This is a genomic window from uncultured Nitratireductor sp., assembly GCF_913053745.1.
GTDB lineage: Bacteria > Pseudomonadota > Alphaproteobacteria > Rhizobiales > Rhizobiaceae > Nitratireductor.
Genome location: NZ_CAJXGF010000002.1, coordinates 1 through 55,844 on the forward strand (window position 1 = coordinate 1; position 55,844 = coordinate 55,844).

The following is a 55,844-nucleotide window of genomic DNA, read 5'->3' on the forward strand; positions in this document are numbered from 1 at the left end:
CGGCCAGCCCATCCTCTCCCATCCCCACGATCTTAAGCCAGCGCGAGGCTGTTCCCATCTTGGCACCAAATGAATTAGAAGACGTCATGGCAAAGCAGACCCTTCTCATTCTTGGTGGAACAGGCGAAGCGCGGCGGCTCGCGGAGCGGCTTTGCACGCGCAGCACACTGCGTGTCGTCACCTCGCTTGCCGGGCGCACCCGCACACCGGAAGCCTTGCAGGGCGAGGTGCGTGTTGGCGGTTTCGGCGGCGCCGACGGGCTTGCGCGTTATCTCGAGGACGAAGGCATCGACCTGATGGTGGACGCCACGCATCCCTTCGCCGCGCGCATGGCGCGCAATGCGGCGGAAGCGGCCAGCCTGACCGGCGTGCCGCTCATCACGCTCATGCGCCCCGCTTGGCAGCCGGTCGCCGGCGACAACTGGCAGATCGCCTCCGGCATGGCCGAGGCGGCAGCGCTGCTCGGCCCTGAACCCCGGCGCGTTTTCCTCGCAATCGGCCGGCAGGAAGTGCAGGCGTTCCGCGCGGCAGCGCAGCATCATTATCTGGTGCGCAGCGTGGAGCCGGTGGAGCCCGCTCACCTGCCGCCGAACGCCCAATGCATTCTGGCGCGTGGTCCGTTCTGCGAAGACGACGAGATTGCCCTTCTCACCGAACATCGCATCGACATCGTGGTCGCCAAGAACAGCGGCGGCACCGCAACCTATGGCAAGATCGCGGCGGCGCGCAGGCTTGGTCTGCCCGTCGTCATGATCGACCGGCCAAAGCCGGCGGACGCGACCATTGTGGCCGATGTCGACGAAGCCATGGCTGCAATCGAGGCTCATCTGGCGGCTCCCCTCGCTGAGCGCGGTGCATAGACCAGCGGCGATTTGCCCGGGCGCTCGATCAGGCGTGTTTCGGGCGACCCGATGATGACACAGGTGGCCATGTCGGCCATCTCGCCACGCGCTTCCTCAAGCGGAACGATCGCCATGCGCTCGTCGGGCCGGCCCGCGGCGCGGCCGAACACGACCGGCGTGGAGGCCGGCAGAATGCCGCTCAACAGCTCGAAGGCGCGGCCAAGCTGCCAGGGCCGGGCGCGGCTGATCGGATTGTAGAGCGCGATCACGAAGCCCGCGCCGGCAGCAGCCGCAAGCCGGGTTTCGATCAGTTCCCAGGGTTTCAGATTGTCCGAAAGCGATATGGCGCAGAAATCATGGCCGAGCGGCGCACCCACGCGGGCGGCCACGGCCAGCATTGCCGTCAGCCCCGGCACGATCTCCAGATCGAGCGCGCGCCATTCCTGCGGCCCGTGTTCGATGGCCTCGCACACGGCCGCCGCCATGGCGAAAACACCCGCATCCCCACCCGAAACCACAGCCACATGCCTGCCTTGGGCCGCCATGGTGAGCGCCGCGTTCGCGCGGGCAAGCTCTTCGCGGTTGTCGGAGGCATGGCGCGTCTGGCCATCGTTCAGTTCGAGCCGGTCGAGATACGGGCCATAGCCGAAGAAATCGCTCGCCGCCGCAATCGCCGCCCGCGCCTCCGGTGTCGTCTGGGCCGGTTTTCCGGGGCCGGTGCCGATGATGACGAGACGCCCGCTCATGCCACCGCCTCGCCGGGCTTTGCCTGCCAGCCCGGTCCGAGCACAAGCGAGAAATAGGGAGCCTCATCGTCCGCCTTGTCGGCGAGCGGGGTCATGCTCGTATTGTCCATCGTGCCGCGTTCCACATAGACGGTGCCGCCAAGTCTGCCGGCGCGGGCGAGCGCCCGGCGGATTTTCGGCAGATTGCGCCCCACCTTCATGATGACGAAGGCTTCCGTGTCGCTCACGCGGCGCACAAGCTCATCTTCATCGAGCGTGCCGGGCAGGACCGTCATGATGTCGTCGCCCTGAACGATGGCGATGCCCGCCTGCGACCAGCAACCCGACATGGCGGTGATGCCCGGGATCACTTCGGTCGGATAGAGCGCGGCAAGCCGCACATGCAGATGCATGTAGGAGCCGTAGAACAGCGGGTCGCCCTCGCTCAGAACGGCGACCGTGCGCCCCGCATTCAAATGCGCTTCCACCGCCCGCGCCGACGCTTCGTAAAAGCCGGTGATGGCCGCGATGTAGCGCGGGTCGGTTTTGTCGATCTCGGTGGTGACGGGATATTCGAGCGGCAGTTCCTCGATGCCTTCCGGCAACAGCCCCTCGACCGTGCGGCGGGCATTGCCCTGACGACCGCGCTTGGCGAAATGGGCCACCACATCCGCCCGCTCCAGCGCCTTCAGCACCTTGACGGTGATGAGTTCGGGATCGCCTGGTCCTGTGCCGACGCCAATCAGGGTTCCGCTCACAGGCCCGCCCTCGCCAAAGCGTTGATGGCCGCTGCCGTCATGGCGCTGCCACCCATGCGGCCGCGCACGATGGCGAAGGGAATGCCAAGTCCGCCCTCGGCAAGGGCCTCCTTCGATTCCATCGCGCCGACGAAACCGACCGGCATGCCAATGATGGCAGCAGGCTTCGGCGCACCGGCGCGCAGCATGTCGAGCAGGTAGAAGAGTGCTGTCGGCGCATTGCCGATGGCCACCACCGCGCCCTCCATGTGCTCGCGCCACAGCTCCAGCGCGGCGGCGGAACGCGTGTTGCCGATCTCCCGCGCAAGCTCCGGCGTGCGCGCATCGCGCAAGGTGCAGATCACATCGTTTTCGGTGGGCAGCCGCGTGCGGGTGACGCCGCGCGCCACCATCTCCGCATCGCACAGGATCGGCGCTCCGGCTTTCAGCGCCGCGCGGCCAGCCGCCACAAACCCTTCGGAGAAGACGAAATGCTCCGCCGCCTCGACAAGCCCGCAGGCATGGATCATGCGGATGGCGACATCGGCCTCTTCCATGCTGAAGCGCGCGAGATCGGCCTCGGCGCGGATGATTGCGAACGACTTTTCATAGATGGCGTTGCCGTCGCGTATGTACTCGGTTTCTTGCATTCAGCCTGTCTTTCGAAGAAGGGCGGCGCGCAGCGTCTCGCCGCGCTCGATGAGGAAGGTGCGCAGGCGTTCGGAAGGTTTTGCGCCAACGGAGGAAAGGGTGCAGCCACCTTCAACCGCGATCAGGTTCACAACCGGCCCGGCGGGCTGGGCGCATCCTTTTTCGCAGGCCGAAAGGTGAAGGCGGAACGGGCCATCGGGCAGACCCGCCGCAGCCGCCTCGGCGGCAAGCGCCTTGGCATCGAACCGCGCCGAAGCGCAAGCGGGCGCCCCGGCGCAAGTCGCGATGGACAAACGCGGATCATGCCCGTCCGTGACAAAGCCAAGAGCCTCAGCCGCTCGCGACAGCGCTTCCTGCCGGGGCGCATCAAGCCCGATCAGCAGCAAGCCGCTGCGCGGCGCAAGGCGAATTTCCTCGGCATCGGATGCCGCATCGCAAAGCGTGACCAGCGCTTCCGCTGCGACCTGGCCGAAGGGCAGGGCGATCCCGAGCGCGTTTTCTCCGTCTTTCAGCGCGAACCGACCAACCGGCGCGCTGTCAGCCCGTGCGGGATGCTGCAGGGCCGGCTCAAGTCCCACCCGAAGCGCATTCTTCTGCGCCTGCGTGAAATCACGCGCCCGCCCGCCGGTCTGCGCCAGAAGGTCGAGAATGGCGAGTGCCCTGTCGCCCGCCACGCGTTCATCGCCCACGCCCAGCCAGTGTGCAGTCGCGCCATTGCCGCCGACGCCGATCAGCCATTGCCCGTCATCAGCCATGATGAGCTTTATGTCGGCTCCGATGGCGTCGAGATGCAGTGCGCTGCCAACATCGACTGTGACAGAAACCTTTGGTGCGAGCAGCGCAGCATAACCACGCTCGACCACATGCGCATTGATGCGCTCCGCAAGCGGCGGAGGAGGGGCGAGCGGTGCGGTCTCCACCGCAAAGCCATCGACGGGACCAAGATCGAGCGCATTGATTTCGCTGGCAAACAGGGGGGCGCTCTCAGCCGTCAATCCACGTATCTGCAATTTGCCGCGCGCGGTCACTTCGAGAATGCCGTTGCCGTAGCGGCCCGCCGCTTTTGCGATGCCCGCCAGCTTCTCGGGCGTCAGCGCGCCATGGGCCGGCGCAATCCGGGCGAGCAACCCGTCGCCGGTTTTCATGGGAGCGGAGAGTGTGGGGCATGCGCCGCGCCGCGTCGTCATGCCGTCGCCTCCGCAAGAAGTGCAGCCAGATCGTCATCGACGGAGTTGCGGCGCGGGTGCCAGAGGCCGCGTTTGCGGGCGGCGTGAAACCGTTCCGCCATCGCATGCGCGGCGGCAGGGTTTTCCACCAGAAGAAAATCGCGCACCCTTTCATCGCCGAGATAAGCATCGAACACGGCATCGATCAGGCTGCCTGAAACCGCATCCGTGGTCTCCGCAAAGCCGATCAGCCGGTCCACCGTTTCCGTCAGTTCCGCAGCACCGCGCGGGCCGTGGCGCAACTGGCCTTCGATGAAGCGCGGATTGACCGCACGGGCGCGCACGGTGCGGGCAATGGCCTGAGCCAGCGAACGGGCGCGCGGGCGCTGCGGGTCGGTCGTGTCGAGCACCACAAGATCGGCCTTGCCGCCCAGCGCTTCCACCGCCGCCGCGAACCCGCCGATGAAGGCCACATCCGCCGAACCTTCGAGAATGTCGCGCCCGGCATCGTCGCCGGTGTGGATGAGCATGTCGGCATCGGCCACCTGCCTTGCAAACGCGCCGTCTTCCAGCCGGCCTTCGCCCTCAGCACCGCCGAAGGCAAAGGCACCGGCGGCGAGATAGGCTTCGCCCAGCTCGGCGCGCTCCTGCCAGTCTCCGCGCGCAAGCTTTTCTTCCGGCCCCGCGCCATAGGTGCCGGGAGCGGAGCCGAAAATACGCGCCGGCGCTTTGCCGGCTTTTCGGGCGGCGCTCGCGAGCGGGTTTTCGCTGTCGTCTTCGTCACGCGCGGCCACGGCGGCAACCGCCGTATCGAGAAGCGCGATCTGCGTGGGGAACATGTCACGAAACAGGCCGGAAATGCGCCACGTCACGTCGATGCGCGGGCGGCCAAGGCTGGCTGGCGGCAAAACTTCGATGCCCGTCACACGGCCCGTCGCCTGATCCCATTGCGGGCGGCAGCCCATCAGCGCCAGCCCCTGTGCGATCTCCTCGCCGCCGGTGCGCAGGCTGGCGCTGCCCCAGAGATCGATCACCAGCGAGCGCGGCCAGTCGCCATGCTCCTGCAAATAGCCGCGCACGGCCTCGTCCGCCGCGATTCTGCCAAGCGCGGTTGCGGTCGGCGTCGGCAGCGTGCGGGGATCGGCGGTGAAGATGTTGCGGCCGGTCGGCAAAACATCGGTGCGCCCCCGCGCCGGTGCGCCGGAGGGGCCGGGCGCGATGTGCCGGCCATCGAGCGCCGCCAGAAGCGCGCGCTTTTCGCTTTCCGCGCAGGCGCGGCGTTCGGGCGCTTCATCCATGCCGCTGCCCCGGCCATAGATGTGCAGCCCGTCCTTGATGGCGAAATCTTTCAGATCGCAGAGCCAGGCGTCGATCTGCATCAGTGCTGCATCCGTGTCGCCTGTGTCCTCCACGCCCGCATCGCGGGTGAGTCCGGTGCGCTCGGCGGTTTCCACGATCAGTTGCGCCAGCCGGTCGCGGCGGCGGCGGTCCAGCCCGTCGGCCTGCGCATATTCATCCACCAGGCGCTCCAGCTCCTGCTGGTCTTGCGAAAGCCCGGCACCCGCAAGCGGCGGCGTCAGATGGCCAAGCGTGACCGCGCCAATGCGGCGCTTGGCCTGCGCGGCTTCGCCCGGATTGCTGACGATGAAGGGATAGACCACCGGCAGCGCGCCGGCCACGATTTCGGGAAAACAGGTTTCCGTCAGCGCCACGGTTTTGCCCGGCAGCCATTCCAGCGTGCCATGCGCGCCCACATGGATCAGCGCGTGGGCGCCAAGCGTCTCCCGCATCCAGTGGCCGAAAGCGACGAGCGCATGGCGCGGCGCAAGGGTCGGGTCGTGATAGTCCACGCGCCGGTCTGCCGAGCGGCCCCGGTCTGGCGCAAGCGCCACGGTGACATTGCCGAACCGCGCCGCGCGGAACGGAAAGACGCCATCTTCCGCATCGTCTTCCACCGCTCCCCAGGTGGCGAGCAGCGTTTCGCGCGCCTCTTCGGGCAGCGCATCGAAGGCGGCACGATATTCATCCAGCGAAAGCGCTTCCGAAGGCTCTTCGAGGCGCTGCATCAGCGCGCGGGGTGTCTCTGGAACGCCGGAAACCGCATACCCCGCCGCACCAAGATCGTGCAGCATGGCGAGCACGCTCGACGGCACGTCCAGCCCCACCGCATAGCCGGTGCGGCCGGGCGCGCTCGGATAATCTGGTATCAGGATGACGATGCGGCGCTCGGCCTTCGGCGTTCGGGCAAGCTTCAGATGTGCGGCGATCCGTGCCGCAACCTGCCTTATGCGCGCGGGTTCGGGTCGGTTGCGCTGAACGCCGAAGGAGAGCCCTTCATCCAGCGCCGCCTCATCCTTGAAGGAAATTGCCCCCGCCATCAGCCGGCCATCGAGTTCCGGCAGCACAACATGCATGGCTAGGTCGGCGGGTGCCAGACCGCGCTGCCCTTCCTGCCAGGCCTCGCGCCGCGTGGTGGCCGTGACCACCTGAAAAACCGGCACGCCAAACCGGTCGAACAGTGTTTTTTCGCCGGGCTCCGCGCCGCTGGAAAACGCCGTCGCGGTGATGAGCGCCTGCGACTTAAGCCGCTCGACCGCATCGCGCACGAAACCGGCGGCAACCGGGTCGCGCAGGCTGGAAACGAACACCGGTACGGCGCAAAGACCCTGTTCCTCAAGCGCCTCCATCAGCGCGTCGATGGGCGCGACATCGCTGGCAAGCAGCATGGAGCGATAAAAGAGGATCGGAACGATTGCCCTGCCGGGCTGCGCGGCGAAAAAATCTGCCTCTACAATGCCATGGTCCGGCGCATAGAAACCGGCTTTGGCGACCGGCTCGGCCTCTGGCGCTTCGATATCCTGTCCCGCAAGGCGCGCCATCTGCATGGTCAGCGCGCGCATATTGTCCGGCCCGCCCTCGCGGAAGCAGGCGAGCAGCCCCGCGCGCGCTTCCGCCGAAACGGTGGAGCGTTCGGCAAGGCGCGGGTCGTCCTGATGGCATTCGCCCGGCAGCAGCGCCAGCGCGATGCCCTTTTGCCGGGCAAGCTCCGCCAGCCGGTCGCAGCCATAGCGCCACCACTCATACCCCCCAAGCACCCGCACCAGAATCGTGCGGGCATGCGCTGCCGTGTTGTCGATCCACAGATCGACCGACATGGGGTGTCTCAAATCGCGCAGGGCGGCAAGGCGCAGCGAAGGCAGAGCCTCGCGCCCGGCCTGCCATGCAGAGGCGATCCCCGCCAGATCGCTGTCGGTAAACGACAGCGCCACCATGTCCGCCGGCAACTGCTGCAGATCGACGGGCTCGATCAGGTCGTCGAGGGAGGCGGTGGTGGTGGCGAGGATGTGCATCGGATCAGGCCGAGAGAAGGCTTTCGATGCGCGCGCGGTCGATGCCCTTGAGGCCGATCACGACGAGCCGCGTTTCGGCAGCTTCACCGGCCTTCCACGGGCGGTCGTAGTGATGCGACACGCGCGCACCGACCGCCTGCACCTGAAGACGCATGGGCTTGCCCTTCACATGGGCGAACCCCTTGAGCCGCAGAACCTCGCCGGTCCCCACCGCCGCATTGACCCGCGCTTCCAGATCTTCAGGCCGCAGAACCGGCGGCAGGTCGACAACGAATGTGTCGAAATCGTCGTGCTCATGATCGTGCGGGTCGTCGTGATGCGTCCTGCGGTTCTCAATGTCGTCTTCCACCGCGAGGCCGAGACCGAGCAGCAGCGCCGGGTCCACCTTGCCATGGGCGCTCGGCACGATCTGCACATTGCGCGACAGATGGTCTTCGATGCGGGCGCGGGCGCGCTCGTTGCCCGGCCCGTCGAGCAGATCGCTTTTCGACAGAACGATGAGATCGGCACAGGCCACCTGATCGTCGAACACCTCTTCAACCGGATCGTCATGGTCGAGCGAATCGTCGGCGGCGCGCTGCGCGGCGAGCGCATCCATATCGGTAGCCACCTGACCGTCAGCCAGCGCCGGCCCGTCCACCACGGCGATAACGCCATCGACGGTGACGCGGTTCTTGATCGCCGGCCACTGGAACGCCTGCACCAGCGGCTTCGGCAGGGCGAGACCCGAGGTCTCGATCAGAATGTGATCCACCTTCGGTTCGCGAGCCAGGATTTGGTCGAGCGCGGGCACAAAATCGTCGGCAACGGTGCAGCAAATGCAGCCATTGGCCAGTTCCAGCACGTTTTCTTCCGGGCAGGTGTCGAGCCCGCAACCCTTCAGCACTTCGCCATCGACGCCGGCATCGCCGAATTCGTTGACGATGATGGCAAGCCGCTTGCCCTTTGTGTTTTCCAGCACATTGCGGATGAGCGTTGTCTTGCCGGCACCGAGAAAGCCGGTCACGACGGTGCAGGGCACACGATTGAAGCTCGTGGTCATGGGATATCCTTCAGACGGAGTGTGGTGAGTTGGGGGATGCGGGTGAGTGACACGCAAGCCCTTTCAGGCCGCGTTCCGGCAGAGACACCATGAGTGGTGGGGAGAAGGCGCGCGATGGCGCTATCGGCAATCACAATGCACACTCCTTGCCCGGGACACCCGCCAGGCGGTCAGGATTTCAATTTCAGACGGCAGGTTTCCTGGCTCACGGGTCGCTGCGCTCTCCAGCCTTCCCAGGGGCGTGCCCCAGTGGCGTGTCAGGTGCGCTCTCCGCTTACAGTTGCGGGGACAGCTGCGGCATTGGGCAAGGCCCGCACCGCATTCCCTCTTAGCCTCCTCCCTTGAGGGAAGAGGACCGTCTACCGCGCATTTACGGCTCGCCTGCCACGTCTGTCAATGCGGGCAACAAAGCGTTTGCGGGGCGTTGCATTTCTTGTATGCTCCGCCCGCTGTCGGTTCCGCTGAAGCGGACTAGAGGGAACATGGTGCGGCGCAAAAGCGCCAAGGCCATGGCTGCCCCCGCAACTGTAAGCGGAGAGCGTTTTCCTGATCGCCACTGAGGCATGAGGCCTTGGGAAGGCTGGAGAGCGCAGCGACCCGTGAGCCAGGAAACCTGCCGACGGCCTGAAAGAAACACCATAACCCTCGGGTGGAGGGGAAAGGACCGGACATGACCTCGCGTATCGCACGCATTTTTTCCGCATTCGTTTTTTCCGCGCTCTTCGCAACCAGCGCGCAGGCGCATCACGCCATGGACGGAGAGACGCCCACGACCCTCTATGAGGGGCTCGTCTCAGGGCTCGCCCATCCGGTGATCGGGCTCGATCATCTGGCCTTCATTCTCGCCGCCGGCCTCATTGCCGCCGTTGCCGGCATGAGCCTTTTCGCACCGCTTCTTTTCGTTGCGGGTTCGCTGATCGGCGTCGGTCTGCACCTGATGCTGCTCGACCTGCCGGCCGCCGAAATCGTCATCGCGGCAAGCGTTCTTGCTGGCGGCTGGCTTCTGGCGCGCGGCAGGGCGGTGGAGAACCAAATCCTCGTCTTCGCCCTGTTTCTGGTGGTCGGCGTGTTCCATGGCTATGCCTTCGGCGAGGCCATTGTCGGCAGCGAAGAGACACCGCTCATCGCCTATCTCGCCGGTCTCGCCGTGATCCAGAGCGCCATCGCGCTCGGCGCCTACTTTCTGGTTAGGTCGTGCGGCTGGGCGGTCGAGGCCATGCAGCCCCGGCTTGCCGGCGCGGTCATTGCCGGTGTCGGCATAACGTTCCTTGCCGGACAGCTTGTCGGCTAGCCGGTCAGGCTTCGTGATGCGTTCTCTTCATCTCGTTCTGGGCGGGGCGCGCTCCGGCAAAAGCCGCCATGCCGAAACGCTGATCGAGGCTGCGTCCGCGCCCTGGCACTACATCGCCACCGCGCAGGCCTTCGATGACGAGATGCGCGAGCGCATCGCGATCCACCGCGCCCGGCGCGAAGGGGCGTGGCAGACGCACGATGTCCCGCTCGACCTGCCGGGCATGCTTGAAAAACTGCCGGCCCGCGAAACGGTTCTGATCGATTGCCTGACCCTGTGGCTCAGCAATCTGATGCTGAACAACCATGAGCCGAAACCCGCCGGCGAGGGGCTGCTGGTAGCGCTTGCCGCCAGAGAGGGAACCACGGTTCTCGTCTCCAACGAGGTTGGCTTCGGCATCGTGCCCGAAAACGCGCTGGCGCGCCGGTTCCGCGACGAGGCGGGTTTTTTGAATCAGAAGATCGCCGCTGCCGCCGACAGCGTCACGCTGGTGGTTGCCGGCCTACCCATGAAAGTGAAGTGATATGCGAGAGATCGACGCAAACGAAGCCGAACGCCACAAGGCCAAGATGATCAAACGCAAGGCCGTTCAGGATGCCGAAGTGGGCGACAAGACGGTCGAAAAGGGGCTTCTGATCGTCAATACGGGGCCGGGCAAGGGAAAATCCACCGCCGCCTTCGGGCTTGCCCTGCGCATGCTCGGCCATGGCCGCCGGGTGGGCGTCGTGCAGTTCATCAAGGGCGCGTGGCACTGCGGCGAGAAAGATGCTTTCGCGGCCTTCGGCGACCGCGTCTCGTGGCATACGATGGGCGAGGGCTTCACCTGGGAAACGCAGGACCTCGAGCGCGATATCGCCGCCGCCGAGCGGGCCTGGGGAAAGGCCGAGGAACTCATGGCCGATCCGACCATCGGTCTTGTGGTTCTCGATGAGCTGAACATCGCCCTGCGCTACGACTATCTCGATCTCGAACGCGTCGCGAAGGCACTGACCGACCGGCGTGAAGACCTTCATGTCGTCGTCACGGGACGCAACGCCAAGCCGGCGCTCACCGAGGCCGCCGATCTGGTCACGGAAATGGGGCAGATGAAGCACCATTTCGCCGCCGGAGTGAAAGCGCAGAAGGGCATCGAATTCTAGGCTCGGAACGCCATATGCCACAGGCCTGCGGCAATCACCACAAGCCCGATCAAAAGCCCGTCCGCGATCCGGTAGAGCGTGATCGCTCGGCGAATGTCGTGGGCGTTGGTTGCGCGGCGGCCACCATCTCCCATCACCGCATCCTCCACCATTTCACCGTCATAGCGGCGCGGCCCGGCAAGGGCCAGGCCGAGTGCGCCCGCCATGGCCGCTTCCGGCCAGCCGGCATTGGGCGAGCGATGGCGGTGCGCATCGCGGCGCACGGCGCTCCATGCCGCGCCTGCCGAAGCGTCGCGCATGAAGAATGCGGCGGCAATGAAGAGAAGCGCTGTCAGACGCGACGCAGGAAGGTTGATCAGATCGTCGAAACGCGCCGCCGCCCAGCCAAAATGACAATGCCGTGCGGTCTTGTGGCCGATCATGGAATCGGCCGTGTTCGCGGCTTTGTAGAGCGCGCCGCCCGCCAGTCCGCCGACCGCCAGCCAGAACACCGGCGCCACCACGCCGTCGGAACAGTTTTCGGCAAGGCTCTCGATGGCTGCGCGCGAAACGCCGGCTTCGTCGAGGCTTTCGGGATCGCGGCCAACGATTTGCGAAACCGCCCTGCGACCCTCCGCCAGCCCGCCGGTGTCGAGCCCGTCCGCCACCGCTGTCACGTGGCTTGCAAGGCTCCGTTGGGCGATCAGCGTGCTGCCGGCAAGGGCCGCGACCAGCAGCCCGGCCCAGCCGGAAAGGGTCGTCTGGATCAACCAGCCGGCCAAACCTGCGAGTGCCAGAATGGCGGCCAGCGCCAGCACACCGTTCAGCCGGCGCGCGCCGGGCGAAAGGGTTTCGACATTGCATCGAGCGTCCGCGAAGGCGATAAGACGGCCGATCCAGGTGACGGGATGGCCGATCAGGCGAAAGAGCCGCTCGGGATAACCGATGGCGAGCTCGACCAGCATGGAGGAAAGGGCGATCAGAATGGACATCGGGCCTCGATTGGCTGACCGGGCGACGGACAGGGTGACCGATCACGGCGGCAGTCTCGTCCGGGCGGCAACGCTGTTTCCAGGTGCCCCGACGCCCTGGCTCGATCTGTCCACCGGCATCAACCCGCACCCCTATCCTTTTTCGCCGCCGCCCGCCAGCGTCCTTGCGCGCCTGCCGGAAGAGGCCGACATGGCCGCGCTGGCGGATCGTGCCGCCCGATATTACGGCGCGCCGTCTGCGGCCAATGTCATCGTTGCGCCCGGAACGCAGCTTCTTCTGCCACTGGTCGCTTCACTTCCGGCGCCGGGATCGGCGCGCATTCTGGGGCCCACCTATGCCGAGCATTCGCGCGTCGCCGCGCTTGTCGGCCACAAGGTTGAGGAGGTCGACGATTTCGGCATGCTTCCAGCCGCCCGACTCGCCGTGGTGGTCAATCCCAACAATCCGGATGGACGACTGATCGGTCGCGACGAACTGCTTGAACTTGCCGAAAACATGCGCGGCAATGGTGGAATTCTGCTTGTGGACGAAGCCTTCATGGATGTTGGCCCGAGGGCAGAAAGCGTTGCCGGCGATGTGGAAATCGGCAACATCGTGGTGCTTCGCTCTTTCGGAAAATTTTTCGGCCTGGCGGGTTTGCGGCTCGGCTTCGCCCTTGCCTCCGAAGAAATCGCCCAAAGGCTTTCGGCCTGGCTGGGGCCCTGGGCTGTCGCGGGGCCGGCGCTTCATGCGGGGCTCGAAGCGCTTGACGATCGCGACTGGCAGAGTGCCATGCGGCAGGAGCTCATCAAGACGCGTACACGGCTGGATTCACTGTTCGCCCATGCTGGATTGAACATCGAGAGTGGCACGGACCTCTTTCGCTTCCTGCGCCGCCCGCATGCGGCCAAGCTTTTCGAACGTCTTGGTCGCAATGGCATTCTCGTACGGCGCTTCGCCGGACGGCCGGACTGCCTCCGTATAGGTCTTCCAGGCGAAGACCGGGATTTCGAACGTCTGCGTGCGGCGCTGGATGGTTGGAAGGGCGGAGAGGCGTAATGCTTTATGTCTGCCCCGGCGCGCATTTGCAGCGCATGCTCAAGGCAACCGGCGCACGCCACATGGTCTCGCTCATTTCGAGCGGCGAACCGCAGGCTCTGGACGATGCCAGCGCCGTGCCGAACCGCCTGCATCTCGCCATGCACGACATAGCGGATCTACGTCCTGGCCTCATCGCGCCGGCGCTCGATCATGTCGAGCGCCTGCTCGATTTCGCACAGGATTGGGATTGGCGTTCGCCGATGGTGGTGCATTGCCATGCCGGGATCAGCCGTTCCACGGCCGCAGCCTATGTCATCGCCAATGCCTTCGCGCGCGAGATGGACGAATTCGCCCTGGCGGAGATGCTGCGCGAACGCGCGCCCAGCGCTACGCCCAACCGGCGCATCGTGGCACTGGGCGACCGTCTGCTAGAGCGCGATGGCCGGATGATCAGCGCGATTCACGCGATCGGCCGGGGTGCGGAGGCGTTCGCGGGCGAGCCGTTTCATTTTCCCGCCCGCTGAATTGCCGAACGGGCCCCGGCTAGGAGGCCCGCTCGTATCGTCGGGTTCTATTCCGCCGGAGCGGTGCTCGGCGCAGGTGGTGTTTCCCAGCCGTGGTCGCTCAGATCCGCAATGGTTTCGCCACTGTCGTGCCAGCCCTGAATCTCTGCCTCGCTGGCACGCGGCGAGAAGAAGCCCGTATAGGCGTAGGCGAGACCGATCACCGGCGACAGCCAGCAGGCGAAGGCGAGCGGTATATAGAGCAGGTTCTCCAGATGACCGTCGGAAACGCCGAGCGCCAGTGCGCTGATCACGAACGCACCACCCGCATTCCACGGAACGAGCGGCGAGATCAAAGTGCTGCCTTCCTCGATCGCCCGCGATAGGTTGAGCGTGGAATAGCCCATGCCGCGATAAACCGGTGCATACATGCGCCCGGGCAATGCGATGGAAAGATAGGGGTCGCCCGCCACCAGATTGGTCGCCATGGAGGTGCCGACCGCTGCAGTCTGGATGCCGGCAAAGCTGCGCACCTGGGTCATGATCGCTTTGATAATGGTCTCGAGGCAGCCGGTTTTCTCCAGCGCGCCGCCAAAGCCGAGCGCGATCAGAACCAGTGAGATCGTCCACATCATCGACTGGATTCCGCCGCGATTGAGCAGCGAGTCGATTTCGCTGACGCCGGTGTCGATCTTGTAGCCGCTATTGGCATAGGTGAAGACATCGTGCAGCCCCACGCCCTGCGCGATCATCGCCGTCAGGCCGCCAGCCAGAACGCCGGCAAAAAGAGACGGGATCGGCGGCATGCGCTTCACCGCCAGCGCGATCACCAGAATGGCCGGCAGAAGGAGCCAGGGCGAAATCACGAAATTTTCCTGGAGCGACGAGGTGATCGCGGTGATCTTTTCGAAGGACGCACCGCCCGATTCGATCAACGCATAACCGGCGAACAAATAGATGCCGAGCGCGATGAGCATGGAAGGAATGGTCGTCGGCATCATGTTCTTGATGTGCGAGAACACGTCTACACCCGTCACCGCCGGCGCCAGGTTGGTGGTGTCGGAGAGCGGCGAGACCTTGTCGCCGAAGAACGCGCCGGAAACCACCGCGCCCGCCGTCCAGTAGACGGGAATGCCGAACCCGGCGCCAATACCCATCAGCGCCAGGCCGACCGTGCCGACCGTGCCCCATGAGGTGCCGAGCGACAGCGAAACGACCGCGCATAAGAGCATGGCCGCGGCGAGGAATATCTGCGGCGACAGAATTGTGAGGCCGTAATAGATCAGTGTCGGCACGGTGCCGCTCGCGATCCACACGCCGATGATCATACCGACCGTGATGAGCACCGAGACGGAAGGCAGCGACACATGAATGACGTGGAACACGCCTTTTTCGATATCTTCCCAGTCGAAACCCAGCTTGATGCCGACAAGGCCGGTGATGGCCAGGCCGATGGCCAAAGGCACATGCGGCGTGAAGTCGTCGAAGTAGAAGAGCTGTACGCCGAGCACGATGAGCGTAAGCAACACCGGCGTCAGCGCGAGCGGTAAGCTCGGCAGGGCCTTTTGCGAGGACGACATGTCTCTCTCCCATTAATGTTCGTCGAAGGCGCGTTTGGGCCGCGCTCTTGTTTTCATGACGATAACAGGAGGGGAAAATCGTTTGGTCTTAATTTGCTATTTTTAAGGTCTAAACGACTAAATTTTCCAAAATTTATGGATCGGTTCAGGCTTAAAACAGATTCAGCTTAGAGATTTCGTCGTTTCATAGCCGGTCCGGACCGTTCATAACGTTCCGGTTCCAGCAAGAATTTCCGCAGTGAGGCGGAAGGATTTCAACCTTGCATCGTGATCGTGAATCTGTCCGGTGACGATGACTTCGTCGGGCTCGTAGCGCGCAATAAATCCGTTCAGCGCATCGCGCACCGTGTCTGGGCTGCCGGCCGCCGTGCAGGCAAGCGCTTGGGCCACGCCTGCGGCGATGGTGGGCTCGAAGGTTTCCTCCACATTCTCCACCGGGCGGGGCAGGGGCCCCGGTCGCCCGGTGCGCAGATTGGCAAAGGCCTGTTGCATGGACGTTTTAAGAAACTGCCCCTCCGCGTCCGTGTCGGCGGCAAACACGTTGAGCGCCATCATGAAATGCGGCTTTTCCAAATGTTCGGAGGGCCGGAATGTCTGGCGGTAAACCTCAATTGCCTGTTCCAGCGCGGCAGGCGCGAAGTGCGAGGCAAACGCGTAGGGAAGGCCGAGATGGGCTGCAAGTTGTGCGCCATAGAGACTGGAACCGAGAATCCAGACCGGCACATGCGTGTCGCGTCCGGGGATGGCGCGCACTTTTTGGCCGGGTTGGTCCCTGCCCAGATAGGTCATCAGTTCCATGACGTCGCGCGGGAAACCGTCGCCATCCTCCAGCCCTCGCCGGAGCGCCCGCGCCGTCGCCATGTCGGTGCCGGGTGCACGACCGAGGCCAAGGTCGATGCGGTCGGGATAAAGCGTGGCGAGCGTGCCGAATTGCTCGGCGACGATCAGGGGTGCGTGGTTGGGCAGCATCACGCCGCCCGCGCCGACGCGGATGGTGCTTGTCGCCGCCGCCACCTGACCGATCAGCACCGCCGTGGCCGCGCTGGCAATGCCGGCCATGTTGTGATGCTCGGCGAGCCAAAAGCGGCGATACCCCCAGCTTTCGGCGTTGCGGGCGAGGTCGAGCGTGTTGCGCAGGGCGTCTTCAACGCTCGATCCGTCAGGGACGGGAGCCAGGTCTAGAACGGAAAAGGGGATCATCTGGGAAGCTCCGGAGAGGAAGTCACTTTCCGGCATATGGGGGCGTTCGGCGTCGATCCAAGGGGTGGGCTCTCAGCCGATGTCGATCGTATGGTCGCTGGCAAGGCGGTCGATTTCTTCGGGTGTAAAGCCGGCGGCCTCCAGCACCGCTTTCGTGTCCGCGCCCAGCGCCGGTGCCGGATGGTGCAGCCGGCAGGGTGTGCGACTCAGTTTCACCGGAAAGCCCAGCATGCGGATTGGCCCGTGATCCGGCTGGTCCACCTCGATCACCATTTCCTGCGCGCGCGTCTGTGGGTCGTCCAGCGCCTCGGCCAGATTCTGTACCTTTCCGCATGGCACACCGGCGGCATTGAGGCGGGCGATCCAGGCCTCCTGCGTGTCGGATCCGACAGCCCCGTCAATCATCTGATTGAGTTCGAGGCGTCGGGCGAAGCGCTTCTCATTGGTGTCGTAACGCGGATCTTCCAGCAGGTGACCGAGCCCCACCGCATCGAGGAACCGCTTCAGGATCACATCGTTCGACGGCGCTACGGCGATCTCTCCGTCATCGGCCCTGAAAAGTCCGTAGGGCGCGACCAGCGGATGGTCGTTGCCGGTGCGGGCGGGCAGATTCCCGGTGGTGAAGTATTCGGACGCAAGATAAGCCATCATGCTGATCGCGCCGTTCATCATCGCGGTTTCCACATGCTGTCCCGAGCCGTTCAGATCGCGGGCGCGCAGCGCGCTGACGATGCCGAACGCGCAATAGAGCCCGGCGACCAGATCGGTAATCGGTTGCGCAACGCGCATCGGCTCGGTGCCGTCCGCGCCGTTGACGCTCATCAGCCCGCTCATGGCCTGGGCGATGAAGTCGAACGCGGGACGTTTCACATAGGGACCTGTCGAGCCGTAGCCGTTCACATTGGCGGTTACCAGGCGGGGGTTGAGATCCTTCAGGCGGTCTTCGGCGAAGCCCATTTTTGCCATCACGCCGGGGCGGAAATTGTCGATGAGCACGTCCGCGCCAACGATCAGGCGTTCCAGAACTTTCCGTCCGCGTTCGCTGTAGAGATCGATAACGACCGACTTCTTGTTGCGGTTGAAACTTGCATAGTACGCCGAGAACCCTCCGCGAAGCGTCCCCTGCTCACGGATCGGATCGCCCTTGGCAGGCTCTACCTTGATGACCTCGGCGCCCATGTCGCCGAGCATCATCGTACAGAAGGGACCCGAAAGAACGCGCGTCAGGTCGATCACCTTGATGCCATCGAGCGGGGCTTTCATCTCGGTCATGTCGTCAGCCATTCGCGGTCGCAACGCTATCCATGCCATAGGTTTGCAGCCTGGGCCCCGCCTTCATGACCTGTCCGGGCAGGATGCGTCCGATGGCCGTTTCGGCCTGTCGCGAGACGTCGACAAGCTTTCGAAGGTCGATACCGCTTTCAACGCCGCATTCGTCCAGCATGTAAACCAGATCCTCGGTGCAGATATTGCCGGTGGCTTTGGGCGCGAAGGGGCAGCCGCCGAGGCCGCCTATGCTGGCCTCGTATCGGGTGATGCCTTCCAGAAGCCCGGCATAGACGCAGGCCAGCCCCACGCCGCGCGTGTTGTGGAAGTGCAGCGCGATGTCGGCCTCCGGCACGGTCTGGCCAAGCGCCTGGCAGCGTTCCTGCACCAGCGGCGGGGTCGCCATGCCGGTCGTATCGCCGAGCGAGAGCATGGTGATGCCCATGTCGCGATAGGCACGTGCGATGTCCACGACAGAATTGATCGGCACATCGCCCTCGAAGGGGCAACCGAACGCGGTGGCAATCGCGCCGAAAACGGGAATGTCCGCATCTCCGGCGATGCGTACGATTTCGGCGAAACCTTCCAGCGACTGCGTGCGCGTTCGGTTCACATTCTTCAAATTGTGGCTCTCCGATGCCGACATGAAAACCACCATGGCGTCGACACCCGCCTCGGCCGCGCGCTCCGCGCCCTTGGCGTTGGGCACCAGTGCGGTCAGCACCGCTCCCTTTGTCCGATCGATACCGGCCAGAACCTCCGCTGCATCGCGCATCTGCGGCACGGCGCGCGGAGAAACGAATGAGGTCACCTCCAGATGCCGTATGCCGGCTTCGATCTGACAGTTCACGAGCGCGATCTTTTTGTCCGTAGGCATGAATTCCGGTTCCGACTGCAATCCGTCGCGGGGGCCGACCTCGATGACGCTGACGGTCTGTGGAAAGCCTTTCACATGGTGGCCGGTTGGCGCCGTCACGATTTTTCCTCCCAGCTGATTGCATCGGTAGACCGAATTGGTATACCGTCTTGTGAAGTGCGGTCAATGGCCGTTCGAGAAAAGGCGGAGTGGCGTGCAGGGAGGCTCTCCCGTCCGCCGTGCATGCGGGGAGGAACGCAGGGTCGTCATGGGGGAAGCTGCGAGAGACAGTTCGGACCAACCGCTCGGCGAGCGTGTCCTGTCGCGCATTCGCGGCGATGTGCTGTCGTTGAAGCTGGCACCGGGCGAGGTCGTCTCGGAGCGCTCCCTGGAATCCGCCTATGGCGTTTCGCGAACGCCCATCCGACAGGCTTTGGCAGAACTGATCCGTGAAGGTCTGGTGGTGAAGGCGGAGCGGGGCTATGCCATCGCGCCCTTCGACCTGCACCAGCTCGAAGAAATTTTCGAGTATCGCGAGATCGTCGAGGATGCGGCGATCCGTCTGGCCTGTGAACGGGCGAAGCCGGAAGAGCTGGACGTCATCTTGCGCACCGTCGACCAGGGCTTGAGCGATTTCACGCCGGACGATTGGTTCGAGGCAGGGCTCGATGTGCATGTGCAACTCGCCGCCCTTTCTGGAAACCGCTTTCTGCGCGATGCGGTTCAGGATGCGGTCAACCGCACGATCCGTGCCCGGTGGTTGGTGGCCAGTTCGCCGGAAGCCCGTGCGGTCGCCCACCGCGAGCACAACGAAATCATCGGACTTGTGAGGCAGCGGAAGAGCGAGGAGGCTGCCGCCGCCATTCGAAGGCATGCGCGGGATGTACGCGGACAGATACTGCGGGCGCTGGAGGATTCGCGCCGCTTGTTCGGTGCCCGCGGTTTCGTTGAAGGAGGCTGAGGCCGGTCGGGCAAGACCGGTTTTCGGAACTTGGGATTTCGGTTTCAACCAGGGAGGACTTGATGAGAAAATTATCGAAACTCTTCGGAGCCGCCGTCGTGTGGACGTCGCTTTCCGTTGCCGGCGCGGCAGCGGCCGAATGCATTGCTCCCGCCGATCCGGGCGGCGGCTGGGACTTCACCTGCCGCACTATCGGCAAGATGCTCTTCGATCAGAAGCTGGTGGACGCACCGGTACAGGTCACCAACATGCCAGGCGGCGTGGGTGCCGTCGCTTATGCCGACGTCATGTCGTCGCGTGCCGATGATGCGGAACTGATGGTCGCCACGTCCACGGTCGGCGTCACGCAGATCGCACAGGGCAAATATCCGGCAGACACATCCGTTATGCGCTGGGTGGCGATGCTTGGCACCGATGTCGGCGTGATCGTCGTGCCGAAGGATTCGGACTTCGAGACGCTCGACGATCTGGTCGCAGCGCTTAAGGACGATCCGAGCGCGCTTGCGGTTGCAGGTTCTTCCGGCGCGGGTGGCTGGGACCATATCCGCCTTCTCATGCTGGCACAGGCGGCAGGCCTTTCAGGCGACGAGTACAAGCAGATTCGATGGGTCCAGTTCGACGGCGGCAGCCCGGCCGTCACGCAGATGATCGGCGGCCAGGTTCAGGCGGTCTCCACCGATCTCGGCGAGATTGCTGGATTTGTGGAGTCGGGCGACATCCGCATTCTTGCGGCCCTCTCCGACGACCGCATTCCCGCATTCCCGGATTCGCCCACCGCCAAGGAGCAAGGACTCGACGTGACCGGTTATAACTGGCGCGGTTTCTATACGGGTGGCGAGGTTTCAGACGACGGCTACAATGCCTGGGTCGAGCGCCTGCAGAAGCTTTATGACACCGACGACTGGAAAGAGACCGCCAAGGCCAACGGCCTGGTGCCGGTCTGGCGCGGCGGCGACGAATTTGAAGCCTATGTGAAGGACCAGTCCGATCAGATGCGCAAGATTTCCCAGGAGATCGGAGTCATCAAGTGACAGACAGGATCGTCGGCCTTTTTCTTCTGGCCATTTCGATCTGGTACGGCGTGACCGCGGGGGACTATGAGGCGAGCTTCGGTGACCCTCTCGGCCCCGCGGCCTTTCCCATCATGCTGTCCGTGCCTGCGGCCATCCTCAGCCTGGTCATGATCGTTCGGCCGGACGAGGAGCCGGGCTGGGTCACGGGCAAGCCGCTTTTTTTGCAGGTGGCGGCGGTCTCGCTCCTGCTTGCCTATGCCGGCTTTCTGGAGGTGCTCGGCTTTCCGCTCGCCACCTTCATTGCCGTCGCGCTTTTCGGGCGCATTCTGCGCAGCTCCTGGCCGAAATCCATCCTCTCGGCGGCGGTCATGAGCGCGGTCCTGTTCCTTACCTTCGACAGGCTGCTCGGATTGCCGCTGCCGCTTCTTCCAGAATTCGTGAGCTGACTCCATGGACATGCTATCCGCTCTTGCGCAAGGCTTTGCGGTTGCTATCACGCCCACCAACCTGGCTTTGGCGCTGTTCGGCTGCTTTGTGGGGACACTGATCGGCGCTCTGCCGGGGCTTGGGCCCGTGAACGGCGTCGCCATTCTCATACCGCTTGCCTTCTCGCTCGGGCTGGAGCCCACCTCGGCGCTCATCATGCTGTCATGCATCTATTACGGCTGCATGTATGGCGGGCGCATCTCGTCGATCATGCTCAACATCCCCGGTGATGAGCCGGCCATCATGACGACGCTGGACGGTTATCCCATGGCGCAGGCCGGCAAGGCGTCGGAGGCGCTTGCCATCTCGGCCGTCGCTTCCTTCGTCGGTGCCACCTTCGCCACCATCGGGCTGACGCTGTTTGCGCCGCTTCTGGCCAAAGCTGCCATCTATTTCGGTCCGGCAGACTATTTCGCGCTCTATGTCATGGCCTTCGCCACCATTGGCGGCATCACCTCGGTCAATCCGTTCAAGACATTGCTTGCCGCCTTCATCGGCTTGATGATCGCCACGGTCGGCCTCGACCCTGCCACCGGCACGGCGCGATACACGCTCGGTTCGTTCCATCTTTACGACGGATTCGACCCGATCGTTGCGATTGTCGGTCTGTTCGCGATTTCGGAAGTGCTCGTCTATCTGGAGCGGGTGCATGAAGGCGAGGCGAAGATGGTGCCGCTCGGCCGCGCCCTGCCGCGTTTCAAGGACATGATGGCGGGCGGCTGGGCCAATTTCCGCGGCTCGGTCATCGGTTTCGTCTGCGGCATCCTGCCGGGCGCCGGCGCATCGCTCGGCGCGTTCATGTCTTACATCGCCGAGCAGCGCTGGAGCGCCAAGGACGGCAAGTTCGGCCAGGGCGACCCGCGCGGCATCGCCGCTCCGGAAGCCGGCAACAACGCCGCGTCCGGCGGCGCGCTCATTCCCATGCTCACGCTCGGCGTGCCCGGCAGCGGCACCACGGCCGTCATGCTGGCGCTGCTCATCTCGCTCAACATTCAGCCCGGCCCGCTGCTCTTCGACCGGCAGCCGGAACTGGTCTGGGGCCTCATCGCCGCGCTTTATCTCGCCAATGTCGCGCTGCTCATCATGAACATTCCGATGATCGGCCTTTTCACGCGCATGCTCTCCATGCCCCAATGGGTGTTGATGCCTTTCGTGGTGATGGTGAGTTTTCTCGGCGTCTACTCGATCGGCCATTCGACCTTCGACCTGTTCGTCATGGTCGGGTTCGGCGTGATGGGCTATATCCTGCGCATGCTGGGCATTTCGCTGGTGCCGGTCATTCTGGGGTTGCTTCTGGGAGCCGACATGGAAAACAATCTGCGCCGCGCGCTTTCCATCTCGAACGGCGATTTCCAGATTCTGTTTTCAAGCCCGATCGCGCTCGCGCTCTACGCCATCACCGCCACCATGCTCGGCCTCGCCTTTCTGCTTGCCTTCCGCGCACGCAGAAGGAACCCCGCTGCGGCAGGCTGACCGCCCATGCCTTGACCGCGTGTCATCCGAAAACAACGGTCTTGTGGCCGTTCATCATGACCCGGTTCTCCAGGTGCAGCTTGACCGCGCGAGCCAGAACCCGACTTTCGATGTCGCGGCCGGTAGCGACGAAATCCTCCGCCGTCATGGCATGGGTCACACGCTCGGTTTCCTGCTCGATGATCGGTCCCTCGTCCAAATCCGGCGTCACATAATGCGCCGTAGCACCGATCAGCTTCACCCCGCGCTCATGCGCCTGGTGATAGGGCTTTGCACCCTTGAAGCTCGGCAGAAACGAATGATGAATGTTGATCACCTTGCCGTAGAGCCGGTTGGACAGGTCGTTGGAGAGCACCTGCATGTAGCGCGCGAGAATGACGAGATCGGCGCCGGTTTCCCTGAACAGTTCGAGAAGCTTCATCTCCTGCTCGGCCTTATTGTCCTTCGTCACCTTCCAGCAGTGATAGGGAATGCCCTCCATCTCCGCCGTGCCGCGTGAATCCTCGTGATTGGAAACGATGGCCACCACCTCGGCGTCGAGCCAGCCGACGCGGATCTGGTAGAGCAGGTGCAGAAGCGCATGATCGAACTTCGACACCATGATGACGATCTTCGGCCGCCGTGTCGTGTCGGTGATTGCGGTCTTCATGTCGAAGCGGGCAATGGCCGGTTCCAGCGCGCGCAAGAGACCGTCGCGCTCCACGCCCTCGGGCGCGGTGGTGGCGATGCGCATGAAAAAGCGGTTGGTCTGACGATCCCAGAACTGGTTGGATTCGGCGATGTTCGCGCCCAGACCGGCGAGTTCCGTCGTCACCGCGGCAACGATGCCGGGGCGGTCCTCGCAGGTGAGATTGATGTGAAACGTCTTCTCGGTCATGGCGCGCCTGAACTGGTGGGTTGCGGAATGGATGCCCGAGCGGGCGCTGGAATTTATACGCCATCGATCCAGGATTGAAACCGCCTTAGCGTATCCTCGTCGCCGGCAACGGTGTTGCTCTTTTCGGGGTAAGCGCCCGAGCGAACGTCTTGGGCGAATTCGCCATAGGCGGCAATGCGCTCATCCTGAAGCCGCGCACGTTCGGCAGCGAAATTCCGATACACTTTCGCGTGACGTGGCACGTGTCCGGTATTCGCCCCAAGCACATCGTCGGAAAAGAGATACTGCGCATCGCAGCCCGCGCCTGCGCCCATGGAGATCATGAAAAGCGTGCTGCGCCGGGTAATCTCCGTGGCAATGAGGTCGGGCACCACCTCGATCTCGGCTGCAAACGCACCGGCGCCTTCCAGCGCCTTTACTTGTTGCCAGACGTGTTGAGCGCTCTCAAGGGTTTTTCCGACGGCCTTGAACCCGCCAGTCCACGTCGCTTTGGAGGGAATCAGACCCACATGACCGCAGACCGGAATACCATCGGCGGCGAGCCGCGCGATGGTCGACGTGCCTGCCGCGCAATAGACCGCATCGGCGCTCGCGCGAACCAGCCGGAAGGCCCAGCGAACGAAGTCGTCCGTTGTGCCGATTTCATAGAAATTCGCGCCCGGCACGGCAAAAACGGTCGGGGCGGCATCGCGAAAGTTGGGATCGAGCATGAGGACAGGCGGCACCGATACCAGGTCGATGCCGGCGCGTTCAGCCGCTTCGGCCTCATCCAGGGTTTCGACACGCAACATCGAGAGTTGGCGTTCGCCGCGCAGCACAAGCAGGTCGTGAACGGTCAGGCGTTTGGAAATTTTCACGGCTTATCCCTTCAGAAGTTTCTTCAGGTTCACGTCCGGATTGTCCAGAAGATCGGGCGGCACGGGCTGCGCCCGTTCGATCAGTTTCTCGGCGATGGATATGTGCCGGGCGACGGCGTTGCCCGAACCCACCCCACTCGCGGAAAAAAGACATCCACGTTCGTCCGTCTGAAACAGAACGAAAGCGCCGTCACCGAGATCGCGATGGATGAAAGGGCGAGCGAGATCGGGCAAGCCGGCGATCTGAAGGCCGAGATCGTACTGATCCGACCAGAACCAGGGCGTAGTTGAAAAGGCGTTCTGCGCGCCCAGCATCGCATGGGCGGCATGTGCGCCCTGGTCTTGCGATGCGCGCCAGCTTTCCAGCCGAACGCGTTGGCCGCGAAAGGGAAAATTGCAGCAATCGCCCGCCGCGAAGATATGCGGGTTTTGTGTGGCGAACCTGTTGTCGACAACAATGCCGTTATTGACTGCGAGGCCGGCTTCCTCAGCCAATCGCGTTTCAGGAAGGGCGCCCACACCGGCAATTACGATGTCGGCGTCGATATGCCGACCATCCGTGAGAACAACACCATCCGGTCCGGCTTGCAGCACCTGCGCGCAGAAGATGAACCTCACCCCTTCGGCTCGGTGACGCTTCTCGAAAACCGCGGCGATTTCGATTGGTACGATGCGCGCCATCAGCCGGTCGGCGGCTTCAAGCACCGTCACCTGCGTTCCGAGAGCCCGGGCCGTGGCAGCGAGTTCGAGGCCGATGAATCCTCCGCCGATCACGGCGATCCGTCGGCTTGATTTCAGAACGGTCAGAATCGTCTGTGCGTCCTCGAGCGTACGCAGTGTCTGGGCGCATTCCAGACCGGCAAAGACTCTTGCCCGCGCGCCGGTGGCGATCAACAGCTTGTCGTAGGACAGTTTTTCGCCACCATCGACCACGACCTGACGCGTTGCCGGTTCAATGCCGGCGATACGTAAACCGCGCCGCAGTTCGATGCCGGCTTCTGCGTAGTGTTCCTCTTCGGCGATTGGTTTCGGCGCCGACGCGGTGTTCTTCGAAAGGGGCGGGCGCTCATATGGCAGATGCGGCTCTTCGCCAATCAGCGTAACCGCGCCCTGATATCCCGCCTCGCGCAACGTGAATGCCGCGCGAACGCCGCATTCACCCGCACCGATGATAACCATCCCGTTCATCGGCGCGCGCAGGCGATGTCGACCAGCACGCGGCCGTCTTCGACCTTTACCGGATAGGTCTTGAGGTTGACGCAGACAGGCGCCCCTTTCGCCTCCCCAGTGCGATAGTCGAAGCGGCCATTGTGCTTGGGGCATTCGATGATGTGATCCATCACGAGGCCGTCCGCCAGATGCACCTGCTCATGCGTACACAGACCGTCCGTCGCATAAAAAAGCGCGTCCGGGCTACGATAAATGGCGAAGGTGCGTCCCTCGTGGTCGAACCGGATAAGATCTTCGTCTTCCACGTCGTCGACCCCGCAGGCCTCGATCCATTGCGACATGATTTCCTCCCCTTAGTTGTCTGTCGAAAGCGGATTGGCGGGGCCATGAAACTCTTCCCGATAGGGCTTGGCTGTCGGCGGCAATTCCCGCTTGATGAAGTAGTCGTCGTAACGCAGCTGTCGCAGGAAGGCCGGCAACATCTCCCGGTAGCCGTCGAAGATGGACGGGTTCGGCGCCGGCAGGTCGTGCTTGATCAGCTCGTGCAGCTTCGGCAGCGCGTGATAGGGCACCATGGGAAACATGTGGTGCTCCACATGGTAATTCATGTTCCAATAGATGAAGCGGCTCACCGGGTTCATCAGGACGGTGCGGCTGTTGAGCCGATGATCGGTCACATCCTCTGCGAGCCCCCCATGTTGCAGCAGACCCGTCATCACGTGATGCCAGGCGCCGTAAAGGCGCGGCCCACCGATCAACAGGAAGGGAAGAATCGAGTTCACGACAATGGCGAGGCCGAGCGTTGCCGCGTAGATTGCCACCCATATACGCGCGACACGGATCACCTTTCGCTGCTCCATCTCCGGAATGAAGTCCTGTTCCGCGGCGCTCAGCCGGCCGGCGGCATTGCGCGTCATGTCGATGAGCGCATGCCAGGCGTCGACAACGCCGAAGACATTGAGGATCAGGCGCGCGAGATCCGGCGGGCGCATCACGGCGATTTCCGGGTCGCGCCCGACAACAATGGTATCCGTATGATGGCGCGCATGGCTCCAGCGCCAGGTCACCGGATTGCGCATGATCATGAATGAAGCGATCTGATACACGGCATCGTTCATCCAGCGTGTTTTGAACGCGGTCCCGTGACCGCACTCATGCCAACGTGAATCCGTCGCCGAACCGTAGAGCACGCCATAGACCAGAAAGAACGGTGCCGACCACCAGGACGGCCAAAGCGCGGCAGCGATCACGGCGAACAGGACCATTCCGCCGAGCCAGACGATCGTGTCGCGAATTGCCGGCGTGTCGCTGCGCTTCATCAGTGTCTTCATTTCCTTGCGCGGCACATCGGTGTGATACCACTCTGCCGAGGCCAGCCCACGCTCGACGGCGTCCCTCGCGTCCGCGCCTGTCAGGTCGTAATTGCGCTGCCGCACGGCCGGACCGTTCGATGAAGTGTCCAGCACGGTTATGGGGCCTGTGATCATGGTCCTCGCTCCTCTGCTTAAAAAGCGTAGAGCGCGGGGCGATGAGAGCTCAAGAGGAATGATGGTTTTTCTATCATTTAACATCATTCTGTGATTATAATCATGATGTAAAACTTGCGGAGACGATATGGCAAAGCGCCCCACCATTGCGGATCTGGCCGAAAGAGCGGGCGTCAGCGTTGCGACCGTAGACCGGGTTCTGAATGGTCGGCATCGTGTGCGCGAAGAAACCGCGCGGCGCGTCTATGAAGCTGCAAACACCATCGGCTATCATGCGTCGGCGCTTATACATCAGCGCATCACAGCCGATTTGCCGCGCATCGAGCTCGGCTTTCTGCTTCAGAAGTCACGCCAGCCTTTCTATCAGGCCTTCACGCGGGCACTGGAAGAAGCGGTTGCCGCCCGAGATGACATTCGTGGACATGCCCAGATCGAGTTCGCGAAAAGTGCTGCCCCTGGCGACATGGCGGAGGCGCTCCTTGCATTGGGGGCACGCACACAGGCCGTGGGCGCCGTGTGCCTCGATCATCACTTGGTGACGCGGGCGGTCGAGGCGCTCAAGGCCGAGGGAAAACCGGTTTTTTCTCTACTCTCGGATTTCGCGCAGGGCGTGCGCGAAAGCTATATCGGTACCAACAACATGAAAGTGGGGCGTACGGCGGCCTGGATGATTTCACGCACCGCGCGGCGGCCGGGCAAGGTGGCGTTGTTTGTCGGCAGTCATCGCTGGCATGGACACGAGTTGCGCGAGACTGGCTTCCGCAGTTTCTTCCGGGAGCACGCGCCGGAGTTTGAGATGCTGGAAACGCTGGTCAATCTCGACACCCGTCAAGTGACCCACGAAGCGACGCTTAGCCTGATTTCCCGCCATCCGGACATTGCCGGCTTCTATGTGGCTGGTGGGGGAATGGAAGGAGCCATCGCTGCGCTGCGTGAGGAAATCGGAAATGGACGGTTCATATCGGGCGAAGGTCCTTCCGTGATCGTCAACGAGGTAACCCCGGACACCACTTCAGCACTCCAGGAACACATCGTCACCGCCATTGTCGCGACACCTCTGCGCGAGTTGGCAAACAGTGTGGTGGATCTGATGGTTACTGCGGTGCACTCTGGCCCCGGTGAAGCACCAGGTCAGCTTTTCCTGCCCTTCGGCTTCCATGTGCCTGAAAGCCTTTAATCCGTTTTTGTTGCACTTCGGGTCTGTTTTCCATCACAGATGATGGAATTTCATTCAGGATTACATTGACCGTTTTTTGCTGCGCAGACATCCTTGCGGGAACAGGCTCGAGGGCCTTTGATCCCGAGGAGAAAGCAATGACGGCGACAGCTTCGCTTTTCGCGCTCAATCATATGTGCGCGCCCAACCGCACGGTTTCCAGTCTCTTCGACCTGGCCGTTTCGCTCGGCATGACCGGTGTGGAGATCCGCAACGATCTTGAGGGCAACGCGATCCTGGATGGCACGCCACCCACCGAGATACGACGGGCAGCGGAGACGCGAGGGCTGCGTGTTCTGTCGATCAACGCTCTGCAGCGTTTCAACGATTGGAATGACGTACGCGGGGCCGAGGCGCGCGCGCTCATCGCTTATGCACGGGACTGCGGCGCCGAGGCGCTGGTGCTCGTGCCGGTCAACGATGGCACGGGTCGGAGCGACGGGGAGCGTCAGGCCAATCTTCGCATCGCACTGAAGGCATTGCGGCCGCTTCTGGAAGAGGCCGGCATCGTCGGGCTGGTCGAGCCGCTGGGATTCGAGACCTGTTCCTTGCGATTCAAATCCGAAGCCGTCGAAGCCATTGCATCGCTGAATGCGGATGGCATTTTCCAGCTCGTCCACGACACGTTCCACCATTGTCTGGCGGGCGAGAAGGAGCTGTTTGTCCGCGAGACGGGACTGGTCCACATTTCCGGCGTCGCCGACAACGCGCTTTCACTGCGGGACATGCGTGACGCAGATCGTGTTCTGGTCGATGGCGGTGACAGGCTCGGCAATGTCGAGCAGCTTGCCGCTCTCCTGTCGAGTGGCTTTCGCGGATCGTTCTCGTTCGAGCCCTTTGCCGAAAGCGTGCACAAAACGGACGACCTGCGTGGCGCTCTTGAGGCAAGCATCGCGCATATCCAAGACAATGCCTTTCGTGCGCTCGCGTAGAGCGGAGAAGTAAGCAGTCCTGGAACGAGGAATGGAATGGAATTTCGCCTTGACGAGAATGCAGAAAATAGAATAAATATTACATATTGAGTTTTGAACGGTGTTGACATTCTATTTTGATGGAGTGTCTGGCGACTGAAGAGCGAGGAGTCGGTCGTTCATGCGCCGGGGGAGGCTCATGCATTCCCATTGAACGATTCCGGTCAAAGCGGGTGTTGCCGGGCACCCATCGTGTGGAGGAGCATTCAGATGAAAAAGCTTATGATGGGCGTTGCCGTCTCGGCATTGATGACGACTTCGGCGATGGCCGAGACGGTCGGTGTCTCGATGGCCTTGTTCGACGACAATTTCCTGACGGTTCTGCGCAATGGCATGGTCGAATATGCCGACACGCTCGATGACGTGGAACTTCAGGTCGAGGACGCGCAGAACGACGTCGGCAAGCAACTCAACCAGATCCAGAACTTCATCGCCTCGGGTGTCGATGCGGTCATTGTGAATCCGGTCGACACCGACGCCACGGTGGCCATGACCAAGGCGGCCGCGGATGCAGGCGTGCCGCTCGTCTTCGTCAACCGCGAACCGGTCAATGTCGACGATCTGCCGGACAATCAGGCTTTCGTCGCATCCGATGAACGTGAGTCCGGTACGCTCGAAACGCAGGAAATCTGCCGGCTGTTGAAGGAGCAGGGCAAGGGCGAGGGTGCCAAGATCGTCGTCATGATGGGTGAGCTCTCCAACCAGGCCGCTCGGATGCGCACGCAGGACGTTCATGACGTGATCGCCACAGACGAATGTTCCTTCATGGAAATCGTGGAAGAGCAGACCGCCAATTGGCAGCGCACCGAGGCGACCGATCTGATGACCAACTGGCTGTCCGCCGGTCTGGAGTTCGACGCACTCGTCTCCAACAACGACGAAATGGCCATCGGCGCGATCCAGGCCATGAAGGCTGCCAATATCTCCATGGATGAGATGCTGGTGGGCGGTGTGGACGCCACCCAGGACGCTTTGGCCGCTATGGCTGCGGGCGATCTCGACGTGACGGTGTTTCAGGATGCGGCCGGCCAGGGCAAGGGCGCGCTGGACGCCGCGCTCAAGCTCGCCAAGGGCGAGGACGTCGATCAGAAGGTGTATATTCCCTTCCAACTCGTGACGCCGGATAATATGGACCAGTTTACGACCAAGAACTGATCGTCCGGACTGGCGGCGGCGGCCGCAGGGCCGCTGCCATCCCGCCGGTGTAAGCCGGCTATCTTGGCGGAAAAAACGATGGCAAACCAGGCACAAGCAGTTTCCGGCAGCGCCGCGGACATGCCCCAGAAGCGACCGCGCTCCCACGAGTTGAACGCGTTGCTCGGCCTTGTCGGCATTGCGCTCATCTTCGAGCTTCTCGGTTGGATCTTTCAGGGGCAGAGCTTCCTGTTCAACACGCAGCGCCTTTCCATCATGATCCTGCAGGTTTCGGTGGTGGGCATCATCGCCATTGGCGTCACGCAGGTCATCATCACCGGGGGCATCGACCTTTCATCGGGTTCGGTGGTCGGCGCGACGGCGATGATCGCCATGAGCTTCGCTCAGGTGAGCACTTACCCGCGCGCGGTCTATCCGGAACTGACCGATCTTCCCGTCATCGTTCCCATTCTCGTCGGCCTCGCTTGTGGTATCGTGGCGGGCATGATCAACGGCCTGTTGATCGCCTTTACGAAAATTCCGCCTTTCATCGCCACGCTCGGCATGATGGTGACGGCACGCGGCATCGCCAAATGGTACACGAGGGGCCAGCCGGTTTCGTTTCCCACCGACAGTTTTGCAGCTCTCGGTCAGGGCATGACGCCGGTCTTCGTTTTCCTGGCGATTGCGCTCCTCTTCCATATAGCCCTGAAATACACCGTCTACGGCAAGCATACCTATGCCATCGGTTCCAACGAACAGGCGGCGCGCATGTCGGGCATCAATGTCGAGCGGCATCTGGTGCTGGTCTACACCATTGCGGGTCTTCTCGCCGGTCTTGCCGGCATGGTGATCGCGGCACGTGGTCTCACGGCGCAGGCCGGCATGGGAATCATGTACGAGCTCGACGCCATCGCCATGGCCGTTATCGGGGGCGTGTCGCTTTCGGGCGGGCGCGGCTCCATCGTCGGCACGCTGATCGGCGCCGTCATCTTCGGTGTCATCATCTCAGGTTTCACCTTCCTGCGGCTCGATGCCTACTATCAGGAAATGATCAAGGGCGTGATCATCGTCGCCGCCGTGGTGGCCGATATGTACCGCCAACGTATGCGCCCGCAGTCGCGGTGACGTTCGGGAGGAAATCATGGCAGGCGAAGAACGCAACGTTATCCTCAGGACCGAGGGGCTGACCAAGCATTACGGCGGCGTGCACGCGCTGGAAGATGCCGATTTCGAGCTTCTCGAAGGCGAGCACGTGGCCATTGTCGGCGACAACGGCGCGGGTAAGTCCACATTCGTCAGGCAGATCACGGGAGTGGAGCGTCCGACCGCTGGCAAAATCCTTTTCGAAGGGCGCGAAATGGAGTTTCACAGCCCCGTCGACGCCCGCGAGGCGGGCATCGAGGCGGTGTTCCAGAATCTGGCGCTCGCCGACGATCTCGATGTGCCGTCGAACATCTTCCTTGGCCGGGAAGAGACTTATTTCAATCTCGGTCCGTTCAGCTTCCTGAACGAGAAGAAGATGTTGCAGCGCAGCCAGGAAGCGCTCGAGAAAACGGGTGTGAAAATCCCCAATCTGCACAATTCCATCGCCAACATGTCGGGCGGGCAGCGCCAGTGCGTGGCCATCAGCCGGGCGGCCAGCTTCGCCTCGAAGCTGATCCTGATGGACGAGCCGACGGCGGCGCTGGGCGTTCAGGAAACCACTCAGGTGGAAAACATAATTCGCGGCCTGAAGGAGCGCGGCATTCCGCTGATCCTCGTCAGCCACAATCTCAGGCAGGTGTTCAACCTGGTCGACAAGATCTGGGTGTTCCGCCGTGGGCGCATCGCCGGCATGCTGGAAGCCGACAAGACGGACGGCAACGAAGTGGTTTCGCTGATCACCGGCGTGCAGTCCGGCGTCCACGAGAACGCCAGCTATATCTGAGAGACAGCTCTTAGAAATCCAGGCAGAAAGACGCTTTCATGACCGTAAACTTCGCTCTTCTCGGCGCCGGGCGTATCGGCAAGGTGCACGCCAGGGCCATCGCCGCCAGTGTGGATGCACGGCTTGTCGCCGTCTCCGATGCCTTTGCCGATGCAGCACAGACCGTGGCCGAAGCCTACGGTTGCGCGGTGTGCAGCATCGATGAGGTCGAAACCGACAAGAGCATCGACGCTGTCGTCGTCTGTACGCCCACCGACACGCATGCCGATCTGATCGAGCGTTTCGCGCGTGCAGGCAAGGCCGTGTTTTGCGAAAAGCCCATCGATCTCGATCTCGCCCGTGTCAAGCACTGTCTCGGCGTGGTGGAGGAAACGGGTGCCGTGCTGATGGTCGGCTTCAACCGTCGTTTCGATCCGCATTTCGCGGCCGTGCGCGCAGCAATCGATGAGGGGCGCATCGGCCCTGTCGAGATGGTGCAGATCACCTCGCGCGATCCGGGGCCCCCGCCGATCGGCTATATTGAGTCGTCCGGCGGCATCCTGCGCGACATGACGATCCACGATTTCGACATGGCGCGCTTTCTTCTCGGCGAGGAACCGGACACGGTGTTCGCCACCGCCTCGGTGCTGGTCGATCCGGCCATCGGGGAGGCGGGCGATTTCGACAGCGTGTCGGTCATCCTCACCACCGCATCGGGCCGCCAATGCAGCATCTCCAATTCGCGCCGCGCCACCTATGGCTATGACCAGCGCATCGAAGTGCTCGGTGCGGAGGGGGCCGTCGCGGCGGAAAACCAGCGCCCCGTTTCCATAGAGATCGCCGATGCGCGGGGCTTCACCCGACCGCCGCTGCATGATTTCTTCATGACCCGTTACACCGAAGCCTATGCCGCGGAGATCGCGGCCTTCGTCGCCGCCATCGCGGGAGGAAAGCCGGCGGCGCCATCCGGCGAAGACGGCCTGCGTGCGCTGGCACTGGCTGATGCCGCCCTTCTTTCGGTGCGTGAGCGTCGCGCCGTAAAACTGTCCGAAATTCTCTGATCGCGCCGGGGCGCTCAGCCCGTGCGCCAGCGCTCGGAGAGATAGGTTTTCGCCGTGCGTACGCTGGTTTCCAGAGTGTCGCCCCGGGCAAGGCTTGCGGCGATGGCGCTTGCCAGCATGCAGCCGGTGCCCCGCATCGTGCCGGGCAGGCGCGGCCCCTCGAAGCGCAGCGGCGGCTTATTCGCCTGAAAGAGTGTGTCGACGGCACGATTGCCCTCTGCGTGACCGCCTTTCGCGAGAAGCGCCCGCACGCCGCCTCCGAGCAATCGGCCTGCTTGTTCGTGCCGCCTCGCCTCGCTTTCCGTCTCTTCCTCACCCGCCAGAAGCGCCAGTTCCGGCAGGTTTGGCGTGACGAGGCTGCAAAGCGGCATCAGGCTTTCGCGCATGGTTTCGATAGCGTCCTCCGCAAGCAGCGCTCGGCCGGAAGACGAGGCGATCACCGGATCGAGTACGATCGGAATGTCGGCATGCGCGCGCAGAACGGCTGCAACGCGGGTCACCGTTTTCCGACTTCCGAGCATGCCGATCTTGATTGCCGCCACCGGGTTCGCCGAAAGGGCGGCGGAAATCTGCGCTTCCACCAGCTCGCTGGGGCAGAGATCGATGCGCTCCACCGCCTCATGCGTCTGCACGGTCACCGCTGTCACCGCCAGACAGGTTTTCATGCCGAGAGCCGAGATCGTCTCGATGTCGCGCGCAAGACCGGCCCCGCCGGACGAATCCGATCCCGCGATCACCAGCACATGCGCGGCGCTCATCGCCATTGTTCCGTTGCCGCCAGCCATTCGCGGGTGCGCGCTTCAGGATCGGCATTCAGCGTGATGTCCGTCACCACGGCGGCGCTGTTCGCACCCGCTTCGAACACGCCGGGCAATCGCTCGGGGTTCAGTCCGCCAATCGCCACCAGCGGCACATCGCCGACGCGCTTTCGCCAGTCGGCCAGCCGATCGAGCCCCTGCGGTGCCCATTTCATTTTCTTCAGAATTGTCGGGTAGACCGGGCCGAGCGCCACATAATCGGGTTTTCCCGCCAGCGCGGTGCGCAGTTCAGGCCCGTCATGGGTGCTGATGCCGAGTTTCAGACCCGCCGCGCGGATCGCACCGAGATCGGCTCCCGCCAGATCCTCCTGCCCAAGATGGATGAAATCGCAACCCGTTTCGATGGCGAGCCGCCAATGGTCGTTGACGATGAGCTGGCAATCGTGATCGGCACAGATGCGCTTCGCCTCGGCGATCTCAGATTTGAGGTTCGCCTCGTCCATCTCCTTGATACGCAATTGTACCAGTTTCGTGCCCAGAGGCACCAGTCGCGCAATCCACTCGGCGCTGTCGACGATGAGATAAAAGGGATCGAGCTTCATTCAAACACGGCTTTGCCAATAACGGGGGTTGAGGGAACGGCCATGTCGCGTGGCTCCAACGGCCCGGCGAGGAAGGCATTGCGGCCGGCCTCCACCACTTCGGCGAAGGCGGCTGCCATCGCAACAGGATCGCTGGCCTTTGCCACTGCGGTGTTGAGGAGAACGGCGTCGAACCCCAGCTCCATCACCATGGCCGCGTGCGATGGGCGTCCGAGCCCGGCATCCACGATCAGCGGCACATCGGGAAAATGTGCCCGGATGGCTCGCAGCCCGTCCACGTTCACCGGACCACGCGCCGAACCGATGGGCGCGCACCAGGGCATCAGTACCGCGCATCCCGCTTCCAGCAGCCGCTCCGCCACCACCAGATCGTCGGTCGTGTACGGAAACACCTTGAACCCCTCCGAACTTAAGATGCGCGCAGCTTCCACCAGACCGAACACATCCGGCTGCAGCGTGTCGTGATGGCCGATCACCTCGAGCTTGATCCAGTCCGTGCCGAAGAGTTCGCGCGCCATCTGCGCCGTGATCACCGCCTCTTTCACGGAATGGCAGCCCGCCGTGTTGGGCAGAATGCGCACGCCCAGTTCACGAATGAGTTCCAAGAACTGTCCGCCAGTACGGTTTCCTGTGGTTTCTCGCCGCAGCGAGACGGTCACGGTTTCGCAGGCTGAGGCCCGCACCGCCTCGGCCATGATGGCGGGGGAGGGGTATTGGGCGGTGCCCAGCAAAAGCCGCGATGCCAGCGTTTCGCCGTAGAGCGTCAGCATGTCAGCCTCCCTGCATGGGTGAGAGAACTTCAATTCGGTCGCCGTCCTCGAGCGTGCAGGAACCCCGTTCCGCCGCCGGCACCAGTTCGCCATTGCGCGCCGTGGCGAGAAAGTCGGGCGCATAGTCGAGTTCATCGAGAAGGGCGGCCAGCGTCGTCGCCGTCACGTGCTGCGCTTCGCCATTAACCGTGAGCTTCATCAAAAGCCTCCACGCGTTCGTTCAGGATCAGGGCCGCCGCCTCCTGCGCCATTGCGGGCGAGAGCAAAAAGCCGTGGCGATAAAGGCCGTTCACGCTGATCCCCTCTCGGGTCTGCTTCACGCGTGGCAGGTTATCGGCATAAGCAGGGCGCACGCCGGCGCCCGTTTCCACGATCTTCGCTTCCGCAAAGGCCGGGTGCAGGCTGTAGGCGGCGTTCAGGAGTTCCATTGTCGAGCGGGCGCTGATCGGCCCGTCGTCATCGCTTTCGATCATCGTCGCGCCGACCATGAAGTGATGCCCTTCACGCGGCACGATGTAGACCGGAATGCGCGGATGAAGCAGCCGCACGGGCCGCGAAAGACTGATCTCTTCCGTTTGCAGCAAAAGCATCTCGCCACGCACCCCGCGCAGCTCTTTATCGGCGAACGCCATGCCGGTGCAATCGGCAATTCTGTCCGCTTCGGCTGGTGTATCGTTACCGTAAGCGAAACGTACGCCTGCCGTTTTCAGCGCCGCGCTCAGCGTCGTCATCGCCTGGCGCGGTTCGAGATGCGCCTCGTCGCGGAAGAAGAGCCCGCGCCGGAACCGACCGGCAAGATCGGGCTCCAGCAGAGCCACGGCGTTGCCATCCAGCCATTCATGGCCGCCCGTGCGCGCGGCGAAACGGTCGAGTTCCGCTGCATCGCGCGCGGGCGCGACGACCAGCGTTCCGTTGCGCGTTACGTGGCCGGGCAGTGCCGCGTCCCACCAATCGGCCGCCAGGCGCCCCAGGGTCAGCACCGGCTCTTCCGCGTTTTCGCGCTCGCACCAGGGGGCGAGCATTCCGCCGGCAAGCCACGAGGCGCTGCCTGCCGGTCCGGATCGAATGTCGCAGACAGTCACCTGCGTGCCGGCCCGAACCAGCTCATGGGCCAGCGTGAGGCCGGCCACCCCGGCCCCGCGAATGAGGACATGCATGGGTCAGTCCCTGTTCTCCGCCGCCACCTCGTTAAGCGGCATGTAGAGATCGCCGCCCTCGCGAAATTTCTCCGCCATCTTCGCCATGCCCTCCTTCTGCGCCTCGGCGCGGATGTCGTGGGAAATGCGCATGGAGCAGAATTTCGGACCGCACATGGAGCAGAAATGCGCCACCTTGTGCGCCTCCTTGGGCAGTGTCTGGTCGTGGAAATTGCGCGCCGTTTCCGGGTCCAGCGAAAGGTTGAACTGGTCCTCCCAGCGGAATTCGAAACGCGCACGTGAAAGCGCGTCGTCACGGATCTTTGCCGCCGGATGCCCCTTGGCGAGATCCGCCGCGTGCGCGGCGATCTTATAGGTGATGACGCCCGTCTTTACGTCGTCGCGGTTCGGCAGGCCCAGATGCTCCTTCGGCGTGACGTAGCAGAGCATGGCCGTGCCGTACCAGCCGATCATGGCCGCGCCGATGCCGCTCGTGATGTGGTCATAGCCCGGCGCTATGTCCGTGGTGAGCGGTCCAAGCGTATAGAACGGGGCTTCGCCGCACGCTTCGAGCTGTTTTTCCATGTTTTCCTTGATCTTGTGCATGGGCACATGACCGGGGCCTTCGATGATCACCTGGCAGTCTTTCTCCCAGGCGATTTTCGTCAGCTCGCCCAGTGTCTCCAATTCGGCGAACTGCGCGGCGTCGTTGGCATCGGCGATGGAGCCCGGCCTCAGGCCGTCGCCCAGCGAGAACGACACGTCATAGGCGCGGCAGATGTCGCAGATCTCCGCAAAATTCTCATAGAGAAAGCTCTCCTTGTGGTGGTGCAGGCACCACTTGGCCATGATCGAGCCGCCGCGTGAAACGATGCCCGTGACGCGCTCGACGGTGAGCGGGATGTAATGCAGCCGTACGCCGGCATGAATGGTGAAATAGTCGACGCCCTGTTCCGCCTGCTCGATCAGCGTATCGCGGAAAACCTCCCAGGTCAGGTCTTCGGCGACGCCGTTCACCTTCTCTAGCGCCTGATAGATCGGCACCGTGCCGATGGGGACGGGCGAGTTGCGGACGATCCATTCACGGATGTTGTGAATGTTGCGGCCCGTCGAAAGGTCCATCACCGTGTCGCCGCCCCAGCGCGTCGCCCAGACCATCTTCTCCACTTCCTCGGCCATCGAAGAGGTGACGGCGGAATTGCCGATATTGGCGTTGATCTTCACGAGGAAGTTGCGGCCGATGATCATCGGCTCGGCTTCGGGGTGGTTGATGTTGGACGGAATCACGGCCCGGCCGCGCGCCACCTCGTCGCGCACGAATTCCGGCGTCACGAAATCGGGGATCGCTGCGCCAAAACTCTCGCCGTCGCGAACAAGCGCGGCCTTGGCTTGCGCCCGGCCGAGGTTTTCGCGGATCGCGATAAACTCCATTTCCGGCGTGACGATGCCGGCGCGCGCATAGGCGAGCTGCGTGACCGCTTTGCCGTCTTTTGCCTTGAGTGGCCGGTGGCGGGTGGGAAATTCCGGCGTCAGCCGATCGCCGGTGGCAAAGCCGTTGTCCTCCGGTTTGACATGACGGCCCTCATAGACCTCCACGTCGCCGCGCGCCTTGACCCATGTTTCGCGGATGCGCGGCAGGCCCTTGTCGATCTCGATCGGCGCGTCGGGATCGGTGTAGGGGCCGGAGGAATCGTAGACGGTCACCGGCGGTTCGCCGGCGCTCGGATGCACGGCGATTTCGCGCATGGGCACGCGAATTTCAGGGTGTAGCGTTCCAGGTTTGTAGACCTTGCGCGACGCCGGCAACGGGCCGGTGGTTACGGTCGGGGCGAATGCGTCCATGGGCGGAGCCTCCTCTGCGTGTTCGGCAATGGAGACCCAGTTCTTGCCGAGAGGAGGAAAGCCTGGACAATCCGGTCTGGATTCGGTTTCGGCTGCGATGAGCCCGTGACCCGCCAAGCATGCACCATCCCTACGCCAGTATGAACTGGATCAGGTTCATCGGGTCACTGCGCTGCATGGAGAACCATGCCCAGCAGAATCTCAGCCCCTTGGCGGGACCCCCCAGGTGAGGCTTTAAAGTGGGGGAGAAGCCGCGGCCTTGTCAAGCCGCTGCATCGTCCTATCCTCGTTTCACGGTCAGAAGCGGTAGCGCATGGAGGCGACCACGGAGCGGCCCTCGTCGCGATAGCAGTAATCGGCCGTGCAGGTCACGCCGCGTTCGTCGAGCAGATTGGTCGCGTTGACCTGGAGGCGCAGTCCGTCGAGCTTCGGATTCCGGGCGCCGAAGTCGTAGCGCAGCGCCATATCGACATAGTAGCGGTCGTCGTTGACGGTCGTGTTGGCATCGTTGCCGAAACTCTCGCCGACATAGCGAACGCCCGCACCGACACCCAGCCCCTCGAGCGGGCCGGACTGTACCGCGTAATCCCCCCAAACCGAGAAGACGTGCTGCGGGGTGGAGTTCAGCGTGTTGCCGGTGTAGCCCGCCAGGCTGTTGCGGATTTCCATGTCCACATAGGCGTAGGAGGCGATCATGCTCAGTCCGCTGCCAAGACTTGCATTTGCCTCGATTTCGAAACCGCGCGAGCGAAGATCGCGATTGACCTGCTGGTTGATGCCACCGATCACCTCGAACACGACCGCATCTTCCTGTTCGATGTCGAACAGGGCGGCCGTAACCACCGCATTCATGCCGGGAAGCTTGTACTTGACGCCAATTTCCTTTTGTTCGCCGACGGTCGGGTTTGCGGGGGAGCCGTCGACGAGCGTGCCGACATTCGGCGTGAAGGAGGTGGTGTAGTTGGCGAAGGGCACGAGGCCGAAAGGCGTTTCGTAGGACAGGCCGACCCGCCAGGAGAACTGTGTATCCGTCTGCTCGATAACCCCGGCGGTGTTGGTGGTTTTACCCTCCAGCCAGTCGTAGCGTCCGCCGATGGACAGGTGCCAGTTGTCGTAGTTGACCTGATCGGATGCGTAGAGGCCGACCTGGTTGAGCACCTGTGCGGAGACGAATGGAATGTCGAACGTTTCGCCTTCCGGCGGAAGCGGCGCATAACGCAGCCCGTACTGGTCGTAATCTATGCGTCCGTAGTCGAGTCCGACAAGCAGGCGATGCTGGAGCGGGCCTGTGTCGAATTCCGACAAAAGCTGGTTGTCCACGACGAGGCTGCGCGCGTTCTCGGCATAGCGTCCGGCTCCCCGCGCCAGCGACGACGGGTTGGCCGGATCGGGAGCGAACCAGTAGGCATATTCCAGATTGTTGTCGAGCCACGAGTAGCGCAGGTTCTGCCGCAGGGTGAAGACTTCTGTGAGCCTGTGCTCGAACTCGTAACCGATGCGTGCCTGCTGCTGATCGAAATCGTTGAAGGTGGGATCGCCTCCGTAGAGGTCGGTAACGCCATTCGGCCCGTTGTAGAACACTGCCGTGCCGCCGAGGGTCGAATCCATGTACTCGCCGAGAAGGGTGAGCTTTGTGTCGGCGTCGGGTTGCCAGGTCAGGGCGGGTGCCAGGTAAACGCGGTCGTCGGGGAAGCCGGGCAGGGCGGTGCCGCTCTTTCGCACCAGTCCTGTCATGCGATAGAGCAGCGTTTCGTCCTCGTTCATGGGCCCGGAAAGGTCGAAATTGGCCTGGTAACGATCGTGCGTCCCGCCTTGCAGTTCGACCTCGCGCAAGCGCTCTTGCGTTGGCCGCTTGGTCATCAGATTGACCAGCCCGCCCGCATTGGAGGCGCCGTAAAGCGCCGAGGCCGGGCCCTTGAGAACGGTAATGCCTTCCAGCCCGTAGGGCTCCTGCCGGAACAGGCCGGTCGGGCTGTTGAACTGACGCAGCCCGTCGCGAAAGATCCCGCTATAGGTGGCTTCGAAACCTCGGATGAAGAGGGCGTCGAAGCGTGGATCGAAGCCGTAAGCACCGACGCGGACACCGGGCACATAACCGATCGCTTCCTGAAGCGAGCGCGGGTTCTGGTCGTCGAGCTGTTTCTCGGTCACCGTCGATATGAGCTGCGGAACCTCGATCAGCGGCGTATCGATTTTCGATCCGATGCGCCCGCTCTCGGCCACATAACCGTCCTGCACCAGAATGTCGTCGCTGGCCGCTTCGACCTCCAGCCGTTCGAGCAGGGTCGTGTCCTGCGCAGCCGCGCCGACCGACCAGCCGGATAGTCCGGTTGACAGTAACAGGAGTGTCGACAAACGATGGAAATGATGGGATTTCACGGAGCACCACGCTTGCTTTTTCTCAATCGTTGGTCGCTCCGCAGGAGGCGTGGCTGCCGTTTCCGGCAGAACTAAAAAATATGACTATAACAGTCAAATAATAATGCGGATCGCTCCGTTGCAAGCGCCAGCCTGTGGATTAATTCGCTCGCTGGGCGAGGGAATACGCTTTTCCGGAGGCTCCGAACCGGTCGGGTTCAAATGCAGAATTCGCTTGGGCTCATGCCGATGGCGCGCCGGAACATATAGCTGAAAGCGCTCGAAGATTCGTAACCCATATTGAACGCGACCGAACTCACCTTCTCGCCTGCGGCAAGCTGCGAAATGGCGTGGAGAATGCGCACCTGTCGGAGCCAGCGAGACGGCGGCATGCCTGTTTCGGCGATGAACAGCCGCTCGATCGTCTTGCGGCTGGCGGCCGCGCCGGCAAGCCACGCGTCGACCGATTTGAGGCCGCCCGGGTCCTCCAGAGCGGCTTGTGCAAGACGACGAATGCGCTTGTCCCGCGGCATTGTAACCGACAACGGCACATCGCTTGCGGCGACAAGTTCATGACGCAGAAGCGTGTGCAGCGCCTCGTTGTGGCAGTCGATACGGCCGGATGTGTCGTCGGGCATGGTTGCCGAGATCAGTGCGTTCAACAGGGAGGTCATGGCCACGATGCGGCATTCGGTGCCGAGTGTCGCAGCCTCTTCGCGGTTCACGTCGACATAGCGCATCTGGTTGTTGGACCCGTATCGCATCCAGTGTTCGACATCCGGTGGAATCCAGACCGCCATCGCCGGACTGAGCAGAAGAACGCGGTTCGGTGTGCCGACATACATGGAGCCGGATGCAGCGGAGATGAGTTGCCCGAAATCATGGGTGTGCCAGTCATAGCTCTCGCCGGGGGCAGGCCTGATCGTCTCTCCCAGATAACGGGGCCTGCCCATCCCGTCGGAACCGTCCGGTGAATTGTGTTTGGGTGTATCCATGATGTTGACGAATTCTAGATGTAATATGATCTTATGTCGACAGAAAGACATTTCAGTTTGACCTAGGTTCCTTCGCATCCCGGGCGTCGTGCCCTTGTTTGCAGTTCGGACCCTGTTGTCGTCATGAAAAAGCGCACCTTTCTGGCGTGGTTCCTGTTTGGGCACCTTGCCAATGACTGGCCCATCGCCTCGCTATGGCTGATCGTGCCGGCCGTCGGCATTTCAATGAATCTGTCGCCGGGCGAAGTCGGCCTTCTGTTCACGGTTTTCAACCTTGGCGGCGCGCTTGCTTATCTGCCCGCCGGTGTCCTTGCCGATCATGTCTCGAACCGTGGGCGCCTGCTGGTGATGACGTTCTGGTGGGTTGCCGCCGGCTATGCGCTGGCGGCGATGGCCCCAGGGTATTGGAGCCTCGCGCTGTTGCTCGCAATCGCCGGGATGGGCAACGCGGCCTGGCATCCGATCGCCACTGGCGTGCTCACACGCGAAAGCGGTGGACGGCGCGCGCATGCGCTCGGCATTCACGCCATTGGAGGTTCGCTGGCCGAGATACTGGCGCCGCTTTGCGTCGGTTTTCTTATCGCCTATGTCGATTGGCGCGGTGCGCTGGTTGTATCAGTCTTTCCGACCGTGTTGTTGGGTCTGTGCTTCGTTCATGTGGCGCGCACCGTTCCGCGTCTCGACAAGCGCGCGGTCAACCGGCGAGATTTGCTCGACATTCTGTACATATGGCGCCGGGGCAGCGGTCCGCGCATCGTGGCGATGATCTGCCTGTACAACATGGCGCTGGTGGCGCTTTTGAGCATGATCCCGCTTTATCTGGCGGACGCCCACGGCTTCGGGCCAGCCGAAGCGGGCATAGCGTTCTCGGCGCTTCTGGTCGCCGGTGCGCTGGCGCAGCCATGGGTCGGAAAACTCTCCGACATCGTCGGTCGAAGGCCGATCCTCGTCTCGGGAAATCTTGTCGCGGGTGTGTCGGCTGCGCTGTTGATGCTGCAGCCGCCGCTTTGGTTCACAGTCTTGGCGATGACCGCCGCCGTTGCCGGCCTGGATGCGATCCGTGCCGCCATGCTCGCGGCTGCCGTTGATTACGCAAACCGCCGCGAAGGCACGACACTCGGACTGGCCTTCGTTCTGATGGACGGTGTCGGAGCGCTCGGCTCCGTTCTCGCGGGCATTGCCGCCGGCTTCTCCTGGCCGCACATGTTCGGCCTCGCGGCCGCGTTCTCGCTTGGGGCGGTAATGCTGGCTGCGATGACGAATTTCAGGCAATCGGCCGACACCGTCTCAAAGAGACCCTTGGCCTGAGCCTGAACCCCTGGAAACTCCAGGGACCCGGGGAATTCTGCCCGGGGTCCCCTTGTTCGCGGCGACGTTGCGAAGTCAGCTCAGACGCTTTCCTCCACACGCGCCTTCGCACCGGAAATCGTCGGCAGACTTTCGCCCGCGTCGATGCGTTTGAGAAGTTCCACTTCCCGGGCCTGCATCTGGATGGCTCGGTCGGCGACGGCATCGACCTCATCGGGTGCGAGGACGAGAACGCCGTTCTCGTCCGCCAGCACCGCGTCGCCGGGATTGACAACCACGCCGCCGACGCTGACGGGAATGTTCATCTCGCCCGAAACGCCGAGAAGCTTGGTGGTGATGGGCGAGGGGCCCCGGCACCACATGGGAAAACCGTGCCGTTCGAAATCCGCCACGTCCGTCGCCGGGCCGTCGACCACGGCGCCGGCCACTTTCTTGCTCGCCGCGGTATGCGTGATGACCCCGCCCCAACAAGCGTGGCGCGTGTCGCCGGCGCGATCGATAATCACGAAGTCGCCGGGACGCAGATGGTCCATGGCATAATGCAGCAGCGTGCTGTCGGCGTGCGGCAGGCGCAGCGTCACGGCGGTGCCGGCAACGCGCACCTTGGAGAGCATGGAGCGAATGCCCGTGTCGAGAAAATTGGCGTGCAGGAAATGACCCACAGTGGCGGTTTCCACCCGCATCAGCTTATCGATCTGCGCTTGCGCAAGCTGCTCGGGCATCGGGTTGACCTGATACATATGCGTGCTCCCTATGCCACGACGTGATGGTCTGCGACGGGCATGGAGCGGCGGATCTGCGCGGCATACCCGGTGTCGATGGAGGCGCTGGCATGTCCAACCCGATCGGAGCAATCGGCAACCGTCACACCCCATGGGTCGATGATCAGCGAATGCCCGAAGCACAGCTTCCGGCCTTCGTCATGAGCGAAAATCTGGGCCGATGCAGCCACATAGGACTGGGTCTCGATGGCGCGGGCGCACAGAAGCTGTTCCCAATGATCCTTTCCGGTCTGCAGTGTGAAGGCTGCCGGCAGCACGATCACCTCCGCGCCCTTGTCTCGCAGTTTGCGGAAGAGTTCGGGAAAACGTAGGTCGTAGCAAATGGCGCAACCCACTTTCACGCCCTCGAGTTCGTAGACGACCACGTCTTCGCCGCGCTTCATGGTATCGGACTCCAGATAGCTGTTGCCGCCCGGCACCTCCACGTCGAACAGGTGGATTTTCCGGTAGCGTGCGATCTCGTTGCCCTGACGGTTGAACACGATGGTTGTGTTGTAGCATTTCTCGCCCGCTGCCTCGGCCATTGAGCCGGCGTGGATGTTCACCTTCAGCTCTGCGGCGAGCGCCGACATGGCACGATAGGCTTCGCCTCCGGGAAAGGTCTCCGCGTTGGCGCGGCGGCTTTCCACCGTGCCTCCCATATAGGTGAAGGTTTCAGGCAGCACGACGAGATCTGGCTTGTCCTGGGCGACAGCCTTGCGAACGAGCTCCTGGGCGTCGGCGATGTTCTTCGCCTTGTCGTCCTGGGAGTTCATTTGAATGACGGAGACTTTCATGGAAGATCCTTTTATCCGAGGTTGATCGGGGCCCGGCCGTCAAGCCGGTCCCAGAATGAGGTTGGGGAGGAAGAGCACGAGCTCGGGCACGAAGGTGATGACCAGAAGTGCGATGATCAGCGGCACCAGGAATGGCAGGATCGCCACGGCCACCTTCTCGAACGGCACCTTGCCTACCTCCGCGACGATGTAGAGCGCGATGCCCATGGGCGGCGTCGCAATGCCGATCAGCAGCGAAAGCGTGATGATCAAGCCGAAATGAATCCGGTCGATGCCGAACTGGTCGATGATCGGAAGCAGCATCGGAACCAGGATCAGCTTGGCCGGAACGCCTTCAACGAAGCAGCCGACCGCCAGCAGGAACACGATCAAAAGCAGCAGGAAGATCGTGCGAGATTCGGTGAACAGAAGAATCTGGTCCGCCAATTGCTGCGGGATCTGCTCGATGGCCAGAAGCCAGCCCATCACGTGCGAGAAGCCGATGATGATCATGATCACACTGGTGATGGTCATCGTTTCGGTCAGCGCCTGCCACAGCATGCGAAAGGAGAAGGTGCGGTAAACGAAGCCGAGTGCGATGGTGTAGACGCAGGCCAGAACGCCGGCCTCCGTCGCTGTCGTGAAGCCGGTCAGAATGGCCGCCAGGATGATGCCCGGTGCGATCAGCGCGGCGATACCGTCGATGGCCGCGCGACCGATCTGCGGAAGGCTCTTGCGCTCCTCGCGCGGAAAATCCTGCTTGAGGGCCACCAGATAGTTGAACGCCATCAGCGACAGTCCGACGACGATCCCGGGAATGATGCCGGCGAGGAACAACCGCGCGACCGAGGTGTTTGAAAGGAACGCATAGACGACAAGGCTGATGGAAGGCGGGATGATCGGCCCGACGACGGCACTCGCCGCCGTCAGGGCAGCAGCGAAGGGTGCGGGATAGCCGCGCTCGCGCATCGCCTTGATCTCGATGGTTCCAAGGCCCGCGCAGTCGGCGACGGCCGCGCCCGAGACGCCGGCAAAGAGCAGCGAGGAGACGACGTTCACCTGGGCAAGGCCGGCACGCATATGGCCGACAAGTGCGGAGGCGAAGTTGAAGATGCGGTCCGTCATGCCCACGCCGTTCATCAGATTGCCGGCCATGATGAAAAAGGGAATGGCAAGCAGCGACGGATTGTCGACTCCGTCCAGAACCTGAAGCGGAATGATGTAGAGCGTGTCGGAAAAGCCTGCATAGACGAGGGCCGAGAGCACCGCCAGGCCGATGGCCATTGTGATCGGGACACGCAGCAGGATAAGGGCGACGAAGCCCGCGAAGAGAAGCAAGGTCATGATTTCACCCGAATCCTAGATGTCGCCGACATGGTGGTGTTCAGGCTCCGGATGCCCTTTGAGCGCATGCACCAGGTCACTGAAAAAGTGCAAGGCGATGAGGGCGCAGGACACGAAGAAGGGGACGCTCAGCCAGTAACGCTGGATGCCCACCATTTCGATGTTGCCCACCTGACGCTGGATCAGCTCCGGCGCTTCGCGCAGGATGATGAGCAGCAGGGCGATGACGGCAATGTCCACCAGCATGCGACCGCCCCGGCGCACAGGCGCCGGCATGGCGTTCAGCAGAAAATCGACGGTGATGTCCTTGTTCTGCCGGTAGACGACGAAGAAGCCCAGAAAGCTCATCCACACGAAGCAGACGATGCTGATGGGGAAGGCCCAGACCACCCCCTGGCCGAGGAATGCGCGTGACGCGACATTCAGCGCGGTCACCAGGAGCATGGCGAACAAAGCCGTATTCGCTCCCACAAGAAACAGCCGGCCGATAACGGCCAGGATTCGATCCAGGACGGGCATGAAACCTCCCCATCAGTGCGAGTTCAAAGGATGCCTATTCGGCGCGCGACGAACGTACCGCGTCAAGGAATCCTTGGGGGAGTTCGCCGGCTTCCTCCATCTCCTGGTAAAAGCTTTCCATCCGTTCGACGAAGGCGGCGGTGTCGGGCTCCGAATAGACGACATCCTTTTCCTTCATTGCCGCAAGATCTTTCTCGGCGACCGCCATCGTGCGCTTTTCGGATTCCTCGGCCATTTCGGCAAACGCTTCCAGCACCTGCGCCCGACGCTCGTCGGAAAGACCGTTCCAGCGTTCCGCGTTGGTCATGAACGCCATGCCCTGCGGGTATTCGTCGTGGCGGATGATGTTCGGCGCAACTTCGTAGAACTTCATAGGCTCGACCAGTGCGATCGGGCTGTTCACCGCGTCGACAATGCCACGGCTGATGGATTCGTACACTTCCGTCCAGGCCAGCGTGCGCACCTCGGCGCCCAGGTGCCGCCAGGCGGCGGCGGCCAGCTCGTCGGGATGCATGCGCAGGCGCGTGCCCTGCATTTCCTCGAGGGTCTCCCAGGGCTTGTCGGTGACCATGACGCGATAGGGGCCACGCACGAATGCGGTCGGCGAGCCGATCAGCGCAATGCCGGCTTCGTCCTCGATCGTCTTCAGCCAGCCCTTCACGAGATCGGTCTGCATGAAGCGCACCCAATGTTCGCGGTCGTCGAAAAGGAACGGCGCGGAGGTGAATTTCAGGTCCGGTGCCCATTTCTGCAGGTAGCTGACACCTTCGGGATAAACGTTCACCGTGCCGATCTGAAGCTGTTCGAGCACCGTGTCGTCGGAGCCGAGCTGCTCGTTCGGAAAAACTTTCAGTTCCAGTTCGCCGCCGGTTTTCTCCTCAACCTTGTCGGCAAAGTACTGGAAAAGCTCACCCTCGATGCTGTCTGGCGGCATCTTGTGCGCCATGCGCCAGGTCTCGGCTTGCACGCCAACGGTTGCACCGGCGCTGAAAGCCGTCAGGACGGTAGCGGTCAAAACACTGAGTAGAATACGGTTCATTATCCTTCCCCATCTTTTTGTCTCGTTATGGGGGTAGGATCAGAGAGCTGCCGTAAAAAGTCCAAATGAAAAATATGGCTTCTTGTGATAAGTTTTTTCAATCAGGATTGATCAGATAGTCATCCGGGTACCGGCTGGAATATGCAATTGCCTGCTCGCGGGCCATCTCCACAAACTCGTCCTTGAGGGTTTTGCGGGGCGAGGCTTCGGTGATCGCGAAAAATTCCAATGGTGGAAATTCCACATCCACCGTGATCTCGTGAAGCGTGCCGCTTGCCAGTTCCCTCATGACCACCGCGCGTGGCATCGGCGCGATCCCAAGCCCTTCCTCGGCCATCTGTACAATCGTTGCGATCGAGTTGGAGGAGTGGACATTGACCCGCACCTTGGAGTGCATCTTCAGGTAGCGTTCCAGTGTCTTGTAGGGGATCGAATTCTTGGGAAAGCTGAGGATCGGCATGTCCAGAAGCGTGCCCACCGTGGCCCTTCGGATCGGAAAAGCCGTCGGGCTAGCGACCCAGGCGACCGGGAACGCGCCCAATGGCACGAAGTCGAGCTTGGGATCGTTTCCATCCCGCATCGCCAATCCTACATCCACCGCGTGATCCTGCAAGGACTGGATGACATCGGCGGATGTCGAAGACAGCATCTCAATGTTCACCCCGGGATATTTTTCCCGAAAGCATTCCATGAGCTGGACGAACCAGGACCGCAGGATCGTGTCGGTGACGCCGACGCGCAGGGAACCTGTCATCTTCCTGTTTTTGTTGACCAGCCACTTCATTTCGTCGGTCAGTTCGACCACCATCTCCGCATGCGGCAGAAGCACCCGGCCTTCGCTGGTCAACTGAACGCCCCGCTTCGAGCGTTCGAAAAGCTTCGTGCCCAGCTCGTTCTCAAGTGCGTTGATGCGCGATGAGATCACCGGCTGCGTGGTGTGCAGAAGATCGGCCACCTTGCGGAAATTGCGCACTTTCGCCAGGTGAATGAAGGTTTCCAGAAATCGCAACTGCACGGCCGGCACCCCGAAACATCAATGGCTTGCCGCCCGTTCGGGCGGCAAGTCGCATGCTAATGGATGCTTTTGCGGGGCGCCATAGCTCAGCCGGTCAGGCGGGCTTGGAAACCCTGTCCGCCACCCTGCCCAGAAAATCGAGACAGAGGCCGAGTTGCGCGATTTCGACGAACTCGTCCGGCTTGTGCGCCTGCCGGATGGAACCCGGCCCGACGATCACGGAAGGGATGCCGCCGATCGTTTCGAACACGCCCCCTTCCGAGCCGTAGGACACCTTGCCGGACCATTCGGGCATGATGTCGTGAAAGAAGGCGAAGCCCTCGCTCGATGTGTTGTCGCCCATTGCCGGGTACGCGAAAATTTCATCCCATTCGATGCCGGTTTCGGCGCATTTCGCCTGCATTTTCGGCAGAATTTCTTCGTTTGCACGCTTTTTGAGAAATTCCAGTTCAGCCCGCGCATCGTGGGTCGGCAGGCTGCGGATTTCGAAGGTGAAGCTGCAGAGATCGGGCGTTACATTGGTGGCGACACCGCCGGAAATCATCGTTGCCAGCATTGTGGAATGGGGAACAGTGAAATCGCGGTCGAACGGGCCTTCCTTGCCGACCTGATCGGCGCGTTGCGCGATCATCGCGATGATGCGCGCGGCGTAATCGATGGCATTGACGTGATCCGGCGCGAATGAGGAGTGACCGGACGTTCCATGCACATTGCAGCGCATGGCGATCTTGCCCTTTTGACCCGTCACGAGCGTCATGTCCGTCGGTTCGCCGATGATCGCAAGCATTGGCGGCACGTCGAGAGCCGCAAGCCATTCGGCGATGGCCGGTGCGCCGAGGCAGCCCACTTCTTCGTCATGCGAGAAGCACAGCCAGACAGGACGCTCGAGTTCGGCGGCGGCGAGTTGCGGCACGATCGCCATCACACAGGCCGCAAAGCCTTTCATATCGCAGCTTCCACGGCCATAGAGCTTTCCGTCGCGCTCCGTCAGGTCGAAGGGGCCGGAGGTCCAGCCTTTTTCCAGCGCCGGCACCACATCGGTATGGCCGGAAAGCACGACGCCGGGACGGTCGGCAGGGCCGATGCGGGCGATCAGATTTGCTTTCTCTCCCGTTTCGTCCGGAAGAATGACCGGCTCGATGCCGTGCTCCCGCAGGAAGGCCGCCATATGGTCGATGAGCGGCCGGTTCGAGTAACGGCTTGTGGTGTCGAAAGCGACCAGATCCTTAAGGTGGTTCTTGGCATTCTCAAGCAGTGACATTGCGGGATTGTCGGTCTCAGGCATTCTTTGCTGCACGTTTTTCTCGGTATTTTTGCCATTCCCGGCGGATCGTCAGGCCGACGAAGAACACGATCAGACCTGCGAATATCCAGGAAATGGCGGACTGGAAGAAGACGGATGGATCGCCGCGCGAAATGGCCAGCGCGCGGCGCAGATTGTCCTCGAACATCGGGCCCAGAATGAAGGCGATGAGGAATGGGGCCGGGGGGATGTTCAACAGCAGCATGATGAAGCCGACAACGCCCATCACAAGCAGCACCGTGACGTCGAACATGTTGCTGGAGATCGAGTAGATGCCGTAGACGCACAGCATCAGCACGACGGGTGAGAGAAGCACCTGCGGGATGGAGGCGATGTGCGAGAAGAAACGCACCGTCAGCTTGCCCGCGCCGAACAGGAGAACGGAGGAGAACATCATGCCGATAAACAGCATGTAGACTTCGTTCAGATTGTTCTGAAACAGAAGCGGACCAGGGGTGAGACCCTGGATCATGAAGGCGCCGAGCATGACGCCGGTGATTACGTCGCCGGGAACGCCGAGTGCCAGAAGCGGGATCATGGTCGCGCCGCAACAACCGTTGTTGGCCGATTCCGAAGCCGCGATTCCCTCCAGTTCCCCTTTGCCGAAATTCTCGCTGTTGGGGGAGGAGCGACGCGCTTCGCCGTAGGAGAAGAACGCGGCGGCGGACGGGCCGATGCCGGGGATGGCTCCGAGGATAACACCGATAAAGCTTCCGCGGACAATGGACTTCAAGGAACCACGGAATTCGGCCAGCGTCAGGCGGTTGTCGCCGAGCTTCATGGCCTGACCGTGGTTTTCTTCACGGAAGACGATAAGGCGCAGAAGTTCGGGCAGGGCGAACAGCCCGATGAGCACCGGCGCGACCGACAGGCCGCTTTTCATGTCTTCGGTCATGGCGAAGCGGAAAGACCCGTACATGTCTTCGCCCACCGTGGCCAGCAGCAGGCCGAAACAGGCCGAGACCACGCCCAGAAGCAGCGAACCGCCGGAAATGGAGGCCACCATGGTCAGCGCGAACGCCATCAGCATGAAATATTCCGGCGGGCCGACGCGTAACGCAAGAAGCGCCAGCGGTGCGGCCAGGAAAATGAGCGAGATGTTCGACAGGAAGTCGCCGATGCACGACGAAATCAGCGACATGTTGAGCGCCTTGCCGGCCTTGCCGTTCTGGGCAAGCGGCCAGCCGTCGAGCACGGTGCAGGCGGCGGAAGCGGTGCCCGGCGTCTTGATAAGGATCGCCGAAATGGATGCGCCGTAGGTGCTGCCCTTATAGAGCGCGACGAGCAGCAGAATGCTGGTGACGGGCGGCAGGTAAAAGGTGAAGGGAAGAGCGAGCGTCACCGCCATGGTGCCGGTCATGCCTGGAATGGCGCCGATAACGACCCCGGCCAGGATGCCCGCGCCCATGGCCAGCACATTGGCCAGCGTGGCAACGGATTCGAATGCGAAAAGAAGATCGTTCCACATGAGTTGAGCGTTCCGGTCGGGGCGGTCAGTTCAGGGCGGGGAAGACGCCCCAGCTACCCTGCGGGAAGGGCGTGTGCGTCACATTGCCGAAGAAGAGCTGCAGGCCAAGCGGCAGCACGATAGCCAGAGCGAGAGCCATGCCCCAGCGCGCGGACGCTCCTGCCAGCAGGAAGGCCGAAAGCGCCAGCAGCATGGAGGACGGCATGAAGCCGAGGCGCGGCGCGAGAAAGACGAACCCCGCGAACGTTGCGAGCGCCAGAGCAAGCCTGCTGATGCGATTGCGCCATTCCAGGGGTGAGGCAGGCGAATACTCGGCCTCTTCTGTGGTTCCGGCGCTGGCGCCGAAACCTGCAAGGATCATTGCCACCAAGCCAAGAGCCAGGCCTAGGATGGAAACGGTGCGCGGCCACATATCCGGTGGGGGCGCGAAGCCCGGAATGAAGGATGGACGCGGCACATGGATCGGAATAAGCGCGAAAAGCACGATCCCGAAGAACAGGGCGATGAGTAGCCCTCGGAGCATAGCCTTGTTCAACATGCCGCGTCCTCTTGGGTTTTGAGTTGGCTTACTGAATGTAGCCGAACTCGCGTGCGAGCCCGTTGAAGAGCTCGTATTGCGACTTGGCATAGGCCGCCATGTCTTCCTTGCCGGCGGTGGATATGGAGCCGCGGCGTTTGGCGAGCTCGAGCCAGGTCTCGTCTTCGGCGACCTGGTTGAGTGTGTCTTTCCAGCGGGCGACGACGTTCTCCGGCAGGTCTTTCGGGCCGTAGAGCGCGCTCCAGCCGGTGATCTGGCCGGCCTTTTCGAAGCCGAGCTCGGAAACGGTGGGGACGTCCGGCAGCGCATCCATGCGCGCGGGCGCATAGACCATAAGGGCGCGCATCTTGCCGGATTCGATGTGCGGCATCAGCGAGCCGGCCGCAATCGCAAGAAAGTCGACGTGACCGCCGAGAAGCGCGGTTGCGAGTGCACCGCCGCCCTTGTAGGGGACGAGGGTTGCGGCCGTCAGCGGGTCGAGTTCATTGTCGGCGAGCAATGCCTGAACGGTGAAACCGTCGATGGCGGTGGCACCGGACGCGCCGTAGGTGAGGGCACCCGGATTCGCCTTCAGACCCGCGATCAGGTCCTCGGCGCTTTTATAGGGAGAGTTTTCCGCCACGGCGAGGATCATCGGCGTCGCCTCAAGCGAACCGAGAAAGGTGTAGCCGTCCCAGCCGACCGGCGAGCTTTCCTGCACCGCCGGATAAAGCGCCATGCCGACGCGGGCGAGAAGCAGTGTGTGACCGTCGGGCTCGCTTTCGGAAACGAAGCGTGCGCCATTCATACCGCCATTGCCGGGCTTGTTGACAACGACGACGGGCTGGTCGCCCAGATACTCACGCGCCGTTTCCGCCAGGGCGCGGGCAGCCAGATCCGAAGCGCCGCCGGCACCGTAGGGCGCTACAATTGTTACCGCCTTTTCCGGATAGTCGGCGTGCGCCGTGCCGGCAGCGAGAACGAAGGCGGCAGCCGCCAGAACATGTTTCATCAGAGTTTTCATAAAACCTCCCGCGGAGAGTGAATCCATTCGCCCGAAGGGTCCGGGCGCGGTGAGGTTTTTGCATAGTATGCTTTATTCTGCAAATTATGCCTGTTAGTATTACTATTATGAATAGCGACTATGTAGGATGCGCAGATGAATCTGAAGCAGCTCGAGGCTTTCGACGCCTTCATGAGCCACGGCTCGGCAACGCGGGCGGCGGCGGCGCTCAAGATCTCCCAGCCCATGGTGAGCCGGCTGCTCGGTCAATTGGAGGAGATGATCGGCTTCCCGCTCTTCGTGCGCAAACGCAACCAGCTTATGCCGACCCACGAAGCGATCCTGTTTCACGCCAATGTCTCGCGCTCATTGACCACGTTTCAGGAGCTGGAGCGGGAGGCGCGCGCCATAGCCAACCGGCAGGTGGGCCGCATCGTGGTGGCGGCGCAGCCGATTTATGTGGATACGTTTTTGCTCGACGTGGTCGCGCGCTTCAAGAAGACGCATCCGGATGTAGCGGTGAAAATCGTCGACACGGGTTTGGAGGAACTGCTGCGCATGTTCAACGAGGGAAGTTGCGACCTCGGCGTGGGTATTACGCTGGACGCGAGCCCTTACGGTGCGAGCCTCATTCCGCTCGGTGCCTGCGAGGCCCGCTGCCTGATCCCGCGCGGACACAGTCTGGCAAGCCGGGACATCATCCATCTCGAGGACCTCCGGCGCGAGGTATTCGTGGAACTCGCCATCGGCAGCCCATTGCGCACGCGCGTCGACTACATGATGCAGACAGCCGGCGCACAGCGCCGCATTGCGGCGGAGGCGCGCACGTTGCGTGCCGTGCATGGGCTGGTGCGGCGCGGCGTGGGGATCGCCATCGTCGATCCTTTCAGCATCCTGCTTCCATCCGGCGACGATGTGGTCGAACGACCTCTGGAACCTTCCATCCCTTGGGAGATGGCGATTTTCCATCATGAGGACCGCCCCCTGAGCCGCATCGAACACGCTTTCATCGAGACGATCAGGGCCGAGATCGGCATGCTCAGGGAAGAAGGCGTTCTCTCCTGATCCCAATCGCAGAAAGTTCCATAATGCATATTACGCGATGTGGAGCCGGATGACTCGGAACGCGCGTGGAAACTGTCCAACAGCTTTAACCAGTGGGGTCGGTCGAGATCATCCGTCAATCCCGGCCGGTTCGTGCTCAATGACCTGAACAATGTCGGTAAGTTCGATTTCCGGATAATGCTCTCGCATTCCACGCAACATCGTGTCGTCCGGCCATTCAGCCCGCTTGCCGAGATAGGTGGCGACCGATGAAAGGGGCATATCCGTGCATCTTGTAACAGTGACAATGACGGTTTTGCCGGCGTCGTCATCGCAGACATACCGCAGCGGCCCCGGCACGATACGGATCTCGCGAAACCGAATGGTCGACGTCTTCTCTCCGCTGACAATCAGCGGGAACAGCCTGCTCACCACACCGAGGCTTTGCATGAAATCGTTCATGCCGGCAACTGTAGCGAAGAATGGAGCGACATCACAAACCGTCACGACGTTCCGACGGACCCATCCAGGGGCAACGAAGCTTATGGTGCCGACAAGTCATCGATGACTTCCCGGGTAATCCAGGACGATTCCGTCATCAGATCAAAGTGATTTCGCCCTGGACGCTCGATGTATCGAGCTGTCGGGAAACGTCTGGCCATACTCGCCGTCGCGTCTCGGAAGAAGCAATGTTCCCCGGCATACAGAAGGACCGGAACCTCGATCTTTTCGGGCGTTCCTGCCAGGGACGGCCATTCGGCTTCGGCCAAACGAAGCGCATGAAGTGCCTGCGTGTCGCATCCGGCCAGCCGTTCCGCCATCCCCTTGGGCACGTCGAACATCTGTTGCCACAGCGAAAGCCATGCTTCGGAACCCTGAGCGAAAGTCTCGGCGACGAGATCGTTGTCGACGTTCACAACCGAATGCAGTTCGAAACCACCAAGGATCAACGCGGAATATGCCGAAGGATCTCTACCGGCAGCGGCGAGCGCTACTTTTGCCCCGAGCGAATAGCCCCAGAGAATGGGTCTTTCCAGGCCGAGACCCTCGATAACGGTCTCCACGTCGGACGCCATGTCTTCCAGCGCATAATCCCGGGAACTGTCAGGATGTGCGCTGGCCCCATGGCCTCTCAGATCCACGCAGACGAGCCGGAACGAAGCTGCGAGCCGGGCGACATAGCCAAGCTCGAACCAGTCCTCACACGACATGCTTATGCCGAAGACGAGAACGAGAGGAGGCTTCGTTTCATCACCCGCGAGTTCGTATCTTATGGAAATATCTTTGTTTTTCAGATGAGGCATGGGAAGTTGGTATAGATGGAATTGGCCGCAATTCGGGGAACAACCGGCGTTGCCGTGGCATGGCTGTGACTCTACCGAAATGAGGACTGTCCGCAACGGGTGCGAGCAGAGTTTCACCTGCGACATCGCGTCGATTGCGGGAAGGTGAGTGACGGATACACTGGTCTCAAGAATGCAACTTTCGGGAGCGTGTCATGAGCGAGGCTTTCTCGGCGCGGCCGCGGCCGGACGAGCCCCTAACGGATCCCGCCGTGGATCGGGCGTTTATCGGCCGGCTCGTGCGGGAATTCTACCGCCGCGTCCGCAGCGACGCGCGGCTCGGGCCAATCTTTGCGGGTGAAATTAAGGACGACTGGGAGCCGCATCTGGAGAAGATGACCGACTTCTGGTGCGCGGTCATGCTCAAGGACGGGAGTTATCATGGCCGGCCGGTGCCGGCGCATGTAAAGCTCAACTCGGTGGTAGAGGCCGATTTCGACATATGGCTGGATCTCTTCCGGCAGACCGTCGCCGACCTGTGCACGCCGGCCGTGGCCGCGGTGTTCGTCGAGAGAGCGGAACGGATTGCCAAAAGTCTCAAACTTGCAATGTTCTTTCGTTTGCCGGCAGCGCTCGGGCCGGATGCCGCGCGGGCCCGCAGCGTGGACGATGCCTGAGCCTGGCGGGGAGAAAGCCGGTGCCCTCGTCCATCTCTGTTCGCGGATGTAGACCATCGGATAGGCCCGGAAACCTCCCCCGCTGGCCGGCTGGCCAACGATTCCACGACAGCGCAACCGGTATTTTTCCGTAGGGTCCCTATCCGAAGGCGTTTTCGTCGATGGGCCAGATCGGACGCGCGAGTTTTTTATAGCCGGCCGTTTTGGGGTTGTTCGGGTAGCAGCCTTCCACCGCCGCGTAGACGATCTCCTCGGCGATCGGCGCAAAGCCGGCATGAAAGTGGTTCGTCGACTTGATCAGAAGGACCTGTTTCTCGACCGGATGGACGCCGAGATTGGAGAAGATGTCGGGCTCGAAGGTCTGGGTACGG

At 62.5% G+C, this 55,844-nt stretch carries 56 protein-coding genes and 3 riboswitches (1 of these 59 running past the window's edge); of the genes, 19 read left to right on the top strand and 37 right to left on the bottom strand.

What is annotated here, in order from left to right; translation table 11 throughout:
• The first annotated feature begins 86 nt into the window (after positions 1-86).
• A complete protein-coding gene (locus QZ638_RS00605; protein WP_295805752.1) occupies positions 87-860 on the top strand; it encodes a cobalt-precorrin-6A reductase in 774 nt (257 codons plus the stop codon).
• Here QZ638_RS00605 and QZ638_RS00610 read toward each other — a convergent pair.
• From QZ638_RS00610 to cobW, 6 genes are read right to left on the bottom strand one after another with little or no spacing between them, the layout of a single operon-like run.
• Positions 824-1,588, bottom strand: coding sequence for a precorrin-3B C(17)-methyltransferase (locus tag QZ638_RS00610; RefSeq protein WP_295805753.1), 765 nt, complete (start codon positions 1,586-1,588; stop codon positions 824-826). The genes QZ638_RS00605 and QZ638_RS00610 overlap by 37 nt on opposite strands.
• A complete protein-coding gene (locus QZ638_RS00615; protein WP_295805754.1) occupies positions 1,585-2,325 on the bottom strand; it encodes a precorrin-2 C(20)-methyltransferase in 741 nt (246 codons plus the stop codon). The genes QZ638_RS00610 and QZ638_RS00615 overlap by 4 nt, the downstream gene beginning before the upstream one ends.
• The gene (locus QZ638_RS00620; protein ID WP_295805756.1) at positions 2,322-2,954 is read right to left on the bottom strand and encodes a precorrin-8X methylmutase; all 633 of its coding nucleotides are present in this window, start codon (positions 2,952-2,954) and stop codon (positions 2,322-2,324) included. The genes QZ638_RS00615 and QZ638_RS00620 overlap by 4 nt, the downstream gene beginning before the upstream one ends.
• Complete coding sequence (gene cobG, locus QZ638_RS00625) at positions 2,955-4,142, bottom strand: precorrin-3B synthase (protein ID WP_295805758.1); 1,188 nt, start codon at positions 4,140-4,142, stop codon at positions 2,955-2,957. It lies immediately after the preceding gene.
• Positions 4,139-7,471 carry a cobaltochelatase subunit CobN gene (gene cobN, locus QZ638_RS00630; protein WP_295805760.1) on the bottom strand — a complete coding sequence of 1,111 codons (3,333 nt, stop codon included), beginning with the start codon at positions 7,469-7,471 and terminating at the stop codon, positions 4,139-4,141. Before cobN ends, cobG begins: the two co-directional genes overlap by 4 nt.
• Before the next feature lie 4 nt (positions 7,472-7,475).
• Entirely contained in the window at positions 7,476-8,513 is a 1,038-nt protein-coding gene (cobW, locus tag QZ638_RS00635) for a cobalamin biosynthesis protein CobW (protein WP_295805761.1), read from the bottom strand.
• A 172-nt stretch (positions 8,514-8,685) separates the two neighbouring features.
• Positions 8,686-8,888, bottom strand: a riboswitch (cobalamin riboswitch).
• A gap of 61 nt (positions 8,889-8,949) precedes the next feature.
• Positions 8,950-9,149, top strand: a riboswitch (cobalamin riboswitch).
• Positions 9,150-9,183: 34 nt separating this feature from the next.
• On the opposite strand from cobW, the gene QZ638_RS00640 reads away from it, so the two are divergent.
• Genes QZ638_RS00640 through cobO form a run of 3 tightly spaced genes read left to right on the top strand, consistent with a single transcriptional unit; the run spans position 9,184 to position 10,943 of the window.
• Positions 9,184-9,804 (top strand): HupE/UreJ family protein, encoded by a 621-nt coding sequence (locus QZ638_RS00640; RefSeq protein ID WP_295805762.1) that lies wholly within the window; start codon positions 9,184-9,186, stop codon positions 9,802-9,804.
• Positions 9,805-9,820: 16 nt separating this feature from the next.
• Positions 9,821-10,327, top strand: a complete 507-nt coding sequence (gene cobU / locus QZ638_RS00645; protein ID WP_295805763.1) for a bifunctional adenosylcobinamide kinase/adenosylcobinamide-phosphate guanylyltransferase — start codon at positions 9,821-9,823, stop codon at positions 10,325-10,327.
• A gap of 1 nt (position 10,328) precedes the next feature.
• Entirely contained in the window at positions 10,329-10,943 is a 615-nt protein-coding gene (cobO, locus tag QZ638_RS00650) for a cob(I)yrinic acid a,c-diamide adenosyltransferase (RefSeq protein WP_295805765.1), read from the top strand.
• Here cobO and cbiB read toward each other — a convergent pair.
• Complete coding sequence (gene cbiB, locus QZ638_RS00655) at positions 10,940-11,914, bottom strand: adenosylcobinamide-phosphate synthase CbiB (protein ID WP_295805766.1); 975 nt, start codon at positions 11,912-11,914, stop codon at positions 10,940-10,942. The two genes, cobO and cbiB, sit on opposite strands and share 4 nt — an antisense overlap.
• Here cbiB and cobD point away from each other — a divergent pair.
• Both cobD and QZ638_RS00665 read left to right on the top strand, forming a co-directional pair.
• Positions 11,907-12,953 (top strand): threonine-phosphate decarboxylase CobD, encoded by a 1,047-nt coding sequence (gene cobD / locus QZ638_RS00660; RefSeq protein ID WP_295805767.1) that lies wholly within the window; start codon positions 11,907-11,909, stop codon positions 12,951-12,953. The two genes, cbiB and cobD, sit on opposite strands and share 8 nt — an antisense overlap.
• Positions 12,953-13,459 (top strand): tyrosine protein phosphatase, encoded by a 507-nt coding sequence (locus QZ638_RS00665; protein WP_295805768.1) that lies wholly within the window; start codon positions 12,953-12,955, stop codon positions 13,457-13,459. The genes cobD and QZ638_RS00665 overlap by 1 nt, the downstream gene beginning before the upstream one ends.
• 47 nt (positions 13,460-13,506) lie before the next feature.
• Here the strand turns inward: QZ638_RS00665 and nhaC are convergent, their stop codons facing one another.
• From nhaC to QZ638_RS00685, 4 genes are all read right to left on the bottom strand, one after another.
• Complete coding sequence (nhaC, locus tag QZ638_RS00670; protein WP_295805770.1) at positions 13,507-15,018, bottom strand: Na+/H+ antiporter NhaC; 1,512 nt, start codon at positions 15,016-15,018, stop codon at positions 13,507-13,509.
• A 204-nt stretch (positions 15,019-15,222) separates the two neighbouring features.
• The gene (locus QZ638_RS00675; RefSeq protein ID WP_295805772.1) at positions 15,223-16,218 is read right to left on the bottom strand and encodes an LLM class flavin-dependent oxidoreductase; all 996 of its coding nucleotides are present in this window, start codon (positions 16,216-16,218) and stop codon (positions 15,223-15,225) included.
• Between the two features lie 72 nt (positions 16,219-16,290).
• Complete coding sequence (locus tag QZ638_RS00680) at positions 16,291-17,490, bottom strand: CoA transferase (protein WP_295805774.1); 1,200 nt, start codon at positions 17,488-17,490, stop codon at positions 16,291-16,293.
• 4 nt (positions 17,491-17,494) lie between these two features.
• Positions 17,495-18,460, bottom strand: a complete 966-nt coding sequence (locus tag QZ638_RS00685; protein WP_295805775.1) for a hydroxymethylglutaryl-CoA lyase — start codon at positions 18,458-18,460, stop codon at positions 17,495-17,497.
• Positions 18,461-18,608: 148 nt separating this feature from the next.
• On the opposite strand from QZ638_RS00685, the gene QZ638_RS00690 reads away from it, so the two are divergent.
• The 4 genes from QZ638_RS00690 to QZ638_RS00705 all read left to right on the top strand — a co-directional run bounded on the left by QZ638_RS00690 (position 18,609) and on the right by QZ638_RS00705 (position 22,273).
• A complete protein-coding gene (locus QZ638_RS00690; RefSeq protein WP_295805777.1) occupies positions 18,609-19,301 on the top strand; it encodes a GntR family transcriptional regulator in 693 nt (230 codons plus the stop codon).
• Between the two features lie 62 nt (positions 19,302-19,363).
• Positions 19,364-20,332 carry a tripartite tricarboxylate transporter substrate-binding protein gene (locus QZ638_RS00695; RefSeq protein WP_295805779.1) on the top strand — a complete coding sequence of 323 codons (969 nt, stop codon included), beginning with the start codon at positions 19,364-19,366 and terminating at the stop codon, positions 20,330-20,332.
• Positions 20,329-20,760, top strand: coding sequence for a tripartite tricarboxylate transporter TctB family protein (locus QZ638_RS00700; protein WP_295805781.1), 432 nt, complete (start codon positions 20,329-20,331; stop codon positions 20,758-20,760). Before QZ638_RS00695 ends, QZ638_RS00700 begins: the two co-directional genes overlap by 4 nt.
• 4 nt (positions 20,761-20,764) lie before the next feature.
• The gene (locus QZ638_RS00705; RefSeq protein ID WP_295805783.1) at positions 20,765-22,273 is read left to right on the top strand and encodes a tripartite tricarboxylate transporter permease; all 1,509 of its coding nucleotides are present in this window, start codon (positions 20,765-20,767) and stop codon (positions 22,271-22,273) included.
• Between the two features lie 22 nt (positions 22,274-22,295).
• On the opposite strand, the gene purU is transcribed toward QZ638_RS00705, so the two are convergent.
• Genes purU through QZ638_RS00730 form a run of 5 tightly spaced genes read right to left on the bottom strand, consistent with a single transcriptional unit; the run spans position 22,296 to position 26,664 of the window.
• Positions 22,296-23,150: a formyltetrahydrofolate deformylase gene (gene purU / locus QZ638_RS00710; RefSeq protein ID WP_295805785.1), complete on the bottom strand. Its 855-nt coding sequence runs from the start codon at positions 23,148-23,150 to the stop codon at positions 22,296-22,298.
• 53 nt (positions 23,151-23,203) lie between these two features.
• Positions 23,204-24,007 carry a 3-methyl-2-oxobutanoate hydroxymethyltransferase gene (locus QZ638_RS00715; protein ID WP_295805786.1) on the bottom strand — a complete coding sequence of 268 codons (804 nt, stop codon included), beginning with the start codon at positions 24,005-24,007 and terminating at the stop codon, positions 23,204-23,206.
• Positions 24,008-24,010: 3 nt separating this feature from the next.
• Positions 24,011-25,195, bottom strand: coding sequence for an FAD-dependent oxidoreductase (locus tag QZ638_RS00720; protein WP_295805788.1), 1,185 nt, complete (start codon positions 25,193-25,195; stop codon positions 24,011-24,013).
• Entirely contained in the window at positions 25,192-25,518 is a 327-nt protein-coding gene (locus QZ638_RS00725; protein ID WP_295805789.1) for a MocE family 2Fe-2S type ferredoxin, read from the bottom strand. The genes QZ638_RS00720 and QZ638_RS00725 overlap by 4 nt, the downstream gene beginning before the upstream one ends.
• A gap of 12 nt (positions 25,519-25,530) precedes the next feature.
• On the bottom strand, positions 25,531-26,664 hold the full coding sequence (locus tag QZ638_RS00730) for a fatty acid desaturase family protein (RefSeq protein ID WP_295805790.1): 1,134 nt from the start codon (positions 26,662-26,664) through the stop codon (positions 25,531-25,533).
• A 127-nt stretch (positions 26,665-26,791) separates the two neighbouring features.
• Here QZ638_RS00730 and QZ638_RS00735 point away from each other — a divergent pair, with 127 nt between their 5' ends.
• From QZ638_RS00735 to iolG, 6 genes are all read left to right on the top strand, one after another.
• Positions 26,792-27,841: a LacI family DNA-binding transcriptional regulator gene (locus tag QZ638_RS00735; protein ID WP_295805791.1), complete on the top strand. Its 1,050-nt coding sequence runs from the start codon at positions 26,792-26,794 to the stop codon at positions 27,839-27,841.
• A 137-nt stretch (positions 27,842-27,978) separates the two neighbouring features.
• Positions 27,979-28,812: a TIM barrel protein gene (locus tag QZ638_RS00740; RefSeq protein ID WP_295805793.1), complete on the top strand. Its 834-nt coding sequence runs from the start codon at positions 27,979-27,981 to the stop codon at positions 28,810-28,812.
• 249 nt (positions 28,813-29,061) lie between these two features.
• Positions 29,062-30,006 (top strand): sugar ABC transporter substrate-binding protein, encoded by a 945-nt coding sequence (locus tag QZ638_RS00745; RefSeq protein WP_295805795.1) that lies wholly within the window; start codon positions 29,062-29,064, stop codon positions 30,004-30,006.
• 120 nt (positions 30,007-30,126) lie between these two features.
• On the top strand, positions 30,127-31,113 hold the full coding sequence (locus tag QZ638_RS00750; RefSeq protein ID WP_295805870.1) for an ABC transporter permease: 987 nt from the start codon (positions 30,127-30,129) through the stop codon (positions 31,111-31,113).
• A gap of 16 nt (positions 31,114-31,129) precedes the next feature.
• Positions 31,130-31,915 carry an ATP-binding cassette domain-containing protein gene (locus QZ638_RS00755; protein WP_295805796.1) on the top strand — a complete coding sequence of 262 codons (786 nt, stop codon included), beginning with the start codon at positions 31,130-31,132 and terminating at the stop codon, positions 31,913-31,915.
• A 38-nt stretch (positions 31,916-31,953) separates the two neighbouring features.
• Entirely contained in the window at positions 31,954-32,955 is a 1,002-nt protein-coding gene (iolG, locus tag QZ638_RS00760) for an inositol 2-dehydrogenase (protein WP_295805797.1), read from the top strand.
• Between the two features lie 14 nt (positions 32,956-32,969).
• Here the strand turns inward: iolG and QZ638_RS00765 are convergent, their stop codons facing one another.
• The 8 genes from QZ638_RS00765 to QZ638_RS00800 all read right to left on the bottom strand — a co-directional run bounded on the left by QZ638_RS00765 (position 32,970) and on the right by QZ638_RS00800 (position 41,416).
• A complete protein-coding gene (locus tag QZ638_RS00765; protein WP_295805799.1) occupies positions 32,970-33,719 on the bottom strand; it encodes a hydroxymethylpyrimidine/phosphomethylpyrimidine kinase in 750 nt (249 codons plus the stop codon).
• A complete protein-coding gene (locus tag QZ638_RS00770) occupies positions 33,710-34,315 on the bottom strand; it encodes a thiamine phosphate synthase (RefSeq protein WP_295805801.1) in 606 nt (201 codons plus the stop codon). Before QZ638_RS00770 ends, QZ638_RS00765 begins: the two co-directional genes overlap by 10 nt.
• Positions 34,312-35,085: a thiazole synthase gene (locus tag QZ638_RS00775; protein ID WP_295805803.1), complete on the bottom strand. Its 774-nt coding sequence runs from the start codon at positions 35,083-35,085 to the stop codon at positions 34,312-34,314. The genes QZ638_RS00770 and QZ638_RS00775 overlap by 4 nt, the downstream gene beginning before the upstream one ends.
• 1 nt (position 35,086) lies before the next feature.
• Positions 35,087-35,284, bottom strand: coding sequence for a sulfur carrier protein ThiS (thiS, locus tag QZ638_RS00780; RefSeq protein ID WP_295805805.1), 198 nt, complete (start codon positions 35,282-35,284; stop codon positions 35,087-35,089).
• Complete coding sequence (gene thiO, locus QZ638_RS00785) at positions 35,268-36,242, bottom strand: glycine oxidase ThiO (protein ID WP_295805806.1); 975 nt, start codon at positions 36,240-36,242, stop codon at positions 35,268-35,270. Before thiO ends, thiS begins: the two co-directional genes overlap by 17 nt.
• 3 nt (positions 36,243-36,245) lie before the next feature.
• Complete coding sequence (gene thiC / locus QZ638_RS00790) at positions 36,246-38,063, bottom strand: phosphomethylpyrimidine synthase ThiC (protein WP_295805808.1); 1,818 nt, start codon at positions 38,061-38,063, stop codon at positions 36,246-36,248.
• 109 nt (positions 38,064-38,172) lie between these two features.
• Positions 38,173-38,298: riboswitch (TPP riboswitch) on the bottom strand.
• A 62-nt stretch (positions 38,299-38,360) separates the two neighbouring features.
• The gene (locus QZ638_RS00795; protein ID WP_295805809.1) at positions 38,361-40,442 is read right to left on the bottom strand and encodes a TonB-dependent siderophore receptor; all 2,082 of its coding nucleotides are present in this window, start codon (positions 40,440-40,442) and stop codon (positions 38,361-38,363) included.
• 197 nt (positions 40,443-40,639) lie between these two features.
• Entirely contained in the window at positions 40,640-41,416 is a 777-nt protein-coding gene (locus tag QZ638_RS00800) for a helix-turn-helix transcriptional regulator (protein WP_295805810.1), read from the bottom strand.
• A 123-nt stretch (positions 41,417-41,539) separates the two neighbouring features.
• On the opposite strand from QZ638_RS00800, the gene QZ638_RS00805 reads away from it, so the two are divergent.
• A complete protein-coding gene (locus tag QZ638_RS00805) occupies positions 41,540-42,724 on the top strand; it encodes an MFS transporter (RefSeq protein WP_295805812.1) in 1,185 nt (394 codons plus the stop codon).
• Positions 42,725-42,804: 80 nt separating this feature from the next.
• On the opposite strand, the gene QZ638_RS00810 is transcribed toward QZ638_RS00805, so the two are convergent.
• The 10 genes from QZ638_RS00810 to QZ638_RS00855 all read right to left on the bottom strand — a co-directional run bounded on the left by QZ638_RS00810 (position 42,805) and on the right by QZ638_RS00855 (position 52,490).
• Positions 42,805-43,464, bottom strand: a complete 660-nt coding sequence (locus tag QZ638_RS00810) for an RraA family protein (RefSeq protein ID WP_295805814.1) — start codon at positions 43,462-43,464, stop codon at positions 42,805-42,807.
• 11 nt (positions 43,465-43,475) lie between these two features.
• On the bottom strand, positions 43,476-44,282 hold the full coding sequence (locus tag QZ638_RS00815; protein ID WP_295805815.1) for a carbon-nitrogen hydrolase family protein: 807 nt from the start codon (positions 44,280-44,282) through the stop codon (positions 43,476-43,478).
• Between the two features lie 39 nt (positions 44,283-44,321).
• Positions 44,322-45,605 (bottom strand): TRAP transporter large permease, encoded by a 1,284-nt coding sequence (locus tag QZ638_RS00820; protein ID WP_295805817.1) that lies wholly within the window; start codon positions 45,603-45,605, stop codon positions 44,322-44,324.
• Positions 45,606-45,620: 15 nt separating this feature from the next.
• Positions 45,621-46,124 carry a TRAP transporter small permease subunit gene (locus tag QZ638_RS00825; protein WP_295805819.1) on the bottom strand — a complete coding sequence of 168 codons (504 nt, stop codon included), beginning with the start codon at positions 46,122-46,124 and terminating at the stop codon, positions 45,621-45,623.
• A gap of 34 nt (positions 46,125-46,158) precedes the next feature.
• Entirely contained in the window at positions 46,159-47,163 is a 1,005-nt protein-coding gene (locus QZ638_RS00830) for a TRAP transporter substrate-binding protein (RefSeq protein WP_295805821.1), read from the bottom strand.
• A gap of 97 nt (positions 47,164-47,260) precedes the next feature.
• Positions 47,261-48,178, bottom strand: a complete 918-nt coding sequence (locus QZ638_RS00835) for a LysR family transcriptional regulator (protein ID WP_295805822.1) — start codon at positions 48,176-48,178, stop codon at positions 47,261-47,263.
• Between the two features lie 94 nt (positions 48,179-48,272).
• Entirely contained in the window at positions 48,273-49,463 is a 1,191-nt protein-coding gene (gene argE / locus QZ638_RS00840; RefSeq protein WP_295805824.1) for an acetylornithine deacetylase, read from the bottom strand.
• Positions 49,456-50,949 carry a tripartite tricarboxylate transporter permease gene (locus QZ638_RS00845; protein WP_295805826.1) on the bottom strand — a complete coding sequence of 498 codons (1,494 nt, stop codon included), beginning with the start codon at positions 50,947-50,949 and terminating at the stop codon, positions 49,456-49,458. The genes argE and QZ638_RS00845 overlap by 8 nt, the downstream gene beginning before the upstream one ends.
• 25 nt (positions 50,950-50,974) lie before the next feature.
• Positions 50,975-51,487 carry a tripartite tricarboxylate transporter TctB family protein gene (locus tag QZ638_RS00850; RefSeq protein ID WP_295805827.1) on the bottom strand — a complete coding sequence of 171 codons (513 nt, stop codon included), beginning with the start codon at positions 51,485-51,487 and terminating at the stop codon, positions 50,975-50,977.
• A 28-nt stretch (positions 51,488-51,515) separates the two neighbouring features.
• The gene (locus tag QZ638_RS00855; RefSeq protein ID WP_295805828.1) at positions 51,516-52,490 is read right to left on the bottom strand and encodes a tripartite tricarboxylate transporter substrate binding protein; all 975 of its coding nucleotides are present in this window, start codon (positions 52,488-52,490) and stop codon (positions 51,516-51,518) included.
• 135 nt (positions 52,491-52,625) lie between these two features.
• Between QZ638_RS00855 and QZ638_RS00860 the strand changes: the two genes are divergently transcribed.
• Complete coding sequence (locus QZ638_RS00860; protein WP_295805829.1) at positions 52,626-53,534, top strand: LysR substrate-binding domain-containing protein; 909 nt, start codon at positions 52,626-52,628, stop codon at positions 53,532-53,534.
• Positions 53,535-53,642: 108 nt separating this feature from the next.
• On the opposite strand, the gene QZ638_RS00865 is transcribed toward QZ638_RS00860, so the two are convergent.
• Positions 53,643-54,020 carry an ASCH domain-containing protein gene (locus QZ638_RS00865; protein WP_295805830.1) on the bottom strand — a complete coding sequence of 126 codons (378 nt, stop codon included), beginning with the start codon at positions 54,018-54,020 and terminating at the stop codon, positions 53,643-53,645.
• Between the two features lie 35 nt (positions 54,021-54,055).
• Complete coding sequence (locus QZ638_RS00870) at positions 54,056-54,943, bottom strand: alpha/beta fold hydrolase (protein ID WP_366936189.1); 888 nt, start codon at positions 54,941-54,943, stop codon at positions 54,056-54,058.
• A 68-nt stretch (positions 54,944-55,011) separates the two neighbouring features.
• Here QZ638_RS00870 and QZ638_RS00875 point away from each other — a divergent pair, with 68 nt between their 5' ends.
• Positions 55,012-55,473 carry a group III truncated hemoglobin gene (locus QZ638_RS00875; RefSeq protein WP_295805833.1) on the top strand — a complete coding sequence of 154 codons (462 nt, stop codon included), beginning with the start codon at positions 55,012-55,014 and terminating at the stop codon, positions 55,471-55,473.
• A 139-nt stretch (positions 55,474-55,612) separates the two neighbouring features.
• Here QZ638_RS00875 and QZ638_RS00880 read toward each other — a convergent pair whose 3' ends face one another.
• On the bottom strand, positions 55,613-55,844 hold the 3' end of the coding sequence (locus QZ638_RS00880; protein ID WP_295805835.1) for a M81 family metallopeptidase. 1,235 nt of this gene lie beyond the right edge of the window; the window shows 232 of its 1,467 coding nt (coding positions 1,236-1,467); its start codon lies off the right edge, out of view; the stop codon is at positions 55,613-55,615.

Coding starts and splice junctions, on each gene's coding strand:
- QZ638_RS00605 (WP_295805752.1), top strand. CDS start 87: ATGGCAAAGCAGACCCTTCTCATTCTTGGTGGAACAGGCGAAGCGCGG.
- QZ638_RS00610 (WP_295805753.1), bottom strand. CDS start 1,588: ATGAGCGGGCGTCTCGTCATCATCGGCACCGGCCCCGGAAAACCGGCC.
- QZ638_RS00620 (WP_295805756.1), bottom strand. CDS start 2,954: ATGCAAGAAACCGAGTACATACGCGACGGCAACGCCATCTATGAAAAG.
- cobG (WP_295805758.1), bottom strand. CDS start 4,142: ATGACGACGCGGCGCGGCGCATGCCCCACACTCTCCGCTCCCATGAAA.
- cobN (WP_295805760.1), bottom strand. CDS start 7,471: ATGCACATCCTCGCCACCACCACCGCCTCCCTCGACGACCTGATCGAG.
- cobW (WP_295805761.1), bottom strand. CDS start 8,513: ATGACCACGAGCTTCAATCGTGTGCCCTGCACCGTCGTGACCGGCTTT.
- QZ638_RS00640 (WP_295805762.1), top strand. CDS start 9,184: ATGACCTCGCGTATCGCACGCATTTTTTCCGCATTCGTTTTTTCCGCG.
- cobU (WP_295805763.1), top strand. CDS start 9,821: ATGCGTTCTCTTCATCTCGTTCTGGGCGGGGCGCGCTCCGGCAAAAGC.
- cobO (WP_295805765.1), top strand. CDS start 10,329: ATGCGAGAGATCGACGCAAACGAAGCCGAACGCCACAAGGCCAAGATG.
- cobD (WP_295805767.1), top strand. CDS start 11,907: ATGGACATCGGGCCTCGATTGGCTGACCGGGCGACGGACAGGGTGACC.
- cbiB (WP_295805766.1), bottom strand. CDS start 11,914: ATGTCCATTCTGATCGCCCTTTCCTCCATGCTGGTCGAGCTCGCCATC.
- QZ638_RS00665 (WP_295805768.1), top strand. CDS start 12,953: ATGCTTTATGTCTGCCCCGGCGCGCATTTGCAGCGCATGCTCAAGGCA.
- nhaC (WP_295805770.1), bottom strand. CDS start 15,018: ATGTCGTCCTCGCAAAAGGCCCTGCCGAGCTTACCGCTCGCGCTGACG.
- QZ638_RS00675 (WP_295805772.1), bottom strand. CDS start 16,218: ATGATCCCCTTTTCCGTTCTAGACCTGGCTCCCGTCCCTGACGGATCG.
- QZ638_RS00680 (WP_295805774.1), bottom strand. CDS start 17,490: ATGACCGAGATGAAAGCCCCGCTCGATGGCATCAAGGTGATCGACCTG.
- QZ638_RS00690 (WP_295805777.1), top strand. CDS start 18,609: ATGGGGGAAGCTGCGAGAGACAGTTCGGACCAACCGCTCGGCGAGCGT.
- QZ638_RS00695 (WP_295805779.1), top strand. CDS start 19,364: ATGAGAAAATTATCGAAACTCTTCGGAGCCGCCGTCGTGTGGACGTCG.
- QZ638_RS00705 (WP_295805783.1), top strand. CDS start 20,765: ATGGACATGCTATCCGCTCTTGCGCAAGGCTTTGCGGTTGCTATCACG.
- purU (WP_295805785.1), bottom strand. CDS start 23,150: ATGACCGAGAAGACGTTTCACATCAATCTCACCTGCGAGGACCGCCCC.
- QZ638_RS00720 (WP_295805788.1), bottom strand. CDS start 25,195: ATGAACGGGATGGTTATCATCGGTGCGGGTGAATGCGGCGTTCGCGCG.
- QZ638_RS00725 (WP_295805789.1), bottom strand. CDS start 25,518: ATGTCGCAATGGATCGAGGCCTGCGGGGTCGACGACGTGGAAGACGAA.
- QZ638_RS00730 (WP_295805790.1), bottom strand. CDS start 26,664: ATGATCACAGGCCCCATAACCGTGCTGGACACTTCATCGAACGGTCCG.
- QZ638_RS00735 (WP_295805791.1), top strand. CDS start 26,792: ATGGCAAAGCGCCCCACCATTGCGGATCTGGCCGAAAGAGCGGGCGTC.
- QZ638_RS00740 (WP_295805793.1), top strand. CDS start 27,979: ATGACGGCGACAGCTTCGCTTTTCGCGCTCAATCATATGTGCGCGCCC.
- QZ638_RS00745 (WP_295805795.1), top strand. CDS start 29,062: ATGAAAAAGCTTATGATGGGCGTTGCCGTCTCGGCATTGATGACGACT.
- QZ638_RS00750 (WP_295805870.1), top strand. CDS start 30,127: ATGCCCCAGAAGCGACCGCGCTCCCACGAGTTGAACGCGTTGCTCGGC.
- QZ638_RS00755 (WP_295805796.1), top strand. CDS start 31,130: ATGGCAGGCGAAGAACGCAACGTTATCCTCAGGACCGAGGGGCTGACC.
- iolG (WP_295805797.1), top strand. CDS start 31,954: ATGACCGTAAACTTCGCTCTTCTCGGCGCCGGGCGTATCGGCAAGGTG.
- QZ638_RS00765 (WP_295805799.1), bottom strand. CDS start 33,719: ATGGCGATGAGCGCCGCGCATGTGCTGGTGATCGCGGGATCGGATTCG.
- QZ638_RS00770 (WP_295805801.1), bottom strand. CDS start 34,315: ATGAAGCTCGATCCCTTTTATCTCATCGTCGACAGCGCCGAGTGGATT.
- QZ638_RS00775 (WP_295805803.1), bottom strand. CDS start 35,085: ATGCTGACGCTCTACGGCGAAACGCTGGCATCGCGGCTTTTGCTGGGC.
- thiS (WP_295805805.1), bottom strand. CDS start 35,284: ATGAAGCTCACGGTTAATGGCGAAGCGCAGCACGTGACGGCGACGACG.
- thiO (WP_295805806.1), bottom strand. CDS start 36,242: ATGCATGTCCTCATTCGCGGGGCCGGGGTGGCCGGCCTCACGCTGGCC.
- thiC (WP_295805808.1), bottom strand. CDS start 38,063: ATGGACGCATTCGCCCCGACCGTAACCACCGGCCCGTTGCCGGCGTCG.
- QZ638_RS00800 (WP_295805810.1), bottom strand. CDS start 41,416: ATGGATACACCCAAACACAATTCACCGGACGGTTCCGACGGGATGGGC.
- QZ638_RS00805 (WP_295805812.1), top strand. CDS start 41,540: ATGAAAAAGCGCACCTTTCTGGCGTGGTTCCTGTTTGGGCACCTTGCC.
- QZ638_RS00810 (WP_295805814.1), bottom strand. CDS start 43,464: ATGTATCAGGTCAACCCGATGCCCGAGCAGCTTGCGCAAGCGCAGATC.
- QZ638_RS00815 (WP_295805815.1), bottom strand. CDS start 44,282: ATGAAAGTCTCCGTCATTCAAATGAACTCCCAGGACGACAAGGCGAAG.
- QZ638_RS00820 (WP_295805817.1), bottom strand. CDS start 45,605: ATGACCTTGCTTCTCTTCGCGGGCTTCGTCGCCCTTATCCTGCTGCGT.
- QZ638_RS00825 (WP_295805819.1), bottom strand. CDS start 46,124: ATGCCCGTCCTGGATCGAATCCTGGCCGTTATCGGCCGGCTGTTTCTT.
- QZ638_RS00830 (WP_295805821.1), bottom strand. CDS start 47,163: ATGAACCGTATTCTACTCAGTGTTTTGACCGCTACCGTCCTGACGGCT.
- argE (WP_295805824.1), bottom strand. CDS start 49,463: ATGCCTGAGACCGACAATCCCGCAATGTCACTGCTTGAGAATGCCAAG.
- QZ638_RS00845 (WP_295805826.1), bottom strand. CDS start 50,949: ATGTGGAACGATCTTCTTTTCGCATTCGAATCCGTTGCCACGCTGGCC.
- QZ638_RS00850 (WP_295805827.1), bottom strand. CDS start 51,487: ATGTTGAACAAGGCTATGCTCCGAGGGCTACTCATCGCCCTGTTCTTC.
- QZ638_RS00855 (WP_295805828.1), bottom strand. CDS start 52,490: ATGAAAACTCTGATGAAACATGTTCTGGCGGCTGCCGCCTTCGTTCTC.
- QZ638_RS00860 (WP_295805829.1), top strand. CDS start 52,626: ATGAATCTGAAGCAGCTCGAGGCTTTCGACGCCTTCATGAGCCACGGC.
- QZ638_RS00870 (WP_366936189.1), bottom strand. CDS start 54,943: ATGTCGCAGGTGAAACTCTGCTCGCACCCGTTGCGGACAGTCCTCATT.
- QZ638_RS00875 (WP_295805833.1), top strand. CDS start 55,012: ATGAGCGAGGCTTTCTCGGCGCGGCCGCGGCCGGACGAGCCCCTAACG.